General features: G+C 45.7%; 51 protein-coding genes, 1 tRNA gene, 1 riboswitch and 1 other annotated feature (1 of these 54 running past the window's edge). Of the genes, 13 read left to right on the forward strand and 39 right to left on the reverse strand.

Going from position 1 to position 57671, the window contains the following annotated elements; genetic code table 11:
- Window positions 1–105 precede the first annotated feature (105 nt).
- The 22 genes from ABGU93_RS11650 to glp all read right to left on the reverse strand — a co-directional run bounded on the left by ABGU93_RS11650 (window position 106) and on the right by glp (window position 25939).
- Complete coding sequence (locus tag ABGU93_RS11650; RefSeq protein WP_026394010.1) at window positions 106–315, reverse strand: TOBE domain-containing protein; 210 nt, start codon at window positions 313–315, stop codon at window positions 106–108.
- Window positions 316–373: 58 nt separating this feature from the next.
- Window positions 374–1627, reverse strand: a complete 1254-nt coding sequence (locus ABGU93_RS11655) for a hemolysin family protein (protein ID WP_347413620.1) — start codon at window positions 1625–1627, stop codon at window positions 374–376.
- A 267-nt stretch (window positions 1628–1894) separates the two neighbouring features.
- A complete protein-coding gene (locus tag ABGU93_RS11660) occupies window positions 1895–3040 on the reverse strand; it encodes a glycerate kinase (protein ID WP_347413621.1) in 1146 nt (381 codons plus the stop codon).
- A gap of 101 nt (window positions 3041–3141) precedes the next feature.
- Entirely contained in the window at window positions 3142–4293 is a 1152-nt protein-coding gene (locus ABGU93_RS11665; protein WP_347413622.1) for a toxic anion resistance protein, read from the reverse strand.
- 88 nt (window positions 4294–4381) lie between these two features.
- On the reverse strand, window positions 4382–5662 hold the full coding sequence (locus ABGU93_RS11670; RefSeq protein ID WP_347413623.1) for a 5-bromo-4-chloroindolyl phosphate hydrolysis family protein: 1281 nt from the start codon (window positions 5660–5662) through the stop codon (window positions 4382–4384).
- A gap of 188 nt (window positions 5663–5850) precedes the next feature.
- Window positions 5851–6582: an ABC transporter ATP-binding protein gene (locus tag ABGU93_RS11675; RefSeq protein WP_347413624.1), complete on the reverse strand. Its 732-nt coding sequence runs from the start codon at window positions 6580–6582 to the stop codon at window positions 5851–5853.
- A 12-nt stretch (window positions 6583–6594) separates the two neighbouring features.
- Window positions 6595–7392 carry a cobalt ECF transporter T component CbiQ gene (cbiQ, locus tag ABGU93_RS11680; protein ID WP_347413625.1) on the reverse strand — a complete coding sequence of 266 codons (798 nt, stop codon included), beginning with the start codon at window positions 7390–7392 and terminating at the stop codon, window positions 6595–6597.
- A gap of 114 nt (window positions 7393–7506) precedes the next feature.
- A complete protein-coding gene (locus ABGU93_RS11685; protein ID WP_347413626.1) occupies window positions 7507–8520 on the reverse strand; it encodes an energy-coupling factor ABC transporter permease in 1014 nt (337 codons plus the stop codon).
- A gap of 233 nt (window positions 8521–8753) precedes the next feature.
- On the reverse strand, window positions 8754–10169 hold the full coding sequence (locus ABGU93_RS11690; protein ID WP_347413627.1) for a D-alanyl-D-alanine carboxypeptidase: 1416 nt from the start codon (window positions 10167–10169) through the stop codon (window positions 8754–8756).
- A gap of 22 nt (window positions 10170–10191) precedes the next feature.
- Window positions 10192–13146, reverse strand: coding sequence for an insulinase family protein (locus tag ABGU93_RS11695; RefSeq protein WP_347413628.1), 2955 nt, complete (start codon window positions 13144–13146; stop codon window positions 10192–10194).
- A 27-nt stretch (window positions 13147–13173) separates the two neighbouring features.
- Window positions 13174–14499, reverse strand: a complete 1326-nt coding sequence (locus ABGU93_RS11700) for a replication-associated recombination protein A (protein ID WP_347413629.1) — start codon at window positions 14497–14499, stop codon at window positions 13174–13176.
- Between the two features lie 59 nt (window positions 14500–14558).
- Window positions 14559–16622, reverse strand: coding sequence for an N-6 DNA methylase (locus tag ABGU93_RS11705; RefSeq protein ID WP_347413630.1), 2064 nt, complete (start codon window positions 16620–16622; stop codon window positions 14559–14561).
- A 318-nt stretch (window positions 16623–16940) separates the two neighbouring features.
- Window positions 16941–18314, reverse strand: a complete 1374-nt coding sequence (locus ABGU93_RS11710; RefSeq protein ID WP_347413631.1) for a chitobiase/beta-hexosaminidase C-terminal domain-containing protein — start codon at window positions 18312–18314, stop codon at window positions 16941–16943.
- 202 nt (window positions 18315–18516) lie between these two features.
- Window positions 18517–18601 (reverse strand) — tRNA-Leu (locus ABGU93_RS11715).
- A gap of 101 nt (window positions 18602–18702) precedes the next feature.
- Window positions 18703–18987: a DUF1294 domain-containing protein gene (locus tag ABGU93_RS11720; protein WP_347413632.1), complete on the reverse strand. Its 285-nt coding sequence runs from the start codon at window positions 18985–18987 to the stop codon at window positions 18703–18705.
- Between the two features lie 88 nt (window positions 18988–19075).
- A complete protein-coding gene (gene glyA, locus ABGU93_RS11725) occupies window positions 19076–20350 on the reverse strand; it encodes a serine hydroxymethyltransferase (protein WP_347413633.1) in 1275 nt (424 codons plus the stop codon).
- Window positions 20340–20528, reverse strand: a complete 189-nt coding sequence (locus ABGU93_RS11730) for a hypothetical protein (RefSeq protein WP_026394449.1) — start codon at window positions 20526–20528, stop codon at window positions 20340–20342. The genes glyA and ABGU93_RS11730 overlap by 11 nt, the downstream gene beginning before the upstream one ends.
- Window positions 20529–20757: 229 nt before the next feature.
- Window positions 20758–21195: an MOSC domain-containing protein gene (locus ABGU93_RS11735; protein WP_347413634.1), complete on the reverse strand. Its 438-nt coding sequence runs from the start codon at window positions 21193–21195 to the stop codon at window positions 20758–20760.
- A gap of 19 nt (window positions 21196–21214) precedes the next feature.
- Entirely contained in the window at window positions 21215–21712 is a 498-nt protein-coding gene (moaC, locus tag ABGU93_RS11740; protein ID WP_347413635.1) for a cyclic pyranopterin monophosphate synthase MoaC, read from the reverse strand.
- Between the two features lies 1 nt (window position 21713).
- Window positions 21714–22673 (reverse strand): GTP 3',8-cyclase MoaA, encoded by a 960-nt coding sequence (gene moaA / locus ABGU93_RS11745; protein ID WP_347413636.1) that lies wholly within the window; start codon window positions 22671–22673, stop codon window positions 21714–21716.
- Between the two features lie 28 nt (window positions 22674–22701).
- Window positions 22702–24642 (reverse strand): molybdopterin biosynthesis protein, encoded by a 1941-nt coding sequence (locus tag ABGU93_RS11750; RefSeq protein ID WP_347413637.1) that lies wholly within the window; start codon window positions 24640–24642, stop codon window positions 22702–22704.
- A gap of 43 nt (window positions 24643–24685) precedes the next feature.
- Window positions 24686–25939: a gephyrin-like molybdotransferase Glp gene (gene glp, locus ABGU93_RS11755; RefSeq protein WP_347413638.1), complete on the reverse strand. Its 1254-nt coding sequence runs from the start codon at window positions 25937–25939 to the stop codon at window positions 24686–24688.
- Between the two features lie 127 nt (window positions 25940–26066).
- On the opposite strand from glp, the gene ABGU93_RS11760 reads away from it, so the two are divergent.
- The gene (locus ABGU93_RS11760) at window positions 26067–26741 is read left to right on the forward strand and encodes a HesA/MoeB/ThiF family protein (RefSeq protein WP_347413639.1); all 675 of its coding nucleotides are present in this window, start codon (window positions 26067–26069) and stop codon (window positions 26739–26741) included.
- 9 nt (window positions 26742–26750) lie between these two features.
- On the forward strand, window positions 26751–27254 hold the full coding sequence (locus tag ABGU93_RS11765; protein WP_347413640.1) for a MogA/MoaB family molybdenum cofactor biosynthesis protein: 504 nt from the start codon (window positions 26751–26753) through the stop codon (window positions 27252–27254).
- A gap of 63 nt (window positions 27255–27317) precedes the next feature.
- Here the strand turns inward: ABGU93_RS11765 and ABGU93_RS11770 are convergent, their stop codons facing one another.
- Together ABGU93_RS11770 and grxC are read right to left on the reverse strand one after the other, a co-directional pair.
- The gene (locus ABGU93_RS11770) at window positions 27318–27539 is read right to left on the reverse strand and encodes a PC4/YdbC family ssDNA-binding protein (RefSeq protein WP_070372782.1); all 222 of its coding nucleotides are present in this window, start codon (window positions 27537–27539) and stop codon (window positions 27318–27320) included.
- Window positions 27540–27551: 12 nt separating this feature from the next.
- Window positions 27552–27800 (reverse strand): glutaredoxin 3, encoded by a 249-nt coding sequence (gene grxC, locus ABGU93_RS11775; protein WP_148636254.1) that lies wholly within the window; start codon window positions 27798–27800, stop codon window positions 27552–27554.
- Window positions 27801–27968: 168 nt separating this feature from the next.
- Between grxC and upp the strand changes: the two genes are divergently transcribed.
- Window positions 27969–28598, forward strand: coding sequence for a uracil phosphoribosyltransferase (gene upp / locus ABGU93_RS11780; RefSeq protein ID WP_347413641.1), 630 nt, complete (start codon window positions 27969–27971; stop codon window positions 28596–28598).
- An 83-nt stretch (window positions 28599–28681) separates the two neighbouring features.
- Window positions 28682–30010 carry an amino acid permease gene (locus tag ABGU93_RS11785; RefSeq protein WP_347413642.1) on the forward strand — a complete coding sequence of 443 codons (1329 nt, stop codon included), beginning with the start codon at window positions 28682–28684 and terminating at the stop codon, window positions 30008–30010.
- Window positions 30011–30186: 176 nt separating this feature from the next.
- On the opposite strand, the gene ABGU93_RS11790 is transcribed toward ABGU93_RS11785, so the two are convergent.
- The 3 genes from ABGU93_RS11790 to ABGU93_RS11800 are packed head-to-tail and all read right to left on the reverse strand — an operon-like array spanning window position 30187 to window position 33293.
- On the reverse strand, window positions 30187–31350 hold the full coding sequence (locus ABGU93_RS11790) for a SpoIIE family protein phosphatase (protein ID WP_347413643.1): 1164 nt from the start codon (window positions 31348–31350) through the stop codon (window positions 30187–30189).
- On the reverse strand, window positions 31350–33053 hold the full coding sequence (locus ABGU93_RS11795) for a [Fe-Fe] hydrogenase large subunit C-terminal domain-containing protein (protein WP_347413644.1): 1704 nt from the start codon (window positions 33051–33053) through the stop codon (window positions 31350–31352). The genes ABGU93_RS11790 and ABGU93_RS11795 overlap by 1 nt, the downstream gene beginning before the upstream one ends.
- Complete coding sequence (locus ABGU93_RS11800) at window positions 33054–33293, reverse strand: (2Fe-2S) ferredoxin domain-containing protein (RefSeq protein WP_347413645.1); 240 nt, start codon at window positions 33291–33293, stop codon at window positions 33054–33056.
- A gap of 329 nt (window positions 33294–33622) precedes the next feature.
- Window positions 33623–33739, forward strand: a riboswitch (molybdenum cofactor riboswitch).
- Between the two features lie 101 nt (window positions 33740–33840).
- Between ABGU93_RS11800 and ABGU93_RS11805 the strand changes: the two genes are divergently transcribed.
- The 9 genes from ABGU93_RS11805 to ABGU93_RS11845 all read left to right on the forward strand — a co-directional run bounded on the left by ABGU93_RS11805 (window position 33841) and on the right by ABGU93_RS11845 (window position 42609).
- Window positions 33841–34698, forward strand: a complete 858-nt coding sequence (locus ABGU93_RS11805; RefSeq protein ID WP_347413646.1) for a substrate-binding domain-containing protein — start codon at window positions 33841–33843, stop codon at window positions 34696–34698.
- Between the two features lie 60 nt (window positions 34699–34758).
- Window positions 34759–35466 carry an ABC transporter permease gene (locus ABGU93_RS11810; RefSeq protein WP_347413647.1) on the forward strand — a complete coding sequence of 236 codons (708 nt, stop codon included), beginning with the start codon at window positions 34759–34761 and terminating at the stop codon, window positions 35464–35466.
- Window positions 35450–36166 carry an ABC transporter ATP-binding protein gene (locus ABGU93_RS11815; RefSeq protein WP_347413648.1) on the forward strand — a complete coding sequence of 239 codons (717 nt, stop codon included), beginning with the start codon at window positions 35450–35452 and terminating at the stop codon, window positions 36164–36166. Before ABGU93_RS11810 ends, ABGU93_RS11815 begins: the two co-directional genes overlap by 17 nt.
- A gap of 163 nt (window positions 36167–36329) precedes the next feature.
- Window positions 36330–37397, forward strand: coding sequence for an HD-GYP domain-containing protein (locus tag ABGU93_RS11820; RefSeq protein ID WP_347413649.1), 1068 nt, complete (start codon window positions 36330–36332; stop codon window positions 37395–37397).
- A gap of 271 nt (window positions 37398–37668) precedes the next feature.
- Complete coding sequence (locus ABGU93_RS11825; RefSeq protein ID WP_347413650.1) at window positions 37669–38733, forward strand: ABC transporter ATP-binding protein; 1065 nt, start codon at window positions 37669–37671, stop codon at window positions 38731–38733.
- Window positions 38720–39565 carry an ABC transporter permease gene (locus ABGU93_RS11830; protein WP_347413651.1) on the forward strand — a complete coding sequence of 282 codons (846 nt, stop codon included), beginning with the start codon at window positions 38720–38722 and terminating at the stop codon, window positions 39563–39565. Before ABGU93_RS11825 ends, ABGU93_RS11830 begins: the two co-directional genes overlap by 14 nt.
- A complete protein-coding gene (locus ABGU93_RS11835) occupies window positions 39562–40341 on the forward strand; it encodes an ABC transporter permease (RefSeq protein ID WP_347413652.1) in 780 nt (259 codons plus the stop codon). The genes ABGU93_RS11830 and ABGU93_RS11835 overlap by 4 nt, the downstream gene beginning before the upstream one ends.
- A 14-nt stretch (window positions 40342–40355) precedes the next feature.
- Window positions 40356–41396, forward strand: coding sequence for a spermidine/putrescine ABC transporter substrate-binding protein (locus tag ABGU93_RS11840; RefSeq protein WP_347413653.1), 1041 nt, complete (start codon window positions 40356–40358; stop codon window positions 41394–41396).
- Window positions 41383–42609, forward strand: coding sequence for an MFS transporter (locus ABGU93_RS11845; RefSeq protein ID WP_347413654.1), 1227 nt, complete (start codon window positions 41383–41385; stop codon window positions 42607–42609). The genes ABGU93_RS11840 and ABGU93_RS11845 overlap by 14 nt, the downstream gene beginning before the upstream one ends.
- A 48-nt stretch (window positions 42610–42657) precedes the next feature.
- Here the strand turns inward: ABGU93_RS11845 and ABGU93_RS11850 are convergent, their stop codons facing one another.
- The 12 genes from ABGU93_RS11850 to ABGU93_RS11905 all read right to left on the reverse strand — a co-directional run.
- On the reverse strand, window positions 42658–43890 hold the full coding sequence (locus ABGU93_RS11850) for a chloride channel protein (RefSeq protein ID WP_347413655.1): 1233 nt from the start codon (window positions 43888–43890) through the stop codon (window positions 42658–42660).
- A gap of 22 nt (window positions 43891–43912) precedes the next feature.
- A complete protein-coding gene (locus ABGU93_RS11855) occupies window positions 43913–44959 on the reverse strand; it encodes a GGDEF domain-containing protein (protein WP_347413656.1) in 1047 nt (348 codons plus the stop codon).
- Window positions 44960–45088: 129 nt separating this feature from the next.
- Window positions 45089–45757 carry an L-fuculose-phosphate aldolase gene (locus ABGU93_RS11860; protein ID WP_347413657.1) on the reverse strand — a complete coding sequence of 223 codons (669 nt, stop codon included), beginning with the start codon at window positions 45755–45757 and terminating at the stop codon, window positions 45089–45091.
- A 294-nt stretch (window positions 45758–46051) separates the two neighbouring features.
- Window positions 46052–47713: a biosynthetic-type acetolactate synthase large subunit gene (gene ilvB / locus ABGU93_RS11865; RefSeq protein ID WP_347413658.1), complete on the reverse strand. Its 1662-nt coding sequence runs from the start codon at window positions 47711–47713 to the stop codon at window positions 46052–46054.
- Window positions 47714–47822: 109 nt separating this feature from the next.
- Entirely contained in the window at window positions 47823–49487 is a 1665-nt protein-coding gene (gene ilvD, locus ABGU93_RS11870) for a dihydroxy-acid dehydratase (protein WP_347413659.1), read from the reverse strand.
- 115 nt (window positions 49488–49602) lie between these two features.
- Window positions 49603–50664, reverse strand: coding sequence for a 3-isopropylmalate dehydrogenase (gene leuB, locus ABGU93_RS11875; RefSeq protein ID WP_347413660.1), 1062 nt, complete (start codon window positions 50662–50664; stop codon window positions 49603–49605).
- Window positions 50665–50717: 53 nt separating this feature from the next.
- Window positions 50718–51206 carry a 3-isopropylmalate dehydratase small subunit gene (leuD, locus tag ABGU93_RS11880; protein ID WP_347413661.1) on the reverse strand — a complete coding sequence of 163 codons (489 nt, stop codon included), beginning with the start codon at window positions 51204–51206 and terminating at the stop codon, window positions 50718–50720.
- 15 nt (window positions 51207–51221) lie between these two features.
- The gene (leuC, locus tag ABGU93_RS11885; RefSeq protein ID WP_347413662.1) at window positions 51222–52484 is read right to left on the reverse strand and encodes a 3-isopropylmalate dehydratase large subunit; all 1263 of its coding nucleotides are present in this window, start codon (window positions 52482–52484) and stop codon (window positions 51222–51224) included.
- A gap of 117 nt (window positions 52485–52601) precedes the next feature.
- Complete coding sequence (gene cimA, locus ABGU93_RS11890) at window positions 52602–54191, reverse strand: citramalate synthase (RefSeq protein WP_347413663.1); 1590 nt, start codon at window positions 54189–54191, stop codon at window positions 52602–52604.
- 15 nt (window positions 54192–54206) lie between these two features.
- Window positions 54207–55760, reverse strand: a complete 1554-nt coding sequence (locus tag ABGU93_RS11895; RefSeq protein WP_347413664.1) for a 2-isopropylmalate synthase — start codon at window positions 55758–55760, stop codon at window positions 54207–54209.
- Between the two features lie 88 nt (window positions 55761–55848).
- Window positions 55849–56841, reverse strand: a complete 993-nt coding sequence (gene ilvC / locus ABGU93_RS11900; protein ID WP_026394412.1) for a ketol-acid reductoisomerase — start codon at window positions 56839–56841, stop codon at window positions 55849–55851.
- A gap of 120 nt (window positions 56842–56961) precedes the next feature.
- Window positions 56962–57237 (reverse strand) — a binding site (T-box leader).
- A 134-nt stretch (window positions 57238–57371) separates the two neighbouring features.
- Window positions 57372–57671: the 3' portion of a DUF362 domain-containing protein gene (locus ABGU93_RS11905; protein WP_347413665.1), read on the reverse strand. It continues 837 nt past the right edge of the window; the window shows 300 of its 1137 coding nt (coding positions 838–1137); its start codon lies off the right edge, out of view; its stop codon occupies window positions 57372–57374.

The following is a 57671-nucleotide window of genomic DNA, read 5'->3' on the forward strand; positions in this document are numbered from 1 at the left end:
TACCCGTGCTCGGGACTTTCACCCGTTAGATTGCGCCCATGCCGGGCGCACATAGCAAAAGCTCCTGAAGGCAATGCTTCAGGAGCTTTTTAATATTTTTTTGTTTTAGTCAACCATAATCATTACAGAAGTAGCTTTAATTACTGCGGTAGCATCGCCACCGACTGCTAAACCCAGGTCTTTGACGGAGCCCATTGATATAGAAGATGTAATAATGTTGCCATTACCAATATCAACCTTGACGATCGCATTGACCGCACCTTCTTCAATACTGACGATCTTACCTTTTAGCTGGTTTCTTGCACTTAATTTCATTTCTACCTCCTTAAGGTTTATTACAATTAAAGCCTACTCATTCAACCTTTATAAATCCTTAATTTTCCGGACAAACTATTTCATTTTTAACGACATTTATCTCGATCACATGACGTTCATCCGCCTGGGTGATCGTAATAGTCAAATTCTCAAACTCAAAGGATTCGCCCACATCAGGAACCCGATCCAGAAATTCAACAATCCAGCCACCCACGGTAATTACATCAAACTCATCATCCATCTCGAAAAGATCAAACATTTTTCCCAGGTTTGCTTTTCCCAGGATTCGATACTTATTTTCAGAAATTTTTACAATTTCATCAATGACCTCATCGTGTTCGTCCCAGATTTCGCCAACCAGTTCTTCAATGACATCTTCCAGTGTGACTATACCGGCCGTTCCGCCGTATTCGTCGGAAACCACGGCAATATGGCATTTTTTCTGCTGGAGCAGGGTTAACAGCTTGGATATCTTCATGTTCGGAGTAATAAAGACCACCGGATTGATGATTTCCTCCAGGCTACTGCTGCCATTGTTCACATAGTGGGTAAAGTCTTTATAGCTGATAAAACCAATAATCTGATCAATGGTGCCCTGATAAACCGGTAACCGGGAAAAGCCAGTATCAAAAAATATTTTGGCAATGTCTTCTTTGGGATTATCCACATCGATGGCCACTACGTCCACCCGGTGAGTCAGGATATCATCGACATCCAGGTCATTAAACTCGATGGCGCTCCGAATCAGTTCCCCATCCTGGAGATCGATGCCACCATCGTTTTCGGCTTCTTCGACAATCGTCAACAGCTCTTCTTCAGTCATGCTGCGTTCATCATTCACCTTAAACAGTTTATCCAGCATTTTCTTCCATAACATAAATAAAAAGTTCACTGGTGTCAAAATAAACATCAGAAACCGAATAAATGGAACCGCAAACATGGCAAATTTCTCAGGCGAATCTTTGGCCAGACTCTTCGGCGAAATTTCACCAAAAATAAGCACCAGGACCGTCATCACCGCCGTTGAAATGGTCACCCCGGCATTGCCGAAATACTGTACAAAAACCACGGTGGCAATCGAAGCTGAAGCAATATTAACAATATTATTCCCAATCAGAATTGTCGATAATAAAACGTCAAATTTTTCAGAAAGCGCCAATACCTGGGCGGCTCGCTTGTTTCCATCTTTGGCCAGATTTTTTATGCGGATACGGTTAAGTGAGGTGAATGCCGTTTCCGTCGCCGAAAAATAGGCTGACATTAACAACATCGCGACCAGAACTGCAATAAAGCCTATAATACTACTGTCCATTGACTAAGATGCCTCCCAGTAAACAGATCCATCAGTCATCCCTATGACTGACTTAATAAGTTGAGTTGTTTTTTTCGTTTTCGTCTCAGATAATGGTACGTCGTCCAATTTTATTCCTCTTTCAAATATTATTTGTCACTATAATATCATATTTTTAGTTACAATTCCATAATATCCGGTAAATTTTACCGGATAGATTATTCTTTAATTTTTTTTAATTTTTCGTCACATCTTGATGACCACAGAAACAGCCGATCAGCCCGATTCTTACTTAGTTTTCCAACCGGTAATTGACAATAATTGAAAAATATTGACAATCGTATCGTAAAGCAGTTGCTCCGCATTTTCCATGTGCCAGGCCAGGCTTTTGGCATTGCTGTAAGTGGCAAAGGCCGCCGCTATACCATGTTCAAAAAGACTTTCATAGCCCTTTTCCAGGGCTCCGGAAACAACCACCACGGGTATTTGCTGATTTTTTCCCCGTCTGCCAATTCCCGAGATTACCTTACCCATGGCGCTCTGATGATCCGTTTTGCCTTCACCAGTCACGATCAGATCGGCACCTGTTATTAATTCATCAAATTTAATGGCATCCAGGACAATTTCCAACCCCGACTTGAGGCTGGCCTGATAGAGCCCCACCAGCGGCAGCGCCAATCCCCCGGCCGCGCCGATGCCTTTGCGATCAATCAGCTCACGGCCGGCCAGCGCTTCGAACAGCTGCCCCAGATGTGCCAGGCCGTTGTCCAGCTGTACTACCATGGCTTCATTTGCGCCTTTTTGGGGAGCATAGATATGGGCAGCGCCCTGATCTCCACATAAGGGATTATCAACATCACAGGCAATGATAAATTCGACTTCAGCAAATGCCGTGTCGACACGACTCTGGTCAATTGTCTTGATGTATCCTAAATTCTGACCACAAGGCTCCAGCTCCTCGTTGTTTTCGTCTAAGAACCTTATTCCCAGCGCGGCGGCCATCCCCATGCCGCCATCATTGGTGGCGCTGCCGCCAATACCCAGCAGAATTTTCTGACAGCCTTTTTCTTTGACCGCATCAACAATCATCTCCCCGGTCCCGTAGCTGTTTGTTAACAGCGGATTTAGTTCTTTCTTTTTTAACAGCGGCAATCCCGAAGCGGCGGCCATTTCAATGACCGCTGTTTCTCCCTCGAGAATCCCGTATTCTGCTTCAATAATCCGGGAAAGCGGATCATGAACCTTTATTTTAACACTTTCTCCCTCTAAGGCCATTAGCAACAAACGCACCAGACCTTCGCCACCATCTGAAATGGGGACTTTTGCTATTTCCGCTGCGGGAAAAACCTGAAGAATGCCACGTTCGACAATGTCACATACTTCAAAGCCAGACAATGATCCTTTGAACGAATCGGGGGCAATCACCACTTTCATCTTCTTTTCCTCCTATTGAGCTGGCCTGCTACGGCCGCACCGTTTTGTCAAAAAATAACAGCATGGGCACCGACCCATGCTGTCTTTTTTAGCTGAAAGTTTTATCGTCTGATTTCCAGCATTTTATTCTTTAAGTCATTTTCCAGTTTTTCAAGCTCGGCTTCTACTTCTTTTCGTTTCTGACGGCCTTCAGTCTGGATTCTCAGCACCTCGTCAAAGGTGGTAATCAGCGATTCGTTGGAGATCCGCAGGGTTTCGATATCAACAATGCCCCGTTCCGATTCTTTGGCAGTGGCAATGGATTCCATCTTCAGGGTTTCGGCGTTCTTTCGCAACAATTCGTTGGTCATATTGGTGACTTCCCGCTGGGCTTTGGCCGCCTGGCCGGAATGAACCACCCCTAAGGCCAGCACCATCTGACTTTTCCAGAGCGGAATCGTGTTTACAATCGAGGACTGGATTTTTTCGGCCATCAAGGTATCATTATGCTGAACCAGCCGGATCTGCGGTGCCATCTGAATCGAGATCATCCGGGTCAGTTCCAGATCGTGGATTTTTTTCTCAAAGCGGTTGCACATCGCTGATAAATCATTAACTGCCTGGGCGTCTTCCGGCAGCCCGCTGAGCTGCGAGCGCTTGATCAGCTCCGGCAACTCTTTGGTTTCTACTTCCTGGAGTTTTTTCTTACCGGCCATAATATACATTGATAATTCTTTAAAATAGGTCTTGTTGACATCGTAAAGTTTATCCAGCATGGCGACATCTTTTAACAGCTGCATCTGATGTTTTTCCAGCGCTTCGGTAATCCGGTTGACATTGCTTTCGGCAGTGGCATAGCGGGTCTGCATCGAGCTGAGCTTATTGCTACTTTTCTTGAAAAAGCCTAAAAAGCCTTTGTCTTCTTCCTCAATGTCAAAGTTTCGCAGTTCCATGACCATGTCGCCCAGCATTTTGCCAACCTCGCCCATATCTTTGGTACGGACATTATTCAGCGCCGTTTCTGAAAAATCGGCAATTTTCTTTTGCGCGCCAACCCCAAACTGCATCACCAGGCTGGAATTGGTGAGATCGATTTTGCTGGCAAAATCGTCCACCATCCGTCGTTCTTCCGGGGTCAGCCGGCTTTCGTCAAAAACTTGTCGTTCCCCCTTCAGTTCCTGATGGACATTAGCGGTCATTGTTTTTTCTTCTTCAAATGGGTCAAAGGTCAGGGTCGGGGTTGCCTGGGAATAATCGTTCATATTGTCTTCCATTGCTATTCTCCTTATCTTAGTTAAGTTGATTATTTCAAAACTGCCATAAATTACAAGCGTCATGGTTTGTTGTTATTGAGTTAGGACCTTATTTCTTAAAATCTCTTTTGGTTAACCCTTCCTGGGCCAGCATCGTGTTAAGCACCGAAATATCGGTTGAGACATCCATGGCGGTGTCTTCATAAAAACTGTCCAGCAGGTTTTCAAAGGCATGGCTGATGGTGTCCAGGGTATCTTCGATTTCTTTTTTAGTAGCCAGAATATTGGCCCCCTGAATCGGTTCGGCATCCAAATCCCGATAGACCGAGACCAGCTTTAAGGTAGTGGGCAGATAATAGCCCATAAATTTACGTATTTCCGGAATTCCCCCGGGGTTTTCTTCTATAAATTCAAAGATCTTGGTAATCACTTTTTCCAGCCGATCCAGTTTCAGAGAAATTACTTCCCCTTCAATCGCTACATTAGCTTCGTTGATTTGCCGGATGGTGTCCTGACCTTCGGCAATCACCTCATGAACCGCTTTCATTTCCGGGTTTTCGGCTTCCAGTTTCTTTTTCTGATCCAGCACCTGCTGTTCCGATCGGGCTCTTTCTTCCTGGAGCTTCTTTCCTTCGGTGAGTCGTAAATGGTTCTCATAGGCTTCATTACTGATCAGCAGATATTCTTCCTGCTCATCAAAGCGTCCTTCCGGGAACATCCCCAGGCTGATCATCTTACGCAGATCTTTGACCACATATTTCTTGCTACGACCAAGGGGATCAGACAATTCGGTAATTTTACAGAATTGCCGTCCTTTCAGGCGACTGGCATACTGGCGAAACCGTTTCACCCGCCCCCGCAGGTTTGACCCCTTGGCTGACATCAGTGCGCTAATCGTAAAAATCGGCAGCAGAATCCCGGCACCAATCCCCAGCAACGGCATACTGTTAAAGGCAAAACCAAATACCGACGAAAAAATAAGCAGCAACAGTAGCGTTACGCCGATGCCGATATTTCCAAAGATCATCAATAACATCCCCGAGATCCGACCATGGGGTGATTTTGAAATCAGGTTATTGGGCTGTTTTTTAACGGGACTGTAGCTACTTTGAGCGTTGTTTCTGGTAACCATTTGCTGTTGCCGCGGTTTATTTATTTTTTCCTGGGCTTTTCTCGCATTGGCCGCCTGCTTTCGGGTTTCCTGGTTGTTTTCCCGCTGCTGACGCTGCTGTTCCTGCCAATATTGTCCACTTCGTTTGACTTCATCCATCGCCCGGGCGACCGTTTCCGAGATGTTTTTATTCAGCTCTTTAAACTCCGCCGAATTCAAGGCATCCTGAACAATATCTTTAATATCATTACCGATATTTGAATAATCTTTTTTAATCATCGTTTGACCTCCCAAACATAGCATTAATTATATCTTATAAAATTTAAAATTTCAATTAGGAAACCATTTCCCGGCGCTTTTCTTTAGCTAAATTCAAGCTTTTTTTGTTTTCATGATAGAAAGCGCTTAAATCTAAAAAAAGCTTGAACAAGTCAAGCTTTAAGTTGGTCCGGCCGTGTTTGGTAAATTTAGCGGACCCGCGGTTTTTGCATACACAGGGGCAGCTCCAGATGACATTGGGATAAGAGGTTTTCATCTAATAGGATATCTTTGACAGTGCCATCGGCAAAGACGCTGCCGTGGTGTAAAATAATCACCCGGTCACAGATATCAAGAGCCATGTCCAGATCATGGGTGGCAATAATTTTAGTCATTTTCAGGGAGTCCAGGGTATTAATTACATTTCGTCGAGCCTGGGGATCCAGAAAGGAGGTCGGTTCGTCAAACAAAATAACCCGGGGATTCATGGCCAGCACCGAGGCAATGGCAATGACCCGTTTTTCACCGCCGGATAAGCGGTGGGGCATCCGGTCCCGAAGATGGGTGATACCCAACTGCTCCAGGGCGTTAACCACCCGCACTTCCACTTCTTCCTCGGTTAATAGTTCATTGCGCGGTCCAAAAGCGATATCGTCATAAACCTTGGTCATAAACAGTTGATCATCGGGGTTCTGAAAAACCATCCCGACTTTTCGGCGAATGTCTTTGAGCGTTTTTTTACCCACTGACAGTTCTTCAACTTTAATCGATCCTTCTTTAATCTCAGCAATACCGATAATCAGTTTGAACAAGCTGGATTTTCCGGCTCCGTTGGCGCCCACCAGAGCAATGCTCTCACCCTCTTTGATATTCAGATTGATATCCCGGATGGCCTGATGGCCGTCGGGATAGGCATAGTTTAACTTTTCAATTGCTAGCATTGGAACTCCTTATTATAAAAAACTGCCGATAAACAGGCTCAGATCAAAAAATCGCATCAAACATAAAATACCCGAAGTTAAAACCAGAAACAGCCAATCACCCTTTTTTATCGGGCTGGGTTTGGCATAAAGATAATTGCCGTCGTAGCCCCGACATTTCATGGCCACATAAATGCTTTCGGCCCGGTCAAAACTTTTTAATAATAACTGCCCGACAAAGATACCCATGTCTTTCATTTTGATCCCCTTGGAAGCCGGGGCTCTTAAAATATAAGCAGTATACATATTGGAGACCTGTTCCAGCAACACCGAAATGTAGCGGTAGGTCAACATGATTTGCTCCACAATTATTTTAGGCACTTTAATCGATAATAGCTGATAGGAAATCTTGGGCAGCGAGGTGGTGGCAATCAGGATCAGTACCGCCATGACCGTAAAAATGGTTTTAACCATAATTGATGTAAAGGAGATCACCCCGTAACTGACGGGCACCGGCCCAATCATCAGGGCCAGTTGCTGATTAAAAATGATATTCGATAAGCCGGCAAAAAAAGAAAAGGGCAAGGCCACTAAAAGCCGTTGCAGCAAGGGTTTATAGGGAATTTCAGCCAACGCCATTAAAATCACCGGATAGAACGCAAAGACCATCAGTCCGGTAATATTGTAAGGATTAAACGAAATGACCAGCACCAGATAAAGCATCGTGGTAATCAGTTTAACCATCGGATGGAGGCGATGGATGATGGTATTGCCTTCGGCCATTTCCTCGAGAGAATTGATTGTATTCATGGAGTCGGTAATTGTTGACATTGAGACTACCTTTCACTTAAATATTAATAACCTCTGTTCTAAACAGAGGTTATTAAGCAAACTATTGTTAATGTTACCATATTAAGATTGTCATTTCAATTAGTATTGAATCCGCTATGCTGTTTTTTCTTTTCGCCGTTTGACAGCGTAAATCAGATAACCGGTTCCACCAGCCAGGACCAGGGTAATCCCTGCGCCGATAATGCCGGACGCACTGGTTCCGGCAGCTGAGCCTTCACCATCCGTTGATTTAAAACCGTAATCCGGCAGAAACGCGGTGCTTTCCTGAATACTGGCGGCACTGTCATAGGCATTGCCTGTGGTTTCCAGTTCAGCAGTTCCCGCGACCTTTTCCATTGACCATTCCAAACCATCGGGATTGGCAGAAGCCAGCAGCGACAAACCGCCACCGACAACAATAGCAAATACCAGTAATACGCCTAAGACTTTTTGAATTGAAAGGTTTTTGGGTAGTTTTTTGTTATCCATGGATGACTCCAGCAATTCCGGTCTCATCTTGTAGATAAAGACTAAAATCCCGCCGGTCACAATCCCTTCAACCAGACCAATGGCCAGATGAATCGGAATCATCATCCCCATAAAGGTTGCCATCGGCAATTCGGTAATGCCGGAAGCCAGGGTTTGGACTACGACTGAAATGGCGCCCAGAGTCAGGGCTAAAATAACCGAAACCACGGATGCTACCGAAATCCGGGTCGGGGTCAGTGCTTTTTTTACAATCGGTTTAAACACAAAGGGGTAAACCAGTAAACAGGCATAGAAACCGAGGTTCCAGATATTTGCGCCTAAGGCTAAAAGCCCACCGTCGGCAAAGAATAAGGCCTGGATCAATAATACTGCGGTCAGCGTCAGAAAGGCCGGAAACGGTCCCAACAGGGCTGCCAGTAAAATCCCTCCGCCAATATGTCCACTGGAACCGGTTCCCGGAATGGTAAAATTAATCATCTGTCCGGCAAAAATTACGGCCCCCATAACACCCATTAACGGGATCTTCTTTTCATCTAAATCGTCTTTACATTTATACGCCGAATAGGCGATTGCTCCGGCGCTAGCCGCAAGCATGATTCCTCCGACTGCCGGAGAAACTAAAGCATCTGCCATGTGCATAATAAAACCTCCTCAAAATTTAACTTTAAACAAAAAAACACGAAGAACACCTCCAAGCTTCAGCTCTGGAAATACCTTCATGGCATCATTTTCGTATCATAAAAATTGATTCGTATCCTGCACTTCAATGCGAAATACTATCTAAATTATAAACCACTTGTCTATACATGTCAAGTGAAATATCGGGAGTCTGTCACTTTGACTGGCAGACTCCGCCTATTCTTAAGCTTATGCTATCGTCTTCGTTTCGGCGGCTGATTGGATGATCTGCTGCCAGATGAATTTGCTTTTTTCTTTATCTTGATCTTTTTATATTTGATATTATTTTTGCGCATAAACTGAACAAACATAATTCGTAGAATGGCTAACAATATCAGGATCACAATAATCGTTACATACCAGTACAGGATCGGATAATCGGTCCAGTTACGGGCTTTCATATCATTGACCGCATACACCGGCGTGGCTTCAACAAAGGTTTCCCCATTATAGACCTGCAGTTCGCCAATCTGTTCGCCTGCTTTGATATCCGTTTCCAGGTTTGCCAGGGTTTGGTCGCCCATTACTTTCGTTTCATCCCATTTCACCTTGGACGTGTAGCTATCCTGATTGGCCTGGGGCACCGCTGTAATCAGGGGATCATTGGTCTGATACTTCAGCTTATTACCGTCAAAGACATGATAATTGACTACCTGCACTACCCGATCTTCGTCTTCCGGATCAGACCATTCCAGCAATTCATATTCTTTGACAACCGCATTAATGGTATTGCTGGCTTCGCTGAAAATCGCCGTCTCATCGGCATTGAAGATTATGCCGATCATGTCCTTATCGTTGCCTTCGCCTTCAAAAACCAGGCATTTATTAGCTTCCTCCGTATAACCGGTTTTTCCGCTGGTCGCATAACCGTTAAAAACCGGATTCGTTCCGGAAAGATTATTGGCCACCCGATACTCTTCGGATAATTCATTAAAATTGGCGTACAGCATCAGGTTGGAATTATTCCACTTGTGCTTGGTTTTATTGGTTTGAACCTCATGAATCTTGGCCCGGGTAATCGCTTTGATAGTGGTATCCTCAAATGCGGTTTTGGCCAGAATCAGCATATCGGCCGGAGTGGTATAGTGGTTACTACTATGCAGTCCGTGGGGATTGGTAAAATTGGTCCCGGTCATCCCCATTTCTTTGGCCTTCTTATTCATGGCACCGACAAAGGCTTCATAGGCTTTATCGGAACTAATTGAACTGTCTCCAGCAATTTTTTTTCCAATGTTGACAGCGATAGTTTCTGCGGCATCATTACCAGAAGGCAGCAGCAAGGCGTAAAGCAGTTCGTTGAGCGAAATCACCTCTTCAACTTCAAGACCAGCTGTGCTGCTGTCGGCATCTAAACTTTCTATTTCATCCCCGACCGTGAAATTCTCATTGAGATCACCGTGCTCAATGGCCACCAGTGCCGTCATCAGTTTTGTGGTACTGGCCGGATAAAATTTTTCATTTTGCTTTTGGGCAAAAAGAATATCGCCGCTATTCACTTCATAAATGATTACTCCCTCATCGGCGCCATAGGCGGGTAAACCCGCCGCCAAAACACCCGATGTGCAAAAGACCAGGCTAAGTATCAACAATAATCCTATTTTTCTTTTCATATCCCCTCTCCCCTCAAAACTCCTATTTGATATAGCGCGTCACTTTGAACAATTCCTTTTCTTCATTAATGGCTTCTTCACTGCCTAAAACACAGATGGCATTTTTGGCAAGCACCGCTTTAATCATTTCCGCGTAGCTTTTTAATTGTTCAACAGTAGTTTCTAATATTTCATCCCGCTCTTTCTGCAGATCTTCAGCGGTTACCCCGCTGAAATAGAAATTATCCGCTATTTCGCCTTTCACCGAGGCACTTAGCGGTACATCTTTACTGCTGATGGTCCCGATAATATACTTTTCCAGCTCGCGTTCGGAAAGATCCAACTGCTCGATATAATCTACAACACCCTGAAAGGCTTCAAAGGTCTTTTTCAATTTCGGATCCCGGTAAGATCCGAAGTACAGGTCGCCACCCCGGCCGATGCTCATAAAGGCACCATAGGCACCGCCCTGAACCCGGACCTTATTCCAGAGATAGTCCATCGACAGAATACCTTTTAAGACTAGCTGCGAACCGGCATATTCGTAGCCTAAATCTCTAATATTATAGCCCTGGGAAACATATTGAATCTTGGCCGCCGTTAAAAAACCTTCGTTGGCAATTTCAGTCTCAAAGGCAAAGGCATTTTTGACCGCTTTTTTCGAAGCCAGTGCTGATACATAAGGGCTCAGGGCAACCAAAGTCCGATCCCGGATTTCTTCAGTGCCGGTAATGCTGATCAGCGGTTTTTTCCGGTTGAAAACTAATGCCGCAATGCTGGCCAGCTTTTCGGCCAGGGCTTCAAATTTTTCATCAAAGTTGGCTTCCAGATCAGCAATAAAACGATAGAACTCAATCCCGCCAAATTCTTCAAACAGCCGGGCTGACTGAGAATAGTAGGACTGCAGCCGTTGCACCCCAACCACATGGCCGGCAGTTAAAAACTGGGTCTCCTTATGCGTCTTGATTTCCCGGATCATGTCGTGGATCAGGTTTTTTTCCTGATAGCGGGTTTGGGTGATCACATCCGTCATAATATTGATCAGGGTCGGGATATTTTCAGCCACCGCTTTACCCTTAACGTAGCAATTGGAGGTGAAATCCCCAAAATGATGGACATCATCATAGGACTCAATCCCAAAGGACAGACCGCCGGTATGAATTTCGATTTCCTGACTCAGTCTTCGGAAATCCATGGTTTTGGTACTGAGACTGCCCAGCATTTTACACATCAGCGATAAATATTTCAAATCTTCCTGGGGCAAATCACTATAATCAAAATAGAGTTTTAAATAGGAAATCCCACCGGTAAAACCGGGATGAAACAGCAGCGTAGTATCCAGCACTTCGGTCACTTCCATCGGGTAGGTTCGGCCGGTGCGACTGATATCAGACAGCGATAGCTTGGGGATTTTTTCCAGATCTTCCGGGGCATCTTCCTCATTTTGTTTTTCAATCAGGGTTAGGGTTTCATCAACCAGCGCCTGGAGTTCTTCCGGGGTCAAACCCGCTTTAAATGCCGCCAGCTTTTCTGCTAATGCCTGATCGGCCTTTTCCTGCAGGGTATTGTCCGGTACGATGGTCACCAGACTCTGGTGGGTATTATCAATCAGCATCCGTTTGAGCAGTTTTTCAAAGTAGCCGTCTTTCCAGCTGTCCTTGAATTTTTTAAAGGCTGCCTTGTATTTAAGGTAGGCGATCGGGTCTTCACCATAGAGCCAGTCATCCATCATTTCAATCCCGTAAATCAGACCTTTGGGATAGGAACCGTATTCTCCTTCAATATGGGAAAATTCATGGATATTGATGCCCGCTTCCACACTCAGCGGATCAAGGCCCTCAGTTGCCAGTTTTTTCAGCACTGACTCCACTGTATTAACAAATAAGTCGCGATGTTTTTCCTCGGTATTTTTTAGCACAATCGAAAAATAGGGTTGTCTGAGCGAACTGCTATAATGATAGCTGACATCTTCAGCTATTTTCAGATCCAGCAGGGCCTCTTTTAACGGCGACGAATTATTATTCAAAATAATATGAGAAAGGATATCAAAGGCCAGGGCATCCTCATAGGATAATTTATCACCTAACACCACATTCAGAGCCAAATAGGCTTTATTTTCCAGCGATTCTTCCTTGGAGACCCCATAGGAGGTCCGCATTTCTGCCCGGGCTGTAAGTGGTGGCTGGGCCTTGATTTCACTGTCAACAATCTGTTTTTCAAAAGCATTGAGATACTCATCATTTAAATATTTTAAGTGCGCCCGGACATCGCCATCGCCATAGAGATAAATATAGCTGTTGGAAGGATGGTAATATTTTTTATGGAAGCTCAGAAAATCCTCATAAGTCAGTTCCGGAATCACATCCGGATCCCCGCCGGATTCAAACCGGTAGCAGGACTGGGGATAAAGGGACTCAAAAATCTTATTCTGGAGCAATTCCTCGGGATTGGAGAAGGCGCCCTTCATTTCATTATATACCACCCCATTGTAGATAATCGGATCATCGGCATTTTCAATGTGATAATGCCAGCCTTCCTGCTGGAAGGTATAGGGATTTTCATAAATATTGGGATAAAAAACCGCATCCAGATAAACATCCATCAGATTCATAAAATCTTTGGCATTGGTGCTGGCAATCGGGTACATTGTTTTATCGGGATAGGTCATGGCATTTAAGAAGGTGTTTAGCGATCCTTTGGCCAACTCCACAAAGGGTTCCTTAACCGGATATTTTTTTGATCCGCATAAAACCGAATGCTCCAGAATATGGGGCACCCCGGTGCTGTCGGTGGAGGGAGTGCGAAAACTGATTGAAAAAACCTTATTATCATCATCGGCCGAGATATAAAGTAATCGGGCCCCGGTTTTTTCATGGACAAAGGTTCTGGCAAAGCCATCTATTTCATCCACAAATTCTTCTTTATTCAAGATAAAGCCGTGGATATTTTCTTCCAGTTTAAACATTTTTTCCTGTTGTTCTCGTAATTCTTTTTTCAAATGTCGCTCCTTTTCTAATTGTATTTATTAAATAATCCCATTTTTCTTGAGATATTCCTTCATTTTGCGTTCATGACCCATTTCTGTCGGTTCATAAAAATGAGTGCCGACCAGATCATCCGGAAGGTACTGCTGTTTAACATAGTGTCCGGGATAATTATGGGGGTACTGATAAGTCATGCCGCGGCCTAGTTTTTTACTGCCGGAATAATGGGTATCCTGCAAATGAGCCGGAACATTGCTGTTAGAGACATGCTTGACCGCCTCAATGGCGGCGTCCACTGCCAAATAGGAGGCATTGCTTTTAGGCGCACAGGCCAGAAAAACCACGGCCTGGGCCAGATTAATCCGGGCTTCCGGCATGCCGATAAACTGAACCGCATCAGCGGCAGCCATTGCCACGGTTAAAGCCAGCGGTTCGGCGTTGCCAATGTCCTCAGATGCCGAGATGACAATCCGTCGGGCAATAAACTTGGGGTCTTCACCGGCGGTGATCATTTTAGCCATCCAGTAAAGCGCCGCATCGGGATCGGAACCGCGGATACTCTTGATAAAGGCGGAGATAGTATCGTAATGATTATCGCCATTTTTATCATATTGGACAGCCCGCTGCTGGATACACTCCTGGGCCGTTTCCAGATTGATATGAATGACGCCGTCGGCGTTTTTATCCACCGTCAGAATCCCCAGTTCCAGGGCATTCAGGGCCCGGCGGACATCACCGTTGGCGACCTCGGCAAAATGATCGAGGGCGTCCTGATCACATTTTATTTTCATCACGCCATAGCCCCGGTCCCGGTCCTCGATGGCCCGTTCGATCACCTGACGGATATCGTCCGGGGTCAGATTGTAAAACTCGAAAATGGTGGAGCGGGACAGCAGCGGCGAGTTGATTTCAAAATAGGGATTTTCGGTGGTGGCCCCAATCAGGGTCACCAGCCCTTTCTCCACACTGGGTAACAGGGCATCCTGCTGGGCCTTATTAAAGCGATGGATCTCGTCAATAAAGAGGATCGATTTTTTATTATAAACCCCCAGATTGTTTTTGGCCTTATCCAGCACCTCGGTGATTTCTTTTTTTCCCGAGGTGACCGCATTCAGCTCATAAAACACCGCATTGGTACGATTGGCAATAATTTTCGCCAATGAGGTCTTGCCGGTACCCGGCGGTCCGTAGAAAACCACCGAGGATAGTTTATCGGCTTCAATCAGCCGATACAAGAGTTTCCCCCGACCAATAATATGCTGCTGGCCGACAAATTCTGCCAGGTTCTGGGGTCGCATTCTCACCGCAAGGGGCGCATTATCGGCGATTTGGCCTTCATAATTCTGATTAAAAAAACTTTCCTGCATAATGTCCTTTCACGAACGGGTTCTATCCTGGTATTGCGAAGCCGATGGTAGGATCGCAATCACCGGTTCGTTTCAATTACATCTATTTCTACCTGGTTTAGCTCAAAAAAATCATAGAACCACTGGTCAATTTCAGCAAGAATCTTGCCTGATTCCGAAGTGTCTCCATTTTTCTTTAATTCTACAATTCTATCATAAAAATCTTTAAAATACTTAATAGCTTCATCTTTTATGTCCGGTATTCCCAGCCGTAACAGGGTATTTGGATAGTACTCATAAAGCTTGTCCCCCAGTTTTTTTCCGTAGGACTTAAAGTAATAATTATACAGCCGGCTGTTTAACAGCAGCACCAGAAATTCCTCATCGACCTGATGGTAAAGCCGGGATTTGAGAATCAGTCCATAAACATCCGCACTGAAATAACATTTATTTTCATCAATGGCAAAACGATTTTGGGTTGCCTTATAAGGGAAGACGATTTTTCGTCCTTCAAAATGATCCGGATCCCGTCCCCATTGCGGCTTATACCAGGCCAGCTTGCCATTTTTGCATTCCCGGCGGTTTGCAAGCTTGTCCCGGTGGTTTTCCAGATGCGCGGCCACCTGAGGGTACTGATCAACGGCCCCGATCCTGTTGGTATAGAGGATTTTCTTTTGCGGTTCGGTTACCTGGTAGGCCCTGACATCCTTGTTTTTAATCCAGGGTTTTAACAAGGCCGGATCAAAGGCACAAAGTGCCGGATCAGTCTGCTCAAAAACAAAGGCCTTGTCATTGCCGGTAATAATCCCCTGAAAACTGTGGACAACATTATCCAGGGTGAACGGTGTTTTTTTCTCAATCTTTTCAATAATCCCCTGCGTAACCGGCGAATATAGCCGCCAGGAATCGTCATTTAAGCGGGCCTGCAGCAGTTCAAATGATTCATAAAGATCGCTTTGCTGATTATTTTGCTCCAGTGATTGGATCAGTTGGGGATAGTTTTCCGGTTTATGGTTTTTAATGAAGAAGCGCTTAACCCGAATGGTTTGCGCGTCATCAATCTCCTGCTTTTTCTCCAGCCGGATAATGGCCGGATCAACCCCAACCCCTTCAATAACCCGCAGCCCGTTAAAATCCACAATTTCCTGGATCGCAAAAGCTTTCCTGATAAAGGCTCGTAACGGTTTCCCGTAGAAGGCTTCGATAAAATAGCGGGAGGTGATATGGATTAATTGCCCCGTGGGTTTCAACAACTCCCAGCCCCGGTAGATAAAGCAATAGGAAAGATCACCCTTATCCCGGTACACCTCGGCATAGCGGTTTTTGAGCAGTTTCATATACTCGGCCTGGATTTCTTTGTGACCTACATAGGGCGGGTTCCCGATTACCACATCCACCGACTGGGTTGTTACTAATTCTTCGGTAAGAATATCGCCGCAAAAAATCCCCCGCGGTTTAACGTATTGGTTTCCTTTCAAGGTCAGGATCAGCCGGGTCACCAGACAGGCAATCGGATCCCGGTCCACACCCAGCAGGCAGTTTTCCAGCAGCTGGCGATGCTGTGCTTCTTGTTCCGCCGGACTCAATGCACTGCTTTTTGCCACAATCTGATCATAAACGGCATTTAACAGGGACCCGCTTCCACATGCCGGATCCAGAATCCGGAAGTCCTGCTGTTCATCTCCGGGCTGGAATGATCCCAGCACATCAGATGCCATATAAGTGGCAATGTTCTCCGGGGTATAAAAAATGCCGTGGTTTTTCTTATGATTGATCAGCAGGCTGGCTTCGTAAAGGCTGCCAATCAGCCCCGGATTCTCACCTGCCAGGGAGGGTAACGCTGTGGTCAACTCACAAACCCAATCCCATATCTCATCGCCAATCGGCTGGGGATCTGCCATAGGTTGCTCCCCGAATGCCAACCTGAGGGGCGTTCCCTGCCACAGTCCCAGAATATAATCCAGGGTAAAATTCTTTTTGATGTCCTTACGATGGGCTTCAAAATCAATCCGCTGATTGTCCGCCAGATACTTCAAAACAATGCAGGTAAGCAAAAAAAGCACATTGGCACTGCGGTCCTCAGTCAGATAATTGTATCTATTTATAAATTGTGTCAGCTTATCTGAAATCTCCAGAAACTTCATTAAAACCTCTTTCATATTATTGATGTTAGTCTCACCTGGTTATTATAACATCATTTGTCTGAAAAAGATAAAGAAAAGGCTGAAATAAACGATTCAAACAAAAAAATCCAGAGAACAGGTTCTCCGGAGAGGTTATCAATGAACTACCGTACCGACCAATTGTTAATCTGTTGTTCGCTGCGGAATCGGACAGGTTTATCAACCTGTTCGCTCCGATGCGTATAACATGATGTAACAATTGTCGGTACTGGGTTATCTTTTCTGACAATCTGACCAGAGTTTTGCTCTCCGGATTTTTATAAATTTACGTTGAAAAAATCAGAACAGTCTTATTTCGGTGATGGCGGTATCATGGTCGCCGTCAGCGGGTCCCGGGACCACCGAGTCGATGACAAAAACGACCGAATCGCCGGGATTAATGGTGGTGGGGCTGATTGAGACCACCTGTTCATCCCGAATCCGTTCGAGAATCATATTGGCCACGGGACTGGTATTAACATACATGACCATCCCTCGGACACTGCCGTTTTCGGAAAAAGAGGTGGTCGTTTTGACATATCCGTTTTTGATGGCTACCCCATGGATGGTCAGAGCGGCTGTTCCATTATAAACGAATTGGACATATTCGCCAACGCCATCTCCGGCCACACCTTCTACCCAGGCGGTGTTATTGCTGCCATCCATCACATTGCCGACATAATAACTGATCCCGGCCATATCTGGCAGGGTTGATGAGGCAACCAGACTGAAATTAGTATAGTCGTAGCCGGTGGCAGTGCCGCCCTCCGATTCGGGCCCTTCTGATTCCGCTCCCCCAGATGTGGTTGGAATATCATTGATAACGTATTTGCCTTCGATTATTTTACTGGCAAAACCTGCCACATTGACTTCAATGGCTTTGATTGTTTTTTCACCTTTTGTCAAGGTAATCGGCTCTGTATATGCGATTGAACTGACCGTGGGCTGAGATCCATCCGTCGTGTAAAAAACCTGATCATTGGCATCAGCCTTAACAATTTCCAGTTTTTGCTCCCCCTGATAGGTTCCCGGATTGAGATTAAAGGACGGCGCCTTAACTGTATAGCTACTTTTCTGATCGGCATATTTACTGTCCCCGGTGACTTCGGTGGCCCGATCAAGCAGCGCGAAAAGATCACTCTCTGCCGCTCCCGCCTGAACTTCTGAAGCAATGTAGGCATCAAAGATTATTTTTAATTTTTCCTCGTTTTTTTCTTTTAAGATGGCTTCCTCAAAAAAGGTATTGGCCATTTTGTAATTGCCCATCCCTGAGTAAGCTTTGGCTTTCCCGAACATCGCCTCGGCATTGTTCGGATCCAGTTTCAAGACTCCGTCAAAAGCCACCAGCGCTTCGGTATAATTCTGTGCAGCCAGCAACGCTTCGCCGTTTTTCAGACCGCTGCCAATAGCACTGGTCTTCTGAAAATTCAAAAAACCAAACACACCGCCAGCAACCAGCAAGACTCCGACCACTGCTGCAATCGCAATGATGATTCCCTTATTCTTTCCCGGGTGCCCAGCTTTACTATCCGGAATCCCGCTTTCCGTTTTTTCCTTTACCGTTGTTTCCGGTTCTCCGGTCTCCCACTTTTCCAGACTTCGAATCGGATTTCCGCAATTTTGACAAAATAAACTGGATGCTTCATTTTCGTGACCGCATTTATCGCATTTCATTGTATCCCCCTTGTAAATGGATTAACTGACTTCCCTCTCTCTCAATTTCTTAGTTGCTTTATATCATCGAATTAAAGTTTGTTTATAAATAATTTACCCACTTTTTTCCCAATTAATCCCGAAGAAAAAAACCAGTTAGCAGAGTGCCAGATTTTGGGCATAAAAAAAACGGCCATCTCATGCCGTTTTTGAAAATTCTAAATGGTGCGAGAGACGGGAGTCGAACCCGTACGCCTTGCGACACACGCCTCTGAAACGTGCTTGTCTGCCAGTTCCAACACTCTCGCATAAATCATTTTGAACACCACTATAGAATACACTGTTTTAAACAGATTGTCAAGGCCTGTTTTAATATTTTTTTAATTTGTATGTATTTTATTCGCTTTTGTTAATTCAATCCTTTAAAATACAGTAACAGCACCAACCCGATCTGCAAAACAATAATCATCGGAATCCCCCAGGCAAATAAAGCATGCTTTGTTTTATGATGAAAAACCCGCATGCCCAGCAATCCGCCAATTGAGCCGCCAATCAGACATAGGCCCATCAGGGTTTTCTCCGAAATCCGCCAGGCCTCTTTTTTTGACCGTCGTTTATCGTTCCAGAAAAAGATAAAGGTAATAAGATTAATGATGATAAAATAAATAACGAAATAATTGATGAAATTGTTCATGTTGTTCCTTTTCTCTTTACCGGCATATATAATTAGATACAGGGGTTTGAATCAACAAACCCCTGTATCTTTATAATCAATTTAATTATTATCCCATTAAGCCCGGATACAGGGGATATTTTGCTGTTAAAAAGGCGACTTTTTCAAGCGCCAGTTCCATGTCTTTTTTAATCAGTGCCGCTTCGATGGCATCGGCTACGACTTCCATGTCGGCTTCAACCAGCCCGCGGGTAGTAATCGCCGGAGTACCCACCCGGATTCCGCTGGTGACAAACGGACTTTCCTTGTCGTAGGGAATGGCATTTTTATTGGCGGTGATATTGACTTTTCCCAGGGTTTCATCTGCTTCTTTCCCAGTCAGGCCCACCTTACTGACATCTAACAGCATCAGATGATTGTCGGTTCCGCCGGAAACTATTCGAAATCCCCGTTTTTCAAGAGCGGCTGCCAATACTTTGGCATTTTTAACAACCTGTTCCTGATAAGCCTTAAACTCTGGCGTTGCTGCTTCTTTAAAAGCTACCGCCTTGGCGGCAATCATATGCTCCAGAGGACCACCCTGGGTTCCTGGAAAAACACCCTTATCAATGAGTTTGGCATATTCTTTTTTACATAGAATAATGCCCCCTCTTGGGCCTCTCAGGGTTTTGTGCGTGGTGGTGGTAACAAAATCGGCATAGGGCACAGGACTTTGATGCTGTCCAGCGGCCACCAGACCGGCAATATGGGCCATATCCACCATCAGATAACAACCGGCGGCCTTGGTCATCTTTGAAATGCGTTCAAAGTCGATGGCTCGCGGGTATGAGCTGGCGCCCACTACTACCAATTTGGGCTGATGTTCTTTGATCAGTTTTTCTATTTCATTATAATCAATGGTTTCCGTAACCTGATCGACACCATAAGAGATAAAATTATAATATTTCCCCGACAGGTTGGCGGGGCTACCATGGGTTAAATGTCCGCCCTGATCCAAACGCATCCCTAAAACGGTATCGCCCGGTTCTAAAATTCCCATATATACGGCAGTATTGGCCTGGGCACCGGAATGAGGCTGGACATTGGCGTGTTCGGCGCCAAATAATGCCTTGGCCCGATCAATAGCAACCTGTTCGATGGTATCAACGTGAACACAGCCGCCATAGAAGCGGTGTCCCGGGGTACCTTCTGCGTATTTATTGGTTAAATGGCTTCCCATAGCAATCATCACTGCGTCTGACACGAAGTTTTCAGAGGCGATCAGCTCTAAATGACTTTGTTGTCGATGCAATTCCTTTTCCATGAGCTCATAAATCTCAGGATCTGCAACTTTTACTTCTTCAAAAAACATAAATTCCTCCATAAAACTCTTTCTAATAGTCATTTCGCCGATTTGAAAGCCTTTCGAGGGAAGCTGCAATACTTTTTAAATAGATCGATATTTCTTCAATTTTCACTTTGAAATAAAAAACGAACATGATGCCTGACATTAAAAAAAAGATCAGCAATATCGGGATGATACTCCAGGCCACTCCGGCCATACTATTTATAAATTCATTCATATTGTCCTCCATTAGGCGACTGTCTTCATCTGAAAGACACTTGTACGGCAATAACATTTACTATTGTAACATTAAATTCTGATAATGCAATACACATTCCATCATTTTTTATGATTTGTTTGATCTCTGGAAAAATTTAAGGTTTATTTCATTCAATAGTTTCCGACACTGCAAAGCTCATCAGGTTTTTGTTATTGAACTGGTCAGAATCAATTGATTTTCGATCTGACTATTCCACGACTTCGATGGTATCTCCGGCTTTGATGGTGCCACCTTCCAGGATAATTGTAAAGATGCCTTCTCGTGGCATCACACAATCCCCAACCTGTTGGGCAATTTCGCATCCAGCATGACATTCTTTACCGATCTGGGTAACTTCCTGAAGTGTTTCTCCAATTTTTAGCTTAGTCCCCACCGGCAATTCATAGACACAGATTCCTTCGGTCGTAATGTTTTCGGCAAAATTTCCGGCGCATAGTCCGGCTGCTCCCATAGCGATCATTTTATCAATACTCTCCTGGCCTAACAGGCTAACCTGCCGATGCCATTTCCCGGCGTGGGCGTCGCCCTCCAGTCCAAAATCCTTAATAAAATTCCCGGCCGGTATCGGTTTTTTCATGACACCTTTTTTCTCACTGATATTAATTGCAATTACTTTTCCACTCATGTTTTTTCTCCTGTTAAATTTATTGATGTTTGGAATTGATAAACTCGCCGGATTTACCGCCAGTTTTTTTAGCCAGATAAATCGCTTCAATCGTCATTTCTTTGTCCACCGCTTTGCACATATCATAAATGGTCAGGGCGGCCACAGATACCGCTGTTAAGGCTTCCATTTCCACCCCGGTCTGACCGGTGTTTTTAACCACGGCTTCGATTAGAATCCGGGAATTTTCCTCATCAATTTGAAAATTAATATCGCTGCCAGAAATAAAAATATTGTGGCACATCGGAATCAGGTCAGCGGTTCGCTTAACCCCCATAATTCCGGCAATCTGAGCCACGCCCAGGACGTCGCCTTTTTTCATCTGGCCATCGATGACTTTTTGCAGGGTCTCTTTTTTCATGGTGATGGCACCCTTGGCAACAGCCACCCGCTCGGAGCTTTTTTTCTCGCTAACATCCACCATTTTGCTGCGGCCCGCCTCATTAAAATGGGTGAACTCTAATACTTCCTTGTCCATATCATCCTCCAATTTCGTTCATATTTCTTAGTAACTGTTTTTCATGTTCGTTGATATGATGTTTCTCCGGTTTTTCATTAATCGCCTGTAAAAGAATTTCTTGATAGGTCATTCCGGATTGATGCAGTGCCACCAGGTCAATTTCGTAATCTGAATGAAGACAGGGTTTGATCTTCCCGTCGGTGGTCACCCGAATCCGGTTACATGCGCTGCAGAAATGCTTGCTGATGGGATTAATCAGCCCCACTCGGCCCTTGGCTCCGGGCAGCTGATAATATTCTGCCGGTCCGGTTTTGTCCGGTTCCAGAAGCGGCATTAAAGCCGGCATTCTTTTTAATACCTCACCATTGGACAGATATTTATTTTCCGCAAAAGTACTGGACTCGCCCAGCGGCATCAGTTCAATAAACCGGACATCGACGTCTTCTTCCCTGGTGTAATTCACAAAGTTTTCTATTTCGTTGTCATTAAAACCCTTAATCAGCACCGTATTAATTTTAATGGGATGCATCCCCACTGCCTTGGCGGCGGCAATCCCCGCGAGAACATCTTCCAGATGGCCCCACCGGGTAATCTCATGAAACTTGACCGGATCAAAGGTATCCAGACTGATATTCACCCGATTTAAGCCAGCTGCTTTTAAATCTTTGGCGTATTTAGGCAAGAGAATCCCATTGGTGGTCATGGTCAAATCGTCAATTCCGGGAATTTCCCCGATCTGTCTGACTAAATCCACAATCCCATGGCGTACCAGCGGTTCTCCGCCGGTTAGCCGAATCTTGTTGACCCCCAGGCTCACCCCGGCTTTGATCAGATCCAGAATTTCTTCAAAGGACAGATTTTTCTGATGAGGATGTTTCTCAACACCCTCTTCCGGCATACAATAGACACATCTTAAATTGCATAAATCGGTGATGGAAATACGCATGTAATTTATTTTTCTTCCATAATTATCCTTCATCTGCTTCCTGCTTTCTCCCTTGTGATGTCTAGGGTTCGACTATTTCTCCCGGCTGTTCCAGTCCATATCCCCCCAGCCGCTTCAGGGCATCTTTGAATTCCTGTGATTTAAGCACTTTAATAAATATCTGTACCCGAGGATCTCCCAGATTGTCTTTTAGTATTACAAAATCGTAAGCTTCGTCGCCGATGGGGATAAAATCCAGCTCCATCATATTGGCCGCCGATAAAACCCCGATCCCGACATCGCAGGAACCAGATTTCACGGCCGAAGCCACCATCATATGGGTGTTCATTTCCCGGGTATATCCTAAAACCTGATTGGCATCAAGTTGGGCGGTTTTCAATAAATAATCCAGCAGCACCCGGGTGCCCGACCCTCGCTGGCGGTTAACGAAGCTGATGTCCGGCCGGATCAGATCGGTAATTCCCTGAATATTTTTGGGATTACCTTTGGGGATGATCATCCCCTGGGTTCGTTTGACCCCTTTGATCAACACCACCGCCTCATCGGCCAGATAACGTTTCAAATAGGCCAGATTGTAAATCCCGGTTTCCTCATCAAGCAGATGGATTGGGGCAATATGGCACTCCCCTTTTTTGATCGCCATAATCCCGCCCAGGCTGCCCACATGAACCGAGGATAGACTCATCATTTCCTTGTTTTTATGAATAATATTGGCGACAATATCCATCAGTACATCGTGACTGCCAATCGAAACCAGAGTATTTTCTAATTCTTCCCGGGGCCGCATCAGAATCAATTCGACCTCTTCCCCGGCTTCATAGCCTTCTACATTTTTGGGGATCTTCAAAATCCCGTCGGCATTAACCAGCGACATCGTCACCCCAGCGCCGCGATCCAGAGGCGTGGCCACAAAGCGCTGATTAACCCGACCGCATTTCATCCGCACAAACTCCAGATGTTTCAGCGACGACATCAGTCGTTTTGACAGTACCGCTTTGATGGCAACCCCTTCCGTCAAGGTCTGATGGTTGAAGGCCAGCATTACCGGCTTAACAAAGCTCTCAAACACAAAGTAAGCGGAAACCGGATAGCCGGGGATCCCGATTACCGGTTTTCCCTGAATGACTCCCAAAACTACTGGTTTTCCTGGTTTGATGGCCACGCCGTGAACCACCACTTCACCCAGTTCTGCGACTAGCTTACGGGTGTAGTCTTCAGTTCCCGCCGAGGAACCGGCCGAAATAAGCACCACGTCATTTTCATCCACTGCTTTAATGATGGCTTTTTTGATCAGTTCATAGTCGTCCCGCACCGTGGGGTAACGTCGGGCTTCGCCGCCGTATTCTTTTACCAGCCCCGCAAACATGTGGGTATTGGAATCGACAATTTTTCCCACCGCCATGGCCGCTCCGGCTTCCACCAGTTCGGTGCCGGTGGGGATAATCCCGACCTGAGGTTTATCCATCACTTCAATTTCAGTAATGCCACCAGCCAGCAGGGCCCCCAGATCGATCGGACGGATCCGATGAAAGGCTGGAATAATCAGTTCTCCGGCAACAATATCTTCACCGATGGGCCGGACATGCTGCCACAGCGAAACCGGATTGTTGATGCTGACCTCGTCATCATTTTTGATGATGACATCTTCGATCATCACCACAGCATTGTAGGGATCAGTAATCACGTCGCCGGTATCCACAAAATCGAAATCGGTTCCTTTTATCAAGGTCCGGGGATGACGTTCATCAACACCAATCATCGCGATGGCATCCAGACAGATTCCATCCATGGCCGAGGCATTATAATAGGGCGACGAAATTTTTGCAAAGACCGGCTCCTTAGTCACCCATCCCTGAGCTTCGATCACAGGCAATAAACGACCTTTTTCCTGTGCTTCTTCAAAGGATAACAAGGCCAGAAACTTTTTCACTGCCTGTTCCAGATCTTCATTTTTTAAATATAAATTGCGTTCGTCTTTTTTTCCTGTATTTTCGGTATTCATTGTTCCCTCCAGTTCTGATGCTAGTGATAAGGCCGCGTACTTTCTAAAACAGGGTCACTTCAACCTGGTCTCCGGTATTTTTTCCTTCTTCGTTTTCGGTGATTTCAATGTATCCGTCCGAATAGGATAAGAGTGTAATCATTCCGGATTTACCGCGAGTTGGCCGGACTTCGATGCCATTTTCGGTTTTAGCAATGGACACAGTCTGGAAGGTCCGCCGTCCCGGCGCAGCATGGATATTTTCCATCAATACCCCTTGGGCGGTCTGATACTTAAAAGAATCCTGTCCGTAGTACAGCTTCATAAATTCCTGCAGCACGATCATCATCACCATGATGGCCGCGGCCGGCTGGCCGGGTAAGCCGATCACTGGTTTTTGCGAAACAGTTCCCAGAATCGTTGGTTTTCCTGGTTTAACAGCCAGACCATGAAGCAGCACTTCGCCCAGCCCATCAATGACTTTGACCGTATAATCCTTTTCGCCCATCGAACTACCGCCGGAAAGAATGACCATATCGCCGTTTTCTATTCCACTCGCGACGGCTGAGCGAATCTCCTCCTGGTCATCTCTGGCGTAGGAGGTCGAAATTACCTCCGCCCCCAATCGTTTTGCCACCGCCCCCAATGCCGGTGTATTAATATCAATCACTTCCCCTGGCTTAGGGGTCTCTCCCGGTCGGATGATTTCATCACCAGTTGAAATAATGCTGAGCAGGGGACGCTTATAAACCTCAATCTGCAGGTAACCTAAAGCCGATAAAACCCCGATGTCCTGGGGTCTTAACTGATGGCCCCGGGAAAAAACCAGTTCCCCGCTTCTGATATCATCGCCAATGCGCATCATATTTTCATTGGCTCCGGCATTGGTGTATACAGCCAGGTCTTTTTCCCCCAGTTTTTCAGTATATTCAATCATGATCATGGCATCGGTGCCGGCTGGCACCATGCCACCGGTTGGTACATAAAAGGTTTCGCCCTGATTAAGGCTGTCGGTGGTTTCTTTGCCCATCTGGACTTCGCCAACTATTCTCAAAAAACCCGGAATGGCATTGGATGCTCCCTGAACGTCGGTTAGTTTCACCGCATAACCATCTACCACTGATCGATCAAAATGAGGCACATCCATGGTGGAAACGATGTCCGCTGATAATACCCGACCCAGGCCATGGCTTAAATCAATGGTTTCATTCTCTAAAGTTAAGTCCTTAAATGTCTCATTGATGATTTTTTTCATCTCATCAATGGTTTTTACCTTCAGCAACTCCATTTTTTCTCCTATCCGACCAAATTTTATCATTTTTTGTCTTCTTTCTATTCTAACGATTTTTGTCGGAAAAAACAATATCAATTCAAGACTTTAATTATTCGTTAAAAATTGTTATACTGGAGTTAATTGTTAGATTGGGATACGAGGAGGTGACGCGATGTCACGTTATGAACGGAATTTTCCGGCTTTTTCCGAGGAAGAATTTGAGCGCATCCAACGTGCCACAGTTTGTGTGGTGGGCTGCGGCGGTTTGGGCGGTTATATTATTGAAATGTTGGCCCGGGTCGGCATTGGTGCTCTGATTCTAATTGATGGCGATGTTTTTGAAGATTCCAACCAGAATCGGCAGATTTTCTCCACCGAAAAAAATCTGGGTACCCCTAAGGCTAAAGCTGCAGCGGCACGGGTTAAGTTGATTAATAAAGAAGTGTCAACCACCTATTATCACGATTTTCTCGACGAGGATAACGGTTCCGCCCTGATTGGCGCGGCCGATCTGGTGGTGGACGCCTTGGATAATGTCCCCGCACGACTCACCGTACAGACCCTGTGCAAAGAAAAAAACATTCCCCTGATCCACGGTGCGATTGGCGGCTGGTTTGCCCAGGTCACCACGGTTTTCCCGGAAGACGATACCCTGTCCCGCCTCTATGCCGGCGAAAAAGAGTACGATTCCAAGGCTCTGGGCAACCCATCCTTTACCCCGGCGCTGGCAGCTTCGCTGGAAGTTTCTGAAGCCTTAAAAGTCCTCACCGGTAAAGAAGAAATATTGCGGAACAAACTTTTGTATATTGATTTATTAGCCAACGACTTTTTTACATTTAATATTTAGGAGGATCTTATGTATCGAACTGGAATAATGACCTTAAGCGATTTGGGCTCAAAGGGCCAACGAGAAGACAAAAGCGGCCCGATGATTGAGACGATGCTGGCCGAAACCAAACTTTATGAGGTGATCAAAACCATCATCCTGCCGGATGATCTGGACACCATCAAAGCCGCCCTGATGGCTTGGGCCGATGAGGACCATCTGGATCTGATCCTAACCACCGGCGGCACCGGTTTTTCTCAGCGGGACTGGACTCCTGAAGCCACCATTGCCGTCTGCGACCGGATGACCCCGGGAATCCCGGAAGCGATGCGTTACCATAGCCTGCAGATTACCCCAAAAGCGATGCTCAGCCGCAGCGCCGCCGGTATCCGCAAGCAAACCCTGATTATCAACCTCCCCGGCAGCCCCAAAGCGGTCAAGGAAAATCTCGAAGCCATTCTGCCGGCCCTGGACCACGGCCTCGACATGCTCCTAAGCACCGGTTCCGCCAATTGCGCCGAACCCATCAAGTAACCCCACCCATAAAAAAAACGTATCTCCCCATCTGGTGAGATACGCTTTTTACTGCATTTTTTACTAAAGTTCCATCCCGTTTAAGATATCACGCAATTGGACCAGCTCATCGGCGGTCAATGTGATTCCCTTACGCATTTTTTCGTGATCTGCATTCCAATCCCGAATATCATATTTGGGATCCCGTTCATTCCAGCTGACCAGATTCAGTTCTTTCTGCCATCCGCTGGGTAATTCACTGAGAACTCCGATTTCTTCTACAACTTTGAATGTTATTGCTGCCATCTTAACCTCACCTTATAATAATTCATCAAGTTTACCACTAAACTCGATTTCTTTAAGTTCCGAAAAACCACCAACAAATGTCTCTCCTATAAAGACAAAAGGTACTGTATAATGATTTGTCTGATCCTGCAATTGGCGACGGGTTTGCGCGTCATTATAAATGTCAATTTCCGTATACTTCAACCCCTTGTCATCCAGAAGTTGTTTGGCGGCTCGGCAATATGGACAGTGGGCCCAAGTATATAATTTTATTTCTTTCATTTTTCAGGTCACCTTCCTTTTTAAAATTTATTTTCGTCATAAATTTAATCGTATTATTTCATTTTAACCCTTATTTCCCAAGTGTCAACAAATAATTCTTAAATAATTGTAGAATTATTATCTCAGTTATCGTATTATTAATCTAATAACAATAAAAGGAGATAACCCATGCAAAATGTAACCATAGTGGATCATCCACTTGTCATGCACAAATTAACCCACCTTCGCAAGATGGAAACCCCTTCCCGTGAATTCCGAGAATTGGTAAAAGAATTGTCCAGCTTGATGGCCTGGGAGGTTACCAAACATTTTCCGCTTAAAGAAATTGAGATTGAAACCCCCATCTGTAAAACGACGCAAAAAGTTCTGGCCGAAAAAGATGTCGTCATTGTCCCTATTCTGCGAGCAGGTTTGGGAATGGTTGAAGGCTTTACCAATATTATCCCCAAGGCCAAAATCGGTCATATCGGCTTATATCGAGATCCCGAAACCCTTCAGGCGGTAGAATACTACAAAAAGCTGCCTTCTGATATTGCCGAAAGAGAAGCTATAATTGTCGATCCGATGCTGGCCACCGGTGTTTCGGTGATTCATACCATTCGCTTATTAAAAGAAGCCAATTGTCCCAATATCAAAGTGGTTCATATTTTGGCCTGCCCGGAAGGGATCAAAGCCGTCACCGCCGCTTATCCCGAAATCCCTATTTTCTGTGCCGCTATTGATGATCACTTAAACGATCATGCTTACATCGTTCCTGGTTTAGGTGATGCCGGCGACCGACTTTTTGGTACCAAATAAATCCCAATTTTTTTCCGGTAATTAAAAATAAATCGCACCAAACTTTTACTTATTTGCCGGGAATCCAAACCCTGGAGGTTGCCATGCAACAGTCACGATACAACTTATTTACCGCCATCGCGCTTATTGTTGGCGTCGTTATCGGTTCTGGTATTTTTTTCAAAAGCGATAATATTCTCGTCGCCACCGGCGGCAGTGTTGTTTTAGGTATTCTGGTCTTCGTCATTGCGGCCATCAGTATCGTCTTTGGCTGTTTAACCATCGCCGAACTAGCCGCCCGAACCGATCGGCCCGGTGGGGTTCTTTCTTATGCCAAGGAATTTATCAGCCCCAGTATGGGTTCGGCCTATGGCTGGTTTCAGACCTTTATTTATTTACCCACCATCACCGCTATCCTAGCCTGGGTTTCGGGGATCTACTTTTGTATCCTCTTTAATGTAGAACAAACGTTGGAAATTCAAATCCTGGCCGGGATCGCCTGTTTTTTTGTACTCTATGCCACCAATATTTTTTCAGCCAAAATCGGCGGTCATTTCCAGAGTACCGCGATGGTCATCAAGCTGATTCCGCTGGTGGTCATCGGTTTTGCCGGCCTGATATTCGGCGGCACCGGAGAACATTTTACCGCCGCGGCCGTTTCAGAAATTGGCTCAACCGGTTGGATTGCGGCCATTGCTCCGATTGCATTTTCATTTGACGGCTGGATTATTTCTACCTCGGTAGCTTATGAGATTAAAAACAGTAAACGGAATCTGCCGCTGGCCCTGGTCATCAGTCCACTGATTATTCTGGTGCTCTATATCATATATTTTGTGGGGATTTCAAATCTGGTCGGGCCCACCGAAATTATGAACGCCGGAGACGCCCATCTGGATTTTGCGGCAAATATGATTTTTGGTCCTAGCGGCGCAAAAATACTAATGCTGTTCGTCTTTATCTCGGTGCTGGGGACCCTGAATGGCCTGGTCATGGCAATGATCCGAATGCCCTACGCTTTGGGCCTGGATCAGATGATCCCCAAATCCGGAGCGATGACTAAGATCTCACCACGGTTTGATTTCCCGGTGAATTCCGCCGTTTTTGCGCTTGTTATTGTCGGTTTCTGGCTAACAGTCCATTATTTTTCTCAGAAGTACACCCTGTTTCCTAATTCCGACATTTCTGAAATCGCCATCGTAACCAGTTATCTGCTGTATCTGGGCCTGTATTACAAAGTTTTTGTTTTATGGAAAAAGAAGGAAATCAAAAGCGTCTTCCGAGGTTTGATCTGTCCGATTCTGGCCGCCATCGGTTCTTTGATTATTTTCTCCGGTGGGATCCAGAATCCGCTGTTTGGACTCTACTTTGTAATTTGCGCCATTGTTTTTGGAGCCGGGTACAGCTACTACCATTTTGGCGTCTTAAAAAAATAACAAAAACAAATAAAAAAATATTTTTTTAATATTTGTGTTTATTAAAATATTTTGGGTAAATATGTTATATAGCTTTTCTCCTCAAAGCATATTATATAAAGAAGCGGAGCACCCTCACCGGGGTGTTCCGCTTCTCTTTTTGCTTGAATTATAATAATTGGTTTATTGTGTTTAAATCAAACATAGATGATGTTAACTTCTTTGTTGATGCTACGCAGCATATCAATGAGTTTTTGAGTCACCCGCCATTTAGTCGTGAGTTCCTCCGGAAAATCCGGATTCTGATGAGCCGGATTAATCGAATTCCCCATAATCAGATCAATGGTGGTGCATTCGTTCATCAAAATATTCGCCAGCATCGATGCGCCGTTCTTTTCCTGAAAAATTTCCCGACCACAGCGATTATGCATATAGTCATCGCAGATCCGCAGGGTTTCCTGAAGCGTCAGTACCCCTTCAGTCACCAGATCAATCCCTTTGATGGTAGCAATTGGGGGCACCCTGTCCGACATGGTGGAAAAATCAACCTTAACTTCTTCCCCAAATTCCCGGGCGACAATGTTGGCTGCCGTCCCGCCGCAGACAATTTTTTTGCCCCGGGCCCGTTCCAGTAACCGTTTAATCTCGGCGTCCTTTTCCTGATCCAACGGAGGTCCGGAAAAGATGGTAATATATTTTCGTTCTTCCACCTTGATCACGGCCACAGTAGTATCATCTCCGGGTTCTTCGCCATAAAGATTATAGCAGGTCTCCACTAATGACATGGAAATATCCTTGGCTTTTTTATTCTCATAAGAGCGAGCCAGGATATAATCCGACGCTTCTTCCCATTGCCAGCCAAAATTCAACAGATGGCCAATTCCGGCATGAATCACGCCGTCACTGAAAAAAGCCATGATGTCACCTTTCTCTATTTCCTTGCTGGTCTCGTAAACAGATTTCCCTTGGAATTCGATTTCCTTCCGCTCCAGTTCGATAATTTCTCCATCCCGGATAAACACCAGCGGGGGGTTATCAAATTCCAGAATATAGGCCATCCGGTTTCGGAAAACTTGAACAATCGTAAAGGTGGAATAAGCCATGTGGCGGACGCTGCATTTTGGCAGGGTTGCTTCCAGAGTTTCCAGTACATCCATAATCCCCATTTTTTCTTCCAGCATGGTGGCCGCAATGGTGGACGTGAGGGTTGCCAGAATATTGGCTTTGACCCCGCTGCCCATGCCGTCTGCCAGCACGACAATGACACTTTCATCATTAATTCGCACTTCCACATTATCGCCGCAAAGCTCTTCATGAACCTTGTTGACACTATCACTGGCAATATCCATAAATAAAGGCATTAAATTTCAACCTCCCGACTGGTCACGACTTTCTGGAGCTTGGTCAACGTCACCTTGGTTTCTGCCGTGGTTTCTCCCAGCAGTCCGGCGATTTCGTGCGCAACCCGCATTTGCTTGTCAATAACCCGTTGGGCCATTTTCAGGGTTTCTTCCTGAATTTTCTGCATGTCCTGCTCCTGTTTTTCCTGTCTGGTGATATCGATGAAAATCCCCATATACAGTTCCTGTTCTGGAATATAGGTTAGGATTTCCATAAAAGTACGGTTTTCTTTTTCATAATGACCTTTTCCGGTATAGGTATTCCCCCGGTCATGATTCAGTTTTCGGAAGGGATTATAATCCAGCGCATCGACAAAATTGTAGCGCATCACCTCTTCCTTTTTTATATTAAAGAGGCGTTCAGCAGCAGCGTTAAACTCGATGATCCGGAATTTTTTATCGAGCACGGCAATAGCATTGGGGGTGGTCGTAATAATCAGATTTGAAATGGCTTCGGTTTTGCTGGTGATCAGCGGCAGGCACATATCCATTTCCGCCATATTCCAATAAACTGCTCTGGCTTTATCCCGACATGTTTCATAGCCGCAGGTGCCGCAATTGAGCTCATCCCGTTCCGTGAATTTGGACATCTGGTTTAAAATTCTCTCCAGTTCTTCCTCAGGTACTTCACCGAGATGATGAACCGGACGCTTGTGGAAAGACCGCTTCGTATCCAGTTGGGGAATTTCGGCGGAAGGCTCCTTTTTACTATTCAGATCGATATAGGTTTGTAGCATTTCCACCTTTTCATATTTTGATAAGGGACTGTGAATATTTCCCGGTCCATTGACGCAGCCCTCTTCACAGGCATTCATTTCAATCCAGTATTTCTTGTCCAGCTGGTGAATTTCATCCAGGAAATCCATACAATCCTTGACTCCGTCTATTCGGAGAATTTTTCGGCTACCATCTAGATTTTCGACGCTATTTTTAGCCAGCCCCCCGGTAATCGGATAAAGTCGTCCGGTGTTGGTACCGATGGCGTTGAATTCTTCCATTGGCATTTTGCCGGGGACAATGTTCTCCTCTTTTATCCAGGCATCAATTTCATCAAAGGTTAACACCCCATCGATGATGCCGCGGACATCTTTATCGTGTACTTCCATTTTTTTAGCCAGGCAGGAACCGGCATAAACAATTTTGGCATCCGGATATTTTTCCCGGAGAATCTTACCATGGGCAATCATCGGCGAAACCTGGCGGCTCAGTGATGATAAATACTGGGGATAATAGATTTCGATCAGGTTTTTAATGGCCGCACAAGATGACGAAATAACAAACTTTTTATCGCTGCGATACTCATCAGCGTAGGCTTTCGCCACTACCTCTGCACCAATAGAAGTTTCCTCAATAATGGTAAAGCCCAGTTCCCGAAGGATCCCCAGATATTGTCGGGGATGCTCCAGATAATAAGCCGTCGGGAATACTGCCGACAAGCTTAACACCACCTGTTCTGTTTTTAACCATTCCTTAATGGTTTTGACATCGCTATGGATTTCTTTGGCATTATGAGGACAGGTCGCAATACAGACACCACAGCCAATACACATGGACTGAATAATCTGGGCGTGTTTATCCTTCAGTTTAATGGCTTTGACCGGGCAATTCCGGATACACTTGTAACAATTACGGCATTTATCTTTTGAAAAATTGATAATACTCAATTATTTTTCCCCCAATATTTTTTCGAAGATTTCTTCGACATTTTCAACTGAAACAGCGTAGATGACGTCATCACATTCCACGGCCACACCTTCCGTGCATTTCCCCATACAAAATGACCCCACCAATTCAACCTCATCCCCCAGCTCCCGCTGGTCAATGATCTGATTCAAGGCCTTAACTACCTTATATGATCCATTTACATGACACGAACTGCCAACACATACTCTAATTGTCTTCATCACATATTCCTTTATAAAAATATTCTACACAAGTCTGGTTGGTTCATGGTATCATCAGATTTTTTGTCTGTCAACGGCTGGGCAAAAATGTCATGGTAAAAGGCTAAAAAAAAATGTGTTTTAAAACAAGGATAAAAAAACGTACACTTTCTGATGAAATATCGGCATTTTAGATAATTATCGACATCTTTTTTTCCACTTTTTTTTTATTTCTTTGCTTAATTCATCAGCTGTTGGGTATACTATAAACAAAGGTCACAAATTCTCAACAAGCTTGACTCAGACTATTTGATTTGATAGAATAAAACCAATTAAATATGGTTTCGCAGTGAAAACAAACAATCCGAATTGATGAGCCTACGGTTTTCTATGGTTTTTCAATCGATAGAGTATAGTTAGAAATGACTATGCTTTCCAATGTGTAAAGGATGGTTAACTCAGAATTTTCGATTGTTTTTTGAGCAATCGATTATTTTTTTGTATTCACTTCTTTTTTTTGTCATCTCAAGGGTTTGTGCTCTTTTGATAATTATTTAGGAGGAAGAAAATGAAAAAGAAATTGTCAGTATTGGTCATTGTTTTGTTTGTCTGTACCATAGCCCTCAGTGCTCTGGGCTGTACCCCGGCAAAGAAAGATTTAGAGCCCGGTTCCAACGGGGAAATCATTCTTGCCACCACCACCAGCACCCAGGATAGCGGTTTGCTGGAAGTAATCCTGCCCGATTTCGAAGCCCAGACCGGCATCGCCGTTAAGGTTGTTGCCGTGGGAACCGGTAAAGCCATGGAAATGGGAAAAGCCGGTGAAGCCGACGTGCTTCTGGTTCACGCCCGATCTCAGGAAGATCAATTCATCAAAGATGGTTATGGGGTGGAACGATTTGATGTCATGTACAACGACTTTGTGGTGCTGGGACCAAAAGAAGATCCGGCCAAGGTAAAAACAACCGCAGCTGCTGATGCTGCCAAAGCCTTTACCGCCATTGCCGCCGTGCCATCAACCTTTGTCTCCCGGGATGATAAATCCGGCACCAACACCAAAGAACTGGAAATATGGAAAGCTGCCAACATTACGCCAGCCGGCGACTGGTACATTAAAACCGGAACCGGAATGGGTGAAACCCTGACCGTTACCAACGAAAAGCTGGGCTACACCCTGGCTGACCGGGCAACCTACGCCAATATGAAAGATACCATAGCTAATCTGGAAATCGTCTGCGAAGGTGATAAGATGCTGAGTAATCCTTATGGGGTTATTGCCGTTTCACCAACCATCAATGACCAGATTAATGCCGAAGGCGCTCAGGCTTTTGTCGATTGGATCACTTCACCTGAAACTCAGGAACTGATTGGTTCATACGAAATTAATGGGGATCCACTGTTTACCCCCAATGCCGCCCAAAAATAAAAACTCAATCGGGATCCTGGGGGAAATGCCTTCTTCCAGGATCTCATTATGGAGAAATCAATGGATTACATACTCAATGGTTTTGTTGAAGCCTTTCGGCTCATTTTTTCCTTTGACCCTGAAATTATTCAAATCGTTTCATTATCGCTTTTTGTCTCTTTTTCATCCACCATCTATGGCACCCTGATTGGGGTTCCCCTTGGCATTCTGCTGGGAATCAACAACTTTACGGGCAAAAAAATGGTATCCCGGTTTCTGTATACCTTTATGTCATTTCCGCCGGTTATCATCGGTTTGTTTACCGCCCTTTTTTTAGCCCGTTCCGGACCTTTCGGTCAGTTTCAGCTGATGTATACAGCAACCGCCATGATCATTGCCCAAACCATTCTGGTAACGCCTGTCATCATGGGTATCGTCTTTAACCATGCCAGTACCAGTGGTTATGAGGTGGTGCAAACCGGTAAAACATTGGGCGCCCAGCGGTGGAATATTCTGATCCTGCTGGTTTTGGAATTAAAAGGTGTCATTATGATCGCCCTGGTCACCGGTTTTGGCCGGGCTATTTCTGAAGTCGGCGCCGTCATGATTGTCGGCGGCAATATCCGGGGCTTCACCCGGGTGATGACCACCTTCATCGCCATGAATAATAATATGGGTCAATACAGTGTCTCCATTGCCATGGGGCTGATCCTGATGACCATATCGTTCATTACCAATTCGGTTTTATACCATTTTATCATAGGGGATCAGAATGAATATCGAGACTAGAAGTATTGTCAAAACTTATACAAAAAAAAATGTACTCAACCTGACAGGAAAATACCGTGATCTCCTTTTTGAGTCAGGAAAAATTCATGGTATTATTGGACCCAACGGTTCCGGCAAAACCACCCTGATGAAAATAATAGCCGGTCTCACCGCCCCGACAGCTGGCGATGTGTTATACAATGGCCAGCCCTTATGTCAGGAAATTCTTTCCGAAATGACCTATTCCACCCATACCCCTACCCTGTTTTCCCGATCGGTATATGAAAATATCGCCTATCCATTAAAAATCCGCAAAAGGGACAAAGATGAGATCCATCAGACCGTGTCGCAGTTACTGGAAGAATTCGAACTTGACGATATCAAAAATCAGAGTGCCCGACATCTTTCCGGTGGCGAATCCCAGAAAACTGCTCTGGCCAGGGCCTTATCCTTCTCGCCCAAGGTGCTGCTTTTAGATGAGCCCACCGCGAATATTGATCCTAAAAGCATCCAGATTATTGAAGCGGCACTAAAAAAAAGAAATAAAGAGCAGGCTTTGACTATTATCATTATCACTCATAATCTCAGTCAGGCCTTTCGAATCTGCAATCACCTGACTTTTCTGGATCAGGGATCCTGCCTTTTTTCCGATACACCGGAAAAAATCATGAAATCCGACCAACCAACCATCGATGAATTTATCTCATTCAATCGATTTTAACGTTTTATTGTCTGAGCTAAAAGCATACAACCTTAAAAATTTCCTGACAATCTTCTTTTTCATGGATTGTCAGGAAATTTTTATTGCAAAAACAGGTCGCTTATAGTTATAATAATAACTTAGTCCAGACTTTATATAGGGTCATTATTTTGGGAGGAAAACCATGAGATATGTACCAACATTTTGCCTTCGTGAAGGAATGATGTTAGGAAACAATCTTTGGGGCGAACGGGGCGAGTTGATTCTGGCCAAAGATACTGTTCTCACTGAGGATTACATCGAACGAATAAAGAAATTGAATTATAATGGCATTTATGTTGAAGACGATCTGACCAAAGATATCCAAATCATTAATATTATCAATGACCGGGTCCGGGCCGAAACCGTCAAATGTATTAAAGACGTTTTTATTACCACCGAGAATAAAGGATCATTAAAAAAGAATACCTTTAATGACATGCAAAAACAGATCGAATCCATTGTCGACGAAATTCTGCAAAATAGTAGCATGGTCATCAATATGGTAGATTTAAAGGTTTTTGATGATTACACTTATTTCCATTCCGTGAATGTGGCAGTTCTTTCGATTGTCCTGGGTACGGCGCTGGGTCTACGGCGGGAACAATTATGTGATCTGGGTATCGGCGCCATTCTCCACGATATCGGAAAGGTTTTTGTTAAAAAAGACATCCTCTGCAAAGCAGGTGATCTTTCCGTTGACGAATCCTGTGAAATGCAGAACCACTCTACGCTGGGTTATGATTACATAAAAAAAGTCTCAAATATCAGTATGTCCGCCCGAATCGGAATTCTCGATCACCACGAAAAATTCAGTGGTGGCGGTTATCCCAATGATTTAAAAGAGGAAAAAATTTCCCTGTTTGGTCGAATCATTGCCATTGCCGATGTCTATGACGCGATGACCTCTGACCGACCTTACCGCAAAGCGATCATCCCTTCAGAAGTGATTGAATATATTATGGGTGCCTCCCATACGCTTTTTGATCCGGATCTGGTGAATATCTTTATCCGCAAAATTGCCCCCTATCCGATTGGCACCTGTGTGGAGCTAAGCAACCGACTTACTGGTATTATCATCGAAAACTATGAAAGCTTCTCGATGCGTCCCACCGTCCGGATTTTTAAAAAGGATGGCGAGGATATTACCCCTTTTGAGCTCAATCTCAGTGACCGGGCTTTCCTGAATATTACAATTACCAGCGTCTTATAAATCAACCAGATATTGCCATAAAATTTCCTGAAAATACAAATAATTGTTCGGAGTGTTGTTTCCCAAACGGGACAGCGCTCTTTTTTTTACCAATCGAAAAATACCGTTTCGCTGGGCTAATTTCATTGCCAACGATCCCATTCCATGTTAGAATAAATCTATTATAATCGAGCTTATCAATAAGCAACGAACCGCTTAATCAACCCTGGGGAAAGCCTGGGGATTTTTTTGCTTAAATTTATCGGATCGATACAGACGGAGGATTTATGAATTGAAAAAAAATACCGAAAAGATTATTCAAGTTAAAGACCTGGTCAAATCCTATGGGGACAAAGTCATTATTGATGAAATCAATTTTCACATCCGCGCCAATGAATTCCTGACCATTCTTGGCCCCAGCGGCTGCGGAAAAACCACCCTGTTGCGGATGATTGGTGGTTTTGAAACCCCGGACGGCGGCGATATACTGTTTGAAGGAAAATCACTGCTCAGTATTCCGGCCAACAAACGGCCCATTAATACGGTTTTTCAGAAATATGCCCTGTTCCCCCATTTAAATGTTTATGATAACGTTGCCTTTGGATTGAAAATTCAAAAAAAATACCGAGATGAAATAGACAGCCTGGTTCAGGAAATGCTGCGGATGGTCAATCTTCAGGGTCAGGAACAGCGGGATGTCAATTCCTTAAGCGGCGGCGAACAGCAGCGGGTCGCCATTGCCCGCGCTCTGGTCAATCACCCTCAGGTGCTGCTGCTGGACGAGCCCCTGGGGGCCCTGGATCTCAAGCTGCGTAAAAATATGCAACTGGAACTGAAAAATCTTCAGAAAAAAACCGGTATTACTTTTATTTACGTCACCCACGATCAGGAAGAAGCTATGACCATGTCCGATACCATTATCATTATGAACCGTGGCCGAATTCAGCAGATCGGATCACCGGTGGATATTTACAACGAACCCCGCAACGCCTTTGCCGCAGATTTTATCGGTGAAAGCAATATTCTCGATTCGATTATGCTTAAAGACTGTCTGGTCAAGCTGCAGGATGTGGAATTCTCCTGTGTTGATAAAGGTTTTGGCGAAAACGAGGCGGTGCTCACGGTGATCCGACCCGAAGACATCGAAATTCTACCATCCGGTGCCGGCTTACTGGATGGCGTCATTGAATCGGTGACCTTTCTGGGTATGCATTATGAAATCGTCATGAACTGCAAGGGTATCAACTGGCTGATTCACACCACCCGGGAATTTTTCACCGGCGATCAGATCAGCATTCGGGTTGACCCCGATAATATTCATATTATGAAAAAGGAACAAGACCATGAAATCATTTAAGGAGTACATTGCCTATCCCTATGGTCTGTGGATGCTGATTTTTATTGCCGTTCCACTCCTGGTTGTAATCTGGTTCAGCTTTTTGTCCAATCCCGATTTTAAAGCCGGGGTCTACACCTTTACCTTGGACAATTATCAGGAGTTTATGGACCCGGTATACCTGGAACTCTTATACCGCTCGTTTTTATATGCCGTTATCGCCACTGTGATTTGTTTCATTATTGCTTATCCGTTGGGAAACCTGATCGTCTCCCTGCCTGGTCATCGTCAGAATCTGATGATTGTCCTGATGATCATCCCGATGTGGGTCAATTTCCTGCTGCGAACCTATGCTTGGATGGTGCTGCTCAGCGGCAGCGGTTTGATTTCACAATTTCTGGGTCTGTTGGGCTTCCGGGATGTTTCCCTGCTCTATACCCAATCCGCCGTTATTCTGGGGATGGTATATAACTTTTTTCCCTATATGCTGTTACCCATCTACACCTCCCTGAAAAAAATCGATCCGGATCTGTTGCGGGCTGCCACTGATCTGGGCGCCAACCATTTCCAGATGTTTGTAAAAATTAAGGTGCCCCTCAGTCTGCCTGGCATCGTCTCTGGGAGTATGATGGTCTTCATGCCGGCAGTAAGTACCTTTGTTATTTCCAACCTGTTGGGGGGCGGAAAATATATGCTGGTCGGAAATCTCATTGAGCAGCAGTTTTTAACCCTCAACAACTGGAACTTCGGCTCGGCCATTTCGATGGTCCTGATGACGATCATCTTTCTGGTTTTAGGCATCGCCCGTCTGATCACCGGGAAAGAACTCGATACCGGAGGTCAGCTGCTATGAAAAAGATTTTCAAAAACCTGGCCTTTGGCCTGATCCTGCTGTTTTTATACGCCCCGATTCTGGTGCTGATTGTTTATTCGTTTAATGATTCGAAAATTATGGGACCCTGGGCCGGCTTTACTCTTAAATGGTATGTGATGCTTTTTCAGGATCGTTATATCCTCCAGGCTTTGTACTATACTCTGATTATCGCCGTGGTGGCCACCACTGTTTCCACCCTTGTGGGAACCATCTCGGCGCTTGGCATTTACCGGATGCGCTCAAAACTGAAGAGACCCTATCTGTTATTAAACAATATCCCGGTGCTGGTACCGGATATCGTCATGGGGATCACCCTGATGTCGCTGTTTATTTTTGCCGGCATGAAAATGGGTTTAACCACCATCATTATTGCTCACATCACCTTTTGTATTCCCTATGTGATCCTGGCGGTGCTGCCCCGCTTTAACCGGCTACCAGAAAACATTTTTGAGGCCGCCCTGGATCTGGGCGCAACCCCGCGACAGGCTTTCTGGAAGGTGCTGTTCCCGGAAATTCTGCCCGGCGTCACTTCCGGCGCCCTGATTGCCTTCACCCTGTCCATCGATGATTTTGTAATTAGCTTCTTTACCGCCGGCAACGGCATCAGCAATTTGTCGATCACCATTTACTCGATGGCCAAGGCTGGCATTAACCCCAAAATCAACGCCTTGTCAACCATCATGTTCGGGTGTATCATGGTCTTATTGATCCTCATCAACATCCGCAGTGAAAAAGGGATAAAACATATTCAATAACAAAGGAGAAGACAATGAAAAAAATCGTATTAATTTTGTCATTACTGTGTCTGCCATTTCTGGCCGGCGGCTGCGGCTCCGACGATCGGGCCGAGCTCACTGTTTACAACTGGGGAGATTATATGGACCCCGAGGTCATCGCCCAGTTTGAAGAAGAATTCGATTGTCGGGTCAATTACGAAACCTTTACCTCCAATGAGGACATGTACGTCAAGGTCAAGAATTCATCGGATACCTACGATGTGCTGGTCCCTTCTGATTATATGATTGAACGGCTGATCAGCGAAGGCATGCTCCGTCCAATCACTAAAGACAATATCCCCAATCTGGCTAACCTCGATGCCTCAGCCCAGAATCTGGCCTTTGACCCCGGTAATCAATACTCGGTGCCCTATTTCTACGGGGTATTGGGGATTGTCTATAACACCACTCAGGTCACCGAACCGGTGGATAGCTGGAACATTCTCTGGAATGATCAATACGCTTCCAAAATTTTAATGTATGACAGCATTCGCGACAGCATGGGGGCCTCCCTGAAACGGCTGGGTTTCTCGATGAACGAAACCAACGAAGCCAATATCAATGCTGCCCGGGATGCCCTGATTACCCAAAAGCCACTGGTCATGGCCTATGTTACCGACAATGTCAAAAGCCTGATGGCCAGCGGTGACGCCGCTATGGCCGTAGTCTACTCCGGCGATGCCGCCATTATCATGAGTGAAACCGATAATCTCGATTTTGCCGTACCCAAAGAAGGTTCCAATGCTTTTTATGATAATTTTGTGATTCCCCCAAATGCTCAGAATCCCGAACTGGCCGAACAATTCATCAATTTCATGCTGACCCCGGAAATCGCCGCCCGGAATATCGAATATGTGGGCTATTCCTCACCCAATACTCCAGCTTTGGCCCTGCTTGATGCCAGCTGGTCAGACAATGCCGGATTTAACATCAGCAAGGAAGATCTGGCCCGCAGCGAAATCTTCAAGGATCTGCCCAGTGATGTCATGGAAATTTACAACCGGGCCTGGACCGAGATAAATGTGTCCAACTAAAGAAAATATCAACCCCCATTGGCGCCGGCAGATCACCTTATTTCTGATCAGCCAGACGGTTTCACTGCTGGGTTCCGCTATTGTCGCCTACGCCATTATCTGGTACGTGACCCTGACCACCGCTTCCGGATTGATGATGACCATCTCTACCCTATTTACCTTTTTACCACAGATATTCGTATCGCTTTTTGCCGGGGTGTGGGCGGACCGCTATCATCGAAAATACCTGATCATCCTGGCCGATGTTTTAATCGCCGTGTCAACCCTGATTCTGGCAGTCCTTTTTTTAATCGGCTATCAGGAGCTCTGGCTGTTGTTTCTGGTCTCGGGGATTCGTTCATTTGGTGCCGGCGTTCAGACCCCGGCGGTGAATTCACTAATTCCCCAGTTGGTTCCGGAAGACAAACTGATGAAGGTAAACGGCATTAACGGTAGCATTCAGTCACTGACCTTTATCATCGCGCCAGCTATCAGCGGCGGTCTGCTGGTAGCCTTTTCACTGGAATACACCTTTTTTATCGACGTCGTCACCGCGATGATAGCAGTGGCTATATTGACCTTGATTCCGATCCCTCTCCATCCCAAGGCCCGGGAAAAAAGCACGACCACCGCCCTGGCCGATCTGAAAGAAGGACTCCATTATATCCGCCAGCAGCGGTTTATCCGGGTGCTTTTTATCTATTATGCTCTGATTATGTTTTTAATTACCCCGGCGGCCTTTTTAACCCCCCTGTTGATCACCCGGATCTATGGCAGCGAGGTCTGGCGTCTGACGGTTAACGAAATCTTTTTTAGCGGTGGGACCATGGTCGGCGGTGTGATTATTGCTCTCTGGGGCGGTTATACCAACCGGATTAAAACCATCTCCATGGGCTGCTTTGTGTTTGGTTTGGCCATTTCAGCCATGGGTGTTGCCCCCAACTTCGTCCTCTATATTCTGTTCATTTTTATTTCCGGGCTGGCCATTCCCTTTTTATCAGCCCCAACCACGGTGCTGCTTCAGGAGATGGTAGAAGTTGACATTCAGGGCCGGGTATTCAGTATCCTCCAACTGATTGCCACCACCGCCCTACCTCTGGGGATGGTGATCTTTGGGCCGATGGCAGATTTTATACCAATCCAGACGCTGTTGATTGTCGCTGGTCTGATTATGGCCGGCTGCAGCCTGACCATCATCCAAAATAAAGCACTGGCTACTGCTAATGGCAAATAAAAAGATCTGAACGATGTGGTTCAGATCTTTTTATTTGCACCGTATTCCCTAGTGATCCTCAGACTCCCCCATCCATTTGGGTACCGGAATGGCACCGCCAATCACCGCTCCGATGGTCATCGGAATGATACCGTTAATCGGAAAACAAATCAACAGCAGTAAAATCACTGCCAGCGGCTTTCGCATGACTGTGGCCGTTAGGGCCGCCGTCACCACCGCCACACAGAAGATTGGATCAATGGGAAACACTAAGGCACAGGCATAACCAATCGCTACTCCCGAAAAAATGGTCGGAAATATATTACCACCCCGCCAGCCCATTTCGTGGCAAATATTGCCCATTAATAGCTTGACAACCCCGGTTAGGAGCAGCACGGCAAAACCCATGCTCGGCCAGGAATTCATCACCTCAACCATTTCGTGTTCGCCGGAAAACATCGTATAAGGCAAAATAATTCCCGTCCCACCAAGTATCACACCACCAAGAATCCCCCGGATCACAATATTCTGTTCCAAAGGTTTAACTGCCACTTTAGTCATTTTCATAAACAGATAATAAAGCATTCCTGCCGTTACCCCAATAAGCGCCAGGGGGATCGCCGCTGCCCATTCCGCTCCCGTTATTTTTTCAATTGCCGGAAAATGTCCCAACCCCAGCCTTCCGCCAAATAGATTCTGCAGGATTGTTAATACTCCATAGCCACTGATTATCCCCACAAAGTACATTAACACTTTCAAATTTTGGGGAATCGCCGCCGGTTTGTTTTCTTCTTCAATCTGTTGCATAAAGGCAAACAGCGGCGCTCCGAAAATAACGCCAATGGTTGCGGCCATACCGATCTGGGGCAGGTCTGCGGTTTCCAAAAAGATATACTTAAACCGATCCGAAAACCAGAAACATAACCCAACAATCACGCCGGTTAGCCCGGCTTCCGGCCCTAAACTGCCTCCAAATATCAGCGGCAACAAAGCTGATATGCCAATAATATGTAAATTATTGTAGGAAATCTGTTCCCCTTTTTTGACATCCTTCAGAATCTCCGCCATCTCCCGGGGATAGGCTCCAAATCGCTGTTCCCACAGCCCAATGAGCAGACCACCAAAGGCGCAGACCAACACCGGATACAGCGTGAAATCAACCGCATTTCTAAGATCAGTCCATAAAAAATTGATACCCAGGTTCATGATGAAAAGTAATGCCCAGGTGATCCCGCCAATGGTTCCGCCAAGCACTGCCACAAATAAACTCATCACGGCTGTTTCTTTGAATCTAAGCCCCACGTTATCCTCCTGTCTATCTAATCTACACCCGTTGATTGATGAACTGCACTCTATTCTTTCCGAATTCTTTAGCCTTATACATGGCAATATCCGAATAGTTAAGCAACTCTGCCGTAGTGATCCCATCCCGGGGATAGAGCGCAATACCAAAGCTGGCACTGATATTTAATTGCATATTTTCAACCACAAAAGTCTCAAGTAACACGGTCCGGATTTTTTCTACGTAATCGAAAATTTCAACCTCACTCAAATCGCGCTGGATAATCAACGTAAATTCATCACCACCCAAACGTCCCAGCATATCCTGCTGGTAAATTATTTTCTTGATTCTATCAGCAATCGATTTTAGCAGTAAATCACCGATATAATGTCCTTTATAGTCATTGATTTTTTTAAAATTATCCAGATCAATAAACACCACCGCAAAACGCTCTTGCCTTTCCAGAGACCGTTCCACCAAAAAATCCAGCTTGTTGATCAACATTTCTCGGTTGGGGAGTCCGGTTAAAACATCGGTATAGGCAAGATAATTAAGCCTGACCTCGCGCTGTTTCATTTTTCTGTGTAGTTCCTTCAGTTTGACATTTTGCTGTAAAATTTCTTTTTCCGAGCTTGCCAGATCATCGTAGAGAGTACTGAGCTCTTTTTTTTGTTCGATTACTTCAGCCAGCTTACTTTCAAAACCTTTTTCGTAGAACGAAATAATGCTGATCGTGATGATTGTACAGATGGGTACTATAACTCCTGGTATAGCGTCCAGATTTCCGGCACCGATAACCACAACGATCCCCACAATTAACGCGACCAGAATATTAATTACAACCGCAATCTGATAACCTTTATCCCTGACTGCAACCACTAGATAGACCGATACAATCACCTGAAGCTGAGCCACAACGCCGGCAATACTGCTTGCCGTTGATAGCCGCAACTCCAGAAAAATGGCGGTAAAGTATACCAGTAGAGAAATGACGATTTTACTCCCTAACACTACCTTGCTTTCCTCAGCCGTCTTTTTATTATCAAAATGATTAATTTTATGATCTGTTAAGTTTTTTATTTTTTCCATGGAATCCTCTCGTGGTACTGAATTCTAATTCACTGGTCAAACTATCGGAAATCTTTTCTTGAAACAATCATTCAATGGTTTCGGAGATACTGCCAGATCCCGGTCGACATAAATGCCTCACCGATCTGTTTAATCTTCCAATTCTTCTTTAGATGCCTTTTGGCCATAGAAACTGTCGAACTGGACAATCATTTTTTTCATTTCTTCTGTATCCAGAATTACCGGATCGCCAATGGCGCGAGCTTTCACATACACTTCAGCACAGTGTTCAATTTGTTCGGCTATATTAAAGGCGTTAAGAATATCTTTACTTCCGGCCAACAAACCATGGTTGGCCATTAAAACCGCAAAGCGATCGGTCATCGCCGCAAAGGTTCGTTCGGCCAGCTCTGTGGTGCCAAAGGAAGCATACTCAGCACATCGTACATCCAATCCCGAATAGGCCACCAGGTAACTGGATGCCGGAAGCGGCAGCCGTAATGTTGCCAACACCGTGGAATAAACCGAGTGCGTGTGAACCACCGCATCGATATCTTGCCGCTTCACATAGAAAATTCGATGGAGTTCATATTCGCTGGATGGTTTTCTCCGGCCATCCACAATTTTTCCTTCCAGATCCATGACCACGACATCTTGAACTTCAATTTCAAAATAGTCGATGCCACTGGGACTGACTGCCATCATTCCGCTTTGCCGATTTAAAATACTGATATTTCCGCCAGTGCCTTTGGTTAAGCCCGTCGTGATCATCTTACGGCAATATTTAACGACGTCTTCCCGCTCTTTTTGTAATAACATTTTTTCACCTTCTTAGTTTTGATATCCCTTGCCTGCCTAAATATGTCTGGATCTGTCGCGCTTCAAATTGTCACAAACTATTTAGAAAATCCGTTCTGATTATTCAGCATTTATTCTTTGAAAATGTTTCATTCTTTTCATTTTAACACAGACAGGTACCCGTGACAATGTGTGGCACTCTGTGTGCCAAACTTTTTATTGCAGGTAAAGAATACAAAAAAAGGTGATAAATATTAAAAAATCACCGTGATCTTTGCATCACGGTGATTTTTGCTTATTTTTGCTTGTTTTTATTTATTCATAATAAATCTCGTCGATAGCACAGCCGGCCGGAACGATGGGGTAAACACCTTCTTCGTTGGAAATCTTCACATGAACCAGTAGTGGTCCCGGTTGATCTTTTATTTTCTCCAGGGTTTCTTCCAGTTCAGCCATATTGGTAACCTTGTAGCCGGGGATCCCACTGGCAGCGGCCAGCATAATATAGTCGGTACACTGCACGATATCGGTTTGGGCATAACGTTTGTCACTGAACAGCTTCTGCCATTGCCGCACCATTCCCAGTGCTTCGTTGTCAAAAATGAAAATTTTAAGGGGGACTTGGTACTTGCTGACGGTAATCAGTTCCTGACAATTCATTCGGAAACTACCGTCTCCGGCAATCAGCAGCACATCTTCATCGGGATTGGCCAGCTTAACCCCGATGGAAGCCCCCAGGCCGTAACCCATGGTGCCTAAACCGCCAGAGGTAATAAACTGGGCCGGACGTTTGACATTCCAATATTGCCCCACCCACATCTGATGCTGTCCGACCTCGGTAACCACAAAAGCTTCCGGGTAGGCGGCGTTGATAGTGTTAAGAATATTCTTGGGATGATAGTTCCCTTTATCGGCACAGGGGATGATCCAGTTCTTGATTTTTTCATACCATTCCGGATAGGATTTTTCGTTGATGTCTTTTGTCAGTAGGGGCAGCACATCCTTGATGTTTCCCTGGATCTGAATTTCGGCCGGAATGTTTTTGGCAAATTCGGTGGGGTCCACATCAATGTGAATGATTTTTTTATTGCGAACAAAAGCGTCGCAGTTGCCGGTGACCCGGTCACTGAAGCGGGCACCGATGGCAATCAGCAGGTCAGAATTGATAACAGCCAGATTTGTTTCCTGGAAGCCGTGCATACCAACCATTCCCATCGACAACTCGTGATCGCGGGGAATGCCGCCTAAACCCATTAAAGAATTAGCTACGGGGATCCCGGATTTTTCAGCAAAGGCCAGCAGTTCTTCGTGGGCCTTGGATTTTAGCACCCCGCCGCCGGCATAGATCATCGGTCTCTGGGCATCATTAATGGCTGTCACCGCTTCTAAGATCTTTGATTCCTTGATTTCCGGATAGATCTGGCGCAGTTTAGGGATAAACATTTTCTGGTATTCGGTTTTGGCCAGAAAGATGTCCTTGGGAATATCGATTACAACTGGGCCGGGTCGTCCCGATTGGGCGATGACAAAGGCCTCCCGGATGGTATCGGCCAGATCTTCGACATTGGTGACCAGATAATTATGCTTGGTAATCTGCATGGTCACGCTGGTGATGTCAATTTCCTGGAAGGAATCCTTGCCCAGCAAAGGCGAAGCAACCTGTCCGGTGATGACAACCAGTGGCACGGAGTCTAAATAGGCATTGGCAATCCCGGTGATGGCATTAGTTGCGCCTGGTCCCGAGGTGGTAATGGCAACCCCCACCGTATCGCTAGTTCTGGCATAGCCGTCGGCGGCATGGACACCATTTTGTTCGTGACAGGGACCAATTTCGGTAATGTTGTGATCGAGTCGGAAAAAGGCGTCGAATAATGGAATGACGACGCCGCCGGGGAATGAAAAGACATGTTTGATGCCCTGTTCTTCCAAACAACGGACGGTGATTTCTGACCCTAATAATAATTCTTTATTATTCAAATTTTCACTTCCTTTCTGCTTTTGGTTGAGATTAGTTGGCTTATCAGGTCGTTGGCGGGCGATCGCAGATCGCCCCAACGAACCATTTATAACTGCGTTATATTTATTTTTATTTTTCGAAGACAGCGCCGGTGGAGGCGGAGGTTACCAGTCTGGCATAACGGGAAAGATAGCCGGTTTTTATTTTTGGTTCAATGGGAACCCAGGCAGCTTTACGTTCGGCCAGAACGGCGTCGTCCACTTTTACAGCAATGGACCGGTTGGGAATGTCGATAGCGATGATATCCCCTTCTTCGATCAGACCGATGGTGCCACCAGCCGCAGCTTCGGGAGAAACATGGCCAATACAGGCACCCCGGGTCGCGCCCGAGAAACGTCCGTCGGTAATCAGGGCCACATCCTTATCAAGTCCCATACCAGCGATGGCGGAGGTTGGAAACAGCATTTCCCGCATCCCCGGGCCGCCTTTGGGGCCTTCGTAACGGATGACAACCACGTCCCCGGCGACAATTTTGCCGGCCTTGATGGCTGCGGTGGCGTCTTCTTCAGAATTAAACACCCGGGCCGGGCCTTGGTGTTTTAACATTTCCGGGGCTACTGCCCCCTGTTTAACCACGCCGCCGTCGGGGGCCAGGTTGCCAAAGAGTACGGCCAGACCACCGGTGGGGCTGTAAGGATTAGTTAGTGGGCGGATGACTTCCGGGTTTTTATTGAACACACAAGTCAGGTTTTCGGCAATGGTTTTGCCGGTAACCGTCATTAAACTGGTGTCAATCAGATCGGCATCGGCTAAAGTTTTCATCACCGCTTGAATGCCGCCGGCATAGTACAGGTCTTCCAGGTGGTGATTTCCGGCTGGTGCCAGCTTGCACAGATGGGGAGTTTTGGCTGAGATCTCGTTAACTTCCTGAAGGTCAATACAAACCCCGGCTTCGTTGGCAATAGCGGGTAGATGGAGGATGCTATTGGTTGAACAACCCAGCGCCATATCGCAGGCCAGGGCATTTCTAAAGTTTGCATCCGTCATTATATCTCGGGGCTTGATGTCCCGTTTCCACATTTCCATTACCTGGATCCCGGCTTTTTTTGCCAGTCGCACCCGTTCCGCAAAAACGGCGGGAATGGTGCCGTTACCAGGCAAACCCATGCCCAACACTTCAGTCAGACAATTCATGCTGTTAGCGGTGAACATTCCCGAGCAGGAACCGCAACCGGGGCAAACGGAATCTTCAAAGGATTTAAGTTCTTTTTCATCAATTTTTCCGGCATTAAAAGCCCCCACCGCTTCGAAGGCGGTATTTAAATCGGTGTCTTTCTGACCCACCGCTTTACCGGTAAGCATCGGACCACCACTGACTACCACGGCAGGAATATTCAGCCGGGCGGCGGCCATCAGCATACCGGGGACCACCTTATCGCAGTTGGGAATCAAAACCAGCGCATCAAGGGAATGAGCGGTGGCCATGATTTCAATGGAATCGGCAATCAGCTCCCGGGAAGCCAGGGAATATTTCATCCCCACATGGCCCATGGCGATGCCGTCGCAAACCCCGATGGCCGGAAATTCGATGGGGGTTCCCCCGGCCATGCGAACGCCGTCTTTAACCGCTTTGGTAATGGTATTTAAATGAATATGTCCGGGAATGATTTCATTAAAGGAATTAACCACACCAATTAAGGGTTGCTCCAGTTCTTCGTCGATATAACCCATGGCTTTGAATAAAGAACGTTGCGGAGTTGTTTCGACTCCTTTTTTTACACGATCACTTTTCATTTGATATCCTTTCTTTTGTGGTTTTGATTTTATCAGGTTCAGGTTGCAGGCGGTAGATAATGACCAAGGGTCAGATCCCCGCCCATCGAACCAGCAATTGATTTTTTTGTAAATTTTACAGGTTTTCGATAATTTTCTGGCCCATTTCGACGGTGCCGACCAGGGTCATCCCTTCACTGAAGATGTCGCCGGTACGGTAGCCCTGCGCCAGCGTTTTTTGAACGGCGGCTTCGATGGCATCGGCTTCGGCGATCAGATCCAGGGAGTAGCGCAGCATCATCGCTACCGAAACAATAGTAGCAATGGGATTAGCTTTGTCCTGGTTGGCAATATCTGGAGCGGAACCATGGATTGGTTCAAACATCCCGAATTTGCCGTCGGCCATACTGGCTGATGGCAGCATTCCGATGGAACCGGTGATCATGCTGGCTTCATCAGATAAGATATCGCCGAACAGGTTGCCGGTAACGATAACGTCAAATTGTTTAGGGTTGATGACCAATTGCATGGCGGCATTGTCGACATATAAATGGTTCAGTTCGACCTCAGGGTAGTCTTTGGCCACTTCTTCCACACAGCTGCGCCAGAAGCGGGAAACTTCCAGAACATTGGCTTTATCGACATTGGTTACTTTTTTATCGCGCTTCATGGCAATTTCAAAGGCTTTTTTAGCAATCCGCAGGACTTCCGGCCGGGTGTATTTCATAATATCCCAAGCCGCAAAATCGCCGTCCCGGCCTTTTTCACCAAAATAAACATCGCCGGTCAGTTCCCGAACGACCATGATATCCAGGCCATCGCCAATGATTTCTGGTTTTAACGGGCAGGCCGCTTTCAGTTCCTGATAAAGAATAGCTGGTCTCAGATTAGCATACAAACCCAGGCTTTTTCGCAGACCCAGCAGACCGGCTTCTGGTCGTTTATCGCCGGGCAGGTTGTCCCATTTTGGTCCGCCCAGGGCGCCCAACAAAACGGCATCACTGGCGAGACAGATGTCTACGGTTTCCTGAGGCAGCGGGTTGTCACAAGCATCAATGGCAGCGCCACCGGCCAATACTTCGGTATAATTAAAGGTATGGTTGAACTTTTCGGCAATTTTATCTAAAACTTTGATACTGGCCCCGACAATTTCAGGGCCGATTCCGTCTCCGGGAATTACTGCTATTTTATAATCCATGGTGTTCTCCTCGTTAAATTAATTTAGTGTAGTTAGGTTTTTAAGTTGTTAATCTATAAATTTTTATTAATGCTGTTGACCAGGCCACCGGCAGCGATGATTTTTTGCATAAACTCGGGAAAGGCCTGTCCCTGGTAACTGGTGTTTTGGGTGCAGTTGGTGATGATTCCAGTATCGAAATCCACGAACAACTCGTGGCCGGCTTCAATTCCGGCCACGGCTTCCGGACATTCCAGAATCGGCAGCCCGATGTTGATGGCATTGCGGTAAAAGATCCGGGCAAAGTCAGCGGCAATCACACAGGACACCCCGGCGGCTTTAATAGCGATGGGGGCATGTTCCCGGGATGATCCGCAGCCGAAATTTTTGTCTGCCACGATGATATCACCGGGTTTGACATTTTTGATAAAATCAGCATCGATATCTTCCAGACAATGTAGGGCCAGTTCCTCAGGGTTACTGGAACTAAGATAACGTGCCGGTATGATAACGTCAGTGTCGACGTTGCTTCCGTATCTGAATACATTTCCTTGTGCTTTCATGTGTGCGTTCCTTTCCTATAACTCGGTGGGGTCGGCAATCCGGCCGAGAATGGCTGAGGCAGCGGCTACCTCCGGGTTGGTCAGATAGACTTCTGAGTCTACATGACCCATTCGTCCCACAAAATTTCGGTTAGTGGTGGCAACACAGCGTTCCCCGGCGGCCAGGATTCCCATATGCCCGCCGATGCAAGGGCCACAGGTGGGGGTGCTGATAGTAGCGCCAGCTTCGATAAAGGTTTTGAAATAGCCCAGTTCCATACATTGGAGATAAATTTTCTGGGTGGCCGGAATAATCAGGACGCGAACCCCTTTGGCAACCTTTCGGCCTTCAAAAATTTTAGCTGCTTTCGAAAAGTCAGAAAGACGGCCATTGGTACAGGAGCCGATGACGACCTGATCGATGGTAATGGTCTCGTTGATCTGGTCAGTGGTTCTGGTGTTTTCCGGTAAAAATGGGAACGCAACGGTCGGCTTGAGAGCTGATAAATCAATTTCGATGGTACGCGTGTATTCGGCGTCCGCATCAGCGGGATAAACAGTGTATTCTTTTTCGGAGTGGTCTTTGACGTATTCAAGCGTCTGTTCATCAACCATAAAGATACCGTTTTTGGCCCCGGCTTCAATCGCCATATTGGCAATCGCAAAACGGTCGTCCATGGTGAGGTTGGCAATGCCGTCTCCCACGAATTCCATGGATTGATACAGGGCACCGTCTACGCCGATCATCCCGATAATATGGAGAATCACATCTTTCCCGGATACAAACTTATTCAATTTTCCGGTTAGTACAATTTTAATGGCGGATGGTACTTTAAACCAGGCTTTACCGGTGGCCATCCCGGCAGCCATATCGGTACTGCCCACGCCGGTGGCAAAGGCTCCCAACGCCCCATAGGTACAGGTGTGGGAATCGGCGCCAATGACTAAATTACCGGTAACAACCAGTCCTTTTTCCGGCAACAGCGCATGTTCAATACCCATTTTGCCAATTTCAAAATAATTGCTGATCTCGTGTTCACCAGCAAAGGTTCTAAGTTTTTTACATTGCTCAGCAGCGTTGATGTCTTTATTTGGTGCGAAGTGGTCTGGTACCAGAACCACCTTATCCTTATCAAACACGGTCTTTGCATTAATGCCGGCAAAGACATTAATGGCCACCGGTGCGGTAATATCGTTTCCTAAGACGAGGTCCAGATTGGCCATGATTAAATCTCCTGGTTTTACCTCTTTTAAACCTGCATGGGCTGCTAATATTTTCTGAGTCATTGTCATTCCCAATGCCACTCATCTCCTTCCGAGTAAAAAACATTTCGGCAATTGTGAAACTACCCTGAGCTTCGCTGTCGGTTTTCATTTGGGTTATGATCTTTGATCGTAATCGTTATGTTGGTAATATTAATGCTTTTGTTGTTCACGTTCCTCATCGCTTAACAGCTTGTATTCAATGGAATCGATCAGAGCGATCAGGCTGGCTTCGATGATATCGGTGGAAACACCAACGTTGGTCCAGATGTCCACGCCATCGGAACTTTCAATCAGCACCCGGACCTTGGAGGCAGTGGCTGATTTGGAATCGATGACTCGGACCTTAAAGTCAGTCAGGCGAACCTCGCTGATTTTGGGGTAAAATACTTCCAGCGCTTTTCTGAGGGCTTTATCTAATGCATTGACCGGACCATCCCCTTCAGCGGCATTGATTTCCGACTGACCGTCAACGTTGATTTTAACCACCGCGGAGGAACTGAGGGCTTCCTTGGTGTGGGTTTGTTCGCCAATAGTTTTGAAATCTTCCAGAGTGAAAAATGGCTTGTGCATCCCCAGCTCTTTGCGGATCAAAAGTTTGACGCTGCTTTCGGCTCCTTCAAACTGATAACCCTGGTATTCCAGCTCTTTGATGCGATCCATCACCCGGGTGGTTTCGTCGGATTTCTTGGTCAGGCTCGGGTCGACCTCGTTGATCAGCTGAATAATGGTGCTGCGGCCGGAAACTTCGGACATTAAAATCCGGCGTTCGTTGCCGACGGCTTCTGGTGAGACATGCTCAAAAGAGGCCGGGTTTTTCATGACGGCGTCGATATGCATGCCGCCCTTGTGGGCAAAAGCCGATTTGCCCACGAAAGGTTCGCGGCCAGTGAGGGCGTAATTGGAAATCTCGGCAATTCGAATCGCCGAAGATGTCAGTTTTTGAAGCTCCGCATCAGCCAGACAATGAAAGCCCATTTTTAGCTGTAGATTAGGAATAATGGTAGCCAGATTGGCATTTCCACAGCGTTCGCCATAGCCCAGGAAGGTTCCCTGAACCTGACGGGCACCGGCATGAACGGCCATCAATGAATTAGCTACGGCCAGGCCGCTGTCATTATGGCAATGGATCCCCAGCGGAATCCGTAATTTCTGGCGGACATCGGTAACAATTTCCTGAATTTCATAGGGCAGAGTACCGCCATTGGTGTCACAGAGGGCCAGACAATCGGCCCCCCCTTCCTGGGCGGCCAGGAGGGCTTCAATGGCATAGGCTGGGTCGTTTTTATAACCATCGAAGAAATGTTCGGCATCAAAGGTGACATCTTTTCCCTGGGCCTTTAAATAGGCCATGGTTTCTTCGATCATTTTCAGGTTTTCGGCCAGGGTGGTTTTGATGATATCAGTGATGTGAAAGGTCCAGCTTTTTCCAAAAATAGCTACCCCTGGGGTTTCTGTTTCGAGAATCGCCTTGAGATTGGCATCATCCTCAACGGCAATACCACCCCGGCGGGTGCTACCAAAAGCGACCAGCTTGGCATGATTAAGGCGGATGCCCTTGATGCGATTGAAAAACTCGATGTCTTTTGGGTTGGAGCCGGGATTTCCGGCTTCAATATAATCAATCCCCATTTTATCCAGGGTTTCGACCACCCGGATTTTGTCTTCTACCGAGAAGGATATTCCTTCGGCCTGGGCCCCATCTCTGAGGGTTGAATCAAAGACTAATATTTTTTCTGACATTCCAATTCCCCCTTATCACGGTTTTGAACTTGCTTGTTCCTGGGTTTCCTTGCTTTGACTGTCTTTTATGTAAAGCATCTGGTTTACGGCGTCAACATAAGCTTTCAAGCTGGCATCGATGATATCAGTGCTCAACCCCCGGCCATGATACACTTGGGTACCATCAGATATTTTTACCTGCGCTTCCCCCTGGGCATCGGTACCGTCGGTGACAGCGGTAACCCCATAATCAATCAGGGTCAGTTCACAGTCAACCAATTCGCTGATGGCTTTAAACCCGGCACTGATGGGGCCATCAGCCAGCGATACCCCTTCGATGAGATCGCCGTTTTTCCGTAAGCGGATGGTGGCGGCGGTGGAAATGGTATTCCCGGTACTGATAACAAAGCGGTCCAGGGAGTACACTTCGGGAATGGCCAATTGTTTTTGTTCGACCAGGGCCAGAATGTCTTTATCAGAAATAACTTTTTTCTTATCGGCCAGAACCTTGAACTGATTGAATAAATCCAGCACTTCCTCGTCGCTTAAGCTGTAACCGAGGGAGGTGAGCTTATCCACAAAGGCATGCTTGCCAGAGTGTTTTCCCAGTACCATTTTGTTTTCTTTTAAGCCGATCGATTCCGGCGTCATAATTTCATAGGTTTCTTTATTAGCCATCATGCCATGCTGATGGATGCCAGATTCATGGGCAAAGGCATTTTCGCCGACAATGGCTTTATTTGGTTGTACGCGAACCCCTGTTAACTTAGATAACAAGCGACTGGAACGATAGATCTGGGTGGTATCGATATTTGTGTCTACCTGGTAAACATCGTAGCGGGTTTTAAGGGCCATAACAATTTCTTCCAGGGCCGCATTTCCGGCCCGTTCGCCGATGCCGTTAACTGTACATTCCACCTGACCGGCACCGGCCTGAATGGCGGCCAACGAGTTGGCCACACCCAGCCCCAGATCGTCATGAACATGGACAGAAATGGTGGCCTTATCGATGTTTGGTACATTGTTGCGAATACCTTCAATGAATTTAAAATATTCACCGGGGGTGGTATAACCCACCGTATCCGGGACGTTGACTATGGTAACTCCTTGATTGATAACCCCTTCCAGAACCTGATATAAGAATTCTGGTCGGGTTCGGGAAGCATCTTCAGCGGAGAATTCCACTTCACCGCACAGGTTACGGGCAAATTTTGCCATTGCAATGGCCTTTTCCAGCACTGCTTCCGGGGACATCCGCAGCTTGTATTCCATATGAATATCCGAGGTTGCCAGAAAGTAATGAATTCGGGGGTTAACCGCGCCTTTCAAGGCTTCATAGGCGGTGCTGATATCTTTTTCGGTACTGCGGGCCAGACTGGCAACTGTGGCATTCTTAATCTCATTGGCAACCAGTTGAACCGACTCAAAATCACCAGGAGATGCAATGGCAAATCCGGCTTCAATGACGTCAATTCTCAGACGTTCGAGCTGTTTCGCCATCTCTAATTTTTCTTTCAGGTTCATACTACAACCTGGTGACTGTTCCCCATCTCGAAGGGTGGTATCAAATATTTTTACTATTCTGCTCATTGCATCTCCTCCTAATTATTTTGTTTTTTTGTTTTAAAAAAAGGCAGAAGGTCTTCTGCCTTTTTTTGAGTCTGTTATTTTGAAATGCTTATTTTTTAATCCAGGACATCATGGTTCGTAATTCAGCGCCGACTTTTTCAACCTGAGTTTCTGTTTCAATCCGTCTGACGGCATTGAAGTATGGTCGATTAGCCTGGTTTTCAAGGATCCAGTTACGGGCAAAGGTACCATCCTGAATATCGTTTAGAACACCCTTCATAGCTTTTTTGGTGTCTTCGGTGATGATTTTGCTGCCAGTGATGTAATCACCATATTCAGCAGTATCACTGATGGAATAACGCATGTAGCCTAATCCGCCCTGAACGACTAAATCGATGATCAGTTTCATTTCGTGGACACATTCAAAATAGGCACTTTCTGGTTGGTATCCAGCTTCTACCAGGGTATCAAAACCAGCTTTCATCAATGCTGTTACCCCGCCGCAAAGAACAGCTTGTTCACCGAAAAGGTCAGTTTCGGTTTCTTCTTTGAAAGTTGTTTCAAGGATACCGGCACGGCCTCCGCCGATTCCGGAAGCATAAGCTAAGCCCAAATCATGAGTATTGCCGGATGGATCCTGGTAAACGGCAATCAGGCAGGGAACTCCGCGGCCTTCCTGATACTGACTTCTGACTGTGTGTCCTGGTCCTTTTGGTGCGATCATGAAGACATTAACGTCAGCTGGTGGAATAATCTGACCGTAATGAATATTGAAACCGTGAGCAAAGACCAGGCTGTTGCCTGCTTCAAGGTTTGGTAAAATGCTTTCTTTATAGATCGCTGCCTGTCTTTCGTCAGGAAGAAGAATCATGACGATATCTGCTGCTTTTGTGGCATCAGCTGCAGTCATAACTTTTAATCCGGCTTCTTCAGCGATTGGCCAGGATTTACTGCCTTCATAAAGACCAACAATAACATTCACACCTGATTCTTTCAAATTCAGTGCATGAGCATGCCCCTGACTTCCGTATCCAATAATTGCAACTGTTTTTCCATCGAGTAACCCCAGATTACAATCTGCATCGTAAAATAATTTTGCCATTTTTAAATTTCCTCCTTGAAATGTTTTAATAATTTAATTTTCTAATTATATAAATTCACTTGATGTGACCATTATATACTAAATAACATCCAGAAACTAAAAAAATCCGCCTCTGTAAAAAACAGAGGCGGATATAAGTATCCACGGTACCACTCTAAAATTCGAAATAATCTCACAATTATTTCCTCTTCTGGTCTGAACGCAAGGCGCACCTAACCATAGTCATTTAACGTTGACGTCCCGGATGGGATCACGGCCTTCCCTACTAGTTGGGTAAATTTTCAGGTTGGCAGCTCGCAAGTGAGTATTACATACCATTGTATTATTGGAATTACACCATCCTCCAACTCTCTTAAATACAATTTTTAGTATCTTTCTCTTGGTCATAGCAGTTGTTTTATTTGATTATTTTTTAATTACTTACTTTAGTATTTGAGTCATTATATCTATTTATTTTGCCTTTGTCAATCACAAAATATTAAAGAAATCATGATATCGGTTTCTAGTTTGAACCTTTATAAAGCCTACCCTTAAACCTCAGTTATTTCATATTCCTTATTGCCCAGACCCAGTTTGACGGCATGATCAACGCAGACCTTCCAGTTTGTATCGGGGTGAACCAGCGTGAATACATCCATGTCTGACAGATCCTGGGCTTCATTTTCGATAATCCTTTCCTCAGCACAACTGCCCCGGAGAATCCGGGCATTGTTGCAGGCATCCGCACAGGCCATATCCAGAGCTACCGGATCGATGGAGGCAAAAATACCGACGTCCTGGATAATTGGCAGATCGTTTTCTACATGACAATCACAGTTGGGTGAAACATC

Source organism: Acetobacterium sp. (assembly GCF_039830195.1).
In the GTDB taxonomy this organism is placed as follows: domain Bacteria; phylum Bacillota; class Clostridia; order Eubacteriales; family Eubacteriaceae; genus Acetobacterium.

What these genes read in the sequence shown, in the direction of transcription:
- ABGU93_RS11810 (WP_347413647.1), top strand. Translation starts at nt 34,759, where the DNA reads ATGGATTACATACTCAATGGTTTTGTTGAAGCCTTTCGGCTCATTTTT.
- ABGU93_RS11815 (WP_347413648.1), top strand. Translation starts at nt 35,450, where the DNA reads ATGAATATCGAGACTAGAAGTATTGTCAAAACTTATACAAAAAAAAAT.
- ABGU93_RS11820 (WP_347413649.1), top strand. Translation starts at nt 36,330, where the DNA reads ATGAGATATGTACCAACATTTTGCCTTCGTGAAGGAATGATGTTAGGA.
- ABGU93_RS11895 (WP_347413664.1), bottom strand. Translation starts at nt 55,760, where the DNA reads ATGAGCAGAATAGTAAAAATATTTGATACCACCCTTCGAGATGGGGAA.
- ABGU93_RS11830 (WP_347413651.1), top strand. Translation starts at nt 38,720, where the DNA reads ATGAAATCATTTAAGGAGTACATTGCCTATCCCTATGGTCTGTGGATG.
- moaC (WP_347413635.1), bottom strand. Translation starts at nt 21,712, where the DNA reads ATGGACAAGGAAGTATTAGAGTTCACCCATTTTAATGAGGCGGGCCGC.
- ABGU93_RS11855 (WP_347413656.1), bottom strand. Translation starts at nt 44,959, where the DNA reads ATGGAAAAAATAAAAAACTTAACAGATCATAAAATTAATCATTTTGAT.
- ABGU93_RS11835 (WP_347413652.1), top strand. Translation starts at nt 39,562, where the DNA reads ATGAAAAAGATTTTCAAAAACCTGGCCTTTGGCCTGATCCTGCTGTTT.
- moaA (WP_347413636.1), bottom strand. Translation starts at nt 22,673, where the DNA reads ATGAAGGATAATTATGGAAGAAAAATAAATTACATGCGTATTTCCATC.
- ABGU93_RS11790 (WP_347413643.1), bottom strand. Translation starts at nt 31,350, where the DNA reads ATGCCTTTATTTATGGATATTGCCAGTGATAGTGTCAACAAGGTTCAT.
- ABGU93_RS11720 (WP_347413632.1), bottom strand. Translation starts at nt 18,987, where the DNA reads ATGAACAATTTCATCAATTATTTCGTTATTTATTTTATCATCATTAAT.
- ABGU93_RS11705 (WP_347413630.1), bottom strand. Translation starts at nt 16,622, where the DNA reads ATGAAGTTTCTGGAGATTTCAGATAAGCTGACACAATTTATAAATAGA.
- ABGU93_RS11765 (WP_347413640.1), top strand. Translation starts at nt 26,751, where the DNA reads ATGTATCGAACTGGAATAATGACCTTAAGCGATTTGGGCTCAAAGGGC.
- upp (WP_347413641.1), top strand. Translation starts at nt 27,969, where the DNA reads ATGCAAAATGTAACCATAGTGGATCATCCACTTGTCATGCACAAATTA.
- ABGU93_RS11845 (WP_347413654.1), top strand. Translation starts at nt 41,383, where the DNA reads ATGTGTCCAACTAAAGAAAATATCAACCCCCATTGGCGCCGGCAGATC.
- glyA (WP_347413633.1), bottom strand. Translation starts at nt 20,350, where the DNA reads ATGACTATTAGAAAGAGTTTTATGGAGGAATTTATGTTTTTTGAAGAA.
- ABGU93_RS11750 (WP_347413637.1), bottom strand. Translation starts at nt 24,642, where the DNA reads ATGAATACCGAAAATACAGGAAAAAAAGACGAACGCAATTTATATTTA.
- ABGU93_RS11800 (WP_347413645.1), bottom strand. Translation starts at nt 33,293, where the DNA reads ATGAAGACAATTAGAGTATGTGTTGGCAGTTCGTGTCATGTAAATGGA.
- ABGU93_RS11665 (WP_347413622.1), bottom strand. Translation starts at nt 4,293, where the DNA reads ATGGAAGACAATATGAACGATTATTCCCAGGCAACCCCGACCCTGACC.
- ABGU93_RS11805 (WP_347413646.1), top strand. Translation starts at nt 33,841, where the DNA reads ATGAAAAAGAAATTGTCAGTATTGGTCATTGTTTTGTTTGTCTGTACC.
- ilvD (WP_347413659.1), bottom strand. Translation starts at nt 49,487, where the DNA reads ATGAAAAGTGATCGTGTAAAAAAAGGAGTCGAAACAACTCCGCAACGT.
- leuD (WP_347413661.1), bottom strand. Translation starts at nt 51,206, where the DNA reads ATGAAAGCACAAGGAAATGTATTCAGATACGGAAGCAACGTCGACACT.
- ABGU93_RS11670 (WP_347413623.1), bottom strand. Translation starts at nt 5,662, where the DNA reads ATGATTAAAAAAGATTATTCAAATATCGGTAATGATATTAAAGATATT.
- ABGU93_RS11660 (WP_347413621.1), bottom strand. Translation starts at nt 3,040, where the DNA reads ATGAAAGTGGTGATTGCCCCCGATTCGTTCAAAGGATCATTGTCTGGC.
- glp (WP_347413638.1), bottom strand. Translation starts at nt 25,939, where the DNA reads ATGATAAAATTTGGTCGGATAGGAGAAAAAATGGAGTTGCTGAAGGTA.
- ABGU93_RS11770 (WP_070372782.1), bottom strand. Translation starts at nt 27,539, where the DNA reads ATGGCAGCAATAACATTCAAAGTTGTAGAAGAAATCGGAGTTCTCAGT.
- ABGU93_RS11655 (WP_347413620.1), bottom strand. Translation starts at nt 1,627, where the DNA reads ATGGACAGTAGTATTATAGGCTTTATTGCAGTTCTGGTCGCGATGTTG.
- ilvC (WP_026394412.1), bottom strand. Translation starts at nt 56,841, where the DNA reads ATGGCAAAATTATTTTACGATGCAGATTGTAATCTGGGGTTACTCGAT.
- ABGU93_RS11840 (WP_347413653.1), top strand. Translation starts at nt 40,356, where the DNA reads ATGAAAAAAATCGTATTAATTTTGTCATTACTGTGTCTGCCATTTCTG.
- grxC (WP_148636254.1), bottom strand. Translation starts at nt 27,800, where the DNA reads ATGAAAGAAATAAAATTATATACTTGGGCCCACTGTCCATATTGCCGA.
- ABGU93_RS11710 (WP_347413631.1), bottom strand. Translation starts at nt 18,314, where the DNA reads ATGAAATGCGATAAATGCGGTCACGAAAATGAAGCATCCAGTTTATTT.
- ABGU93_RS11675 (WP_347413624.1), bottom strand. Translation starts at nt 6,582, where the DNA reads ATGCTAGCAATTGAAAAGTTAAACTATGCCTATCCCGACGGCCATCAG.
- ABGU93_RS11730 (WP_026394449.1), bottom strand. Translation starts at nt 20,528, where the DNA reads ATGAATGAATTTATAAATAGTATGGCCGGAGTGGCCTGGAGTATCATC.
- ABGU93_RS11860 (WP_347413657.1), bottom strand. Translation starts at nt 45,757, where the DNA reads ATGTTATTACAAAAAGAGCGGGAAGACGTCGTTAAATATTGCCGTAAG.
- ABGU93_RS11735 (WP_347413634.1), bottom strand. Translation starts at nt 21,195, where the DNA reads ATGAGTGGAAAAGTAATTGCAATTAATATCAGTGAGAAAAAAGGTGTC.
- ABGU93_RS11700 (WP_347413629.1), bottom strand. Translation starts at nt 14,499, where the DNA reads ATGCAGGAAAGTTTTTTTAATCAGAATTATGAAGGCCAAATCGCCGAT.
- cbiQ (WP_347413625.1), bottom strand. Translation starts at nt 7,392, where the DNA reads ATGTCAACAATTACCGACTCCATGAATACAATCAATTCTCTCGAGGAA.
- ABGU93_RS11650 (WP_026394010.1), bottom strand. Translation starts at nt 315, where the DNA reads ATGAAATTAAGTGCAAGAAACCAGCTAAAAGGTAAGATCGTCAGTATT.
- ABGU93_RS11760 (WP_347413639.1), top strand. Translation starts at nt 26,067, where the DNA reads ATGTCACGTTATGAACGGAATTTTCCGGCTTTTTCCGAGGAAGAATTT.
- ABGU93_RS11685 (WP_347413626.1), bottom strand. Translation starts at nt 8,520, where the DNA reads ATGCACATGGCAGATGCTTTAGTTTCTCCGGCAGTCGGAGGAATCATG.
- cimA (WP_347413663.1), bottom strand. Translation starts at nt 54,191, where the DNA reads ATGTCAGAAAAAATATTAGTCTTTGATTCAACCCTCAGAGATGGGGCC.
- ABGU93_RS11690 (WP_347413627.1), bottom strand. Translation starts at nt 10,169, where the DNA reads ATGAAAAGAAAAATAGGATTATTGTTGATACTTAGCCTGGTCTTTTGC.
- ABGU93_RS11785 (WP_347413642.1), top strand. Translation starts at nt 28,682, where the DNA reads ATGCAACAGTCACGATACAACTTATTTACCGCCATCGCGCTTATTGTT.
- leuB (WP_347413660.1), bottom strand. Translation starts at nt 50,664, where the DNA reads ATGGATTATAAAATAGCAGTAATTCCCGGAGACGGAATCGGCCCTGAA.